The sequence below is a fragment of the Chryseobacterium metallicongregator genome, assembly GCF_031324065.1.
In the GTDB taxonomy this organism is placed as follows: Bacteria; Bacteroidota; Bacteroidia; order Flavobacteriales; family Weeksellaceae; genus Chryseobacterium; species Chryseobacterium metallicongregator.
Map to the genome: position 1 here is coordinate 749,731 of NZ_JAVIXS010000020.1, position 57,671 is coordinate 807,401.

A 57,671-nucleotide genomic window follows, 5' to 3' on the forward strand; every position below is an offset into this window, starting at 1 on the left:
GGCACGTTTCCAGTCGAATTCTCTTCTTTTATCTTTATCCAAACTTTCAGGAAGAATGAAATATCCATACAGGAAATTAAGTAAACACAAGCCCGCAGCAGCATAGAAAGGAACTCTTGCTCCATAATGCCCAAGAACTCCGCCCAAAACAGGTCCTATAATAAATCCGAGCCCAAAAGCAGCTCCTATCAATCCAAAATTCTTAGCGCGGTCTTCATCAGTGGAAATATCTGCAATATAAGCACTGGCCGTGGTGACACTTGCTCCTGTAATCCCGGCAATAACTCTTCCCAAAAACAACCACCAGATCGTGGGAGCCAGTGCAAGGAAAATATAATCTACAGCAAATCCGAAAAGAGAAATCAGGATAATAGGTCTTCGTCCATATTTATCACTAAGGTTTCCTACTAACGGAGAGAATATAAATTGCGTAAATGCATAGGCAAATCCAAGCCAGCCACCATACTTTGCGGCTTCACTAATATCTGCATGAATAAGTTCCTCGATTAATTTAGGAACAACAGGAATGATGATTCCCCATCCCGTAATATCGATCAGTAAAGTAATAAATATGAAGCCTATAGCCGCTTTTTTCTTTGAATTTTCCATGATGGTGCAAAATTAATCAAATCTGAAAAATAATGATTCTAAATTATGAATACTTCATATAAATTTTAAAAAGCAAAAAGATTAAAACACTGTTAAATAATACATTACATTTACCATAGCTTTATTTTTCCCGCATTTTCCTGCCGAACATAAAGAAAAAACCTGTTTCAAAAATAAATTTGAAACAGGTTACTATCCTTAATTAGAGACCAGTATTAGTTGCTGTTCAATGTCGTGTATATCATTCTGTTTGTTATGATACACTTAATAAGACAACTTTGCTTTACAGTTACTTTTACTACATTACTGTATTGATAAGCAGTTGTATTTCCATTCAGAACAGATCTTACTCCCCGACGGTAATAAGTAGTTTGCGTAATCGGTGGAGCATCGTAAGTAGCAGATGTAGCATTCGTAATATTCGAGAATGTTATATTATCTGTGGAACTTTGCCACTGATATTCTGCAGCACCACTCACCTGTGCAGCTGCAGTCTGGCCAAATGCTGCAGGATCATTACTGATATCCATACACACTGTTTGATCCACAGCAATAGTTCCTGGGCTGTTTACCGAGTTGACAAAAAGTCGTCCCACAGTAGAAATTGCCTGGAAAGAACAGGTATGAAAGCTGGAATTGGCAACAACCCTGTACTGATTATTGTGAAATCCTGCAGGAGCATTATTAATACTAAGAGTGGATGAAGTGACATTAGCATAGTTGGAACCATTTGCAAGATCAGTCCATGTACTTCCGATAAGAACCTGCCATTGATAGGTAATATTATCCGGTGTTTCATCTGTAGGCGTATTATTGATTACCGCTGTCATCGTTGTAGATCCTCCGACAGCAACTGTTTTATCAGAAGGCTGAGATAAATAGGTCATAGGTGCCAGATAATATTCGGAAAGGATATTATATACTCTCATCTGGCTGAAGGAAAAACCAATACCAATAGCTTCTCCGAAAGCCAACTGCACTTCATCCCATGCAGCTGTCGGAATTACTTTAATAATTCTTCGTTCCTGGTTATCACCAAAATCAAAGAAAAAATGTCCGTTAATCCCTGTACGATAGACTTCCTGCCCATTATTGTAGAAAACAAAATTACCACCATTAAAACTGGGATTAAAATTGAACCCATCGGAAGCAAAGTCAATATAAACCGGCTTATTCGCCTGAAAATCTGCACCACTGGTTCCTACTCCTACATACATACTGCAGAAAAGACCAGCGCCTGTACCCGGCTTTAAAGATGCAAAAGAATTGACATCAGTATCCGTCATATTATTAGGATTAGCCGCTTCCTTTCCCAATCTGAAACAAAGAAAACCACCATCACTTGAACTGGAGGTATTGGTATCCAATAATCTTCCACATCCACCATTGGGAAGGGCGACCATCTCCTGCGATATTACTTTGCCTGATACAAAAAGACCTATTGCCATAAGCAAACAGCGTACTATTGAAATTGTTTTCATCATCAATAATTTTTAAAGTTAATTATACGTGGTAAACACTCATCCCTGGATAAGGATGATCATAATGACTGTATGTCACTTCAAATTATTTGATTACAAATACAATATTGACAAAAGAGCAGGCCGTTGCCGTTCCTACCACATCATATTTCAATATGCCATTGGGATCAATGCTTACATTACTTAATACGGTATTGTCGAAATCAGTAACATAATAATACAAATCTGATGCATTAGCAAAGAAAGGGATTCCTCCCGGAGCTCCCGTACTCGAAACCTTAGGAGTAGAAAACTGAACCTTATAGAGCTGGAACAAATCTTTTGTTCTTCCTGTACCTAAAGTAGAGGTATCAATACTGATGGACGGCATATAGAAGAACTTAACAATATTACCACTGATGGGAACCCAGTTAGGACTGGAAGGAGTTCCTATATTCTGAGTTAATGCCTGTCTTTGGAGATCATAAACCAGCAAGCCGTTGGCCGGTGTAACTATTGTTGACAGATTGGAAATTCTCGGGATCAGTACGCCTTTATTAGTATTCGTAATATCTAAGGCAGCACTTTTATCAGGATTAGGAGTTCCAATTCCTACCTGAGCTAAAAGGAAACTAGCAGCACATAATGCCACAGCAACGAATAATTTTTCGGTTTTCATTTTTGTTTTGTTTTATATAAATATAAAATATTTTACTACATAAAACTCTTATTTTTTAATATTTTTCAATTAAAATAATTATTTCCATATAAACTCACAAAAATCCTTTATTATTCAACAATTACACACAAACAAATTATTCTCTAAAATTAGAGTTATTATACATAACTCCAATTAAAACTCATTAAAAAAAAGTAAAATCTACAATATAAATTATAAAAACAAGGTTTAAAAAACACTAATAAATAATTACCAATAGAAAACAGATAAAATAATTAAAAACCAGATGAAAATTTAATCATTTAAAACAAAAGCTTTCAAATAGTTAGGGTGAGATACCCTATTTATCATTTGAAATGATCAAAAAGAAAAAAAAGGATAAGTATATAAAAAAAGACCGCTTCTTTCGAAACGGTCTTTACTAATTTATTGTAGTTTGTATTACTTTGAAGCAAGTTCTTCTTTAGCAGAAGTGGATTTTCCATGTACCTCTTCTTCTTTCCCTGTTTTAAGGAAGTCGTAAGCAATTGCAGACGCAATAAAGATGGATGAATAAGTACCGAATCCAATACCAATTAACATCGCAAACATGAATCCTCTCAAGTTATCACCACCGAAGATGAAGATCGCAAGGATAACCAAAATCGTAGTGAATGAGGTATTGAATGTTCTACCCAATGTACTTGAAATAGAGTCATCAAACAGACCTGCTAATGTTAAAGATTTTTTCTCTCTCAGGTATTCTCTAATTCTGTCGAAGATAATTACGGTATCGTTAATTGAGTATCCTAATACAGTAAGAATCGCAGCAATGAAATCCTGGTTGATCTCCATGTTGAACGGCATATATTTGTGAAGCAATGAATATGCTCCTAAAATAATTACCGCATCGTGGAATAGAGCAGCAACTGCTCCAAGAGAGAACTGCCATTTTCTAAATCTTACTAAGATATAAACGAAGATCATTGCTAATGCAGCTAATACCGCATAGATACCGTGAGTCTGGATATCATCAGCAACAGAAGGTCCTACTTTCTCAGAAGAGATAATTCCTGCGTGGTCTTTATCAGCAGATTTGAAATCCTTCAATGTAGTTCCTGCCGGTAAGTTTGATTTTAAACCTTCGAATAATTTCTGTTCGATAATCTGGTCAGCTTTTAAAGATTCGTCCTCGATAAGGTAATCGGTAGAAATCTTTAATTGTTTGTTGTTTCCGAAAGTCTTAGCTTCTACAGAAGAGTTTTTACCGTCTTCAGTTTTGAATAATGCTACTAATTTTTCTTCAACATCTTCAGCTTTTACATCTTTATCAAATCTTACAACATAGTTTCTACCACCGGTAAAATCGATACCGTATTTGAAACCGTGCGTTGCGATTGAAATCACACAAATAACGGTAAGAACAGCAGAAACGATGTAAGCATATTTTCTCTTTCCGATGAAATCGATCCAGGTATTTCTGAATAGGTTCTTCGTAGCCGGAGTCCAAACAGAAAGTCCTTTTCCTTTATTTAATCTTGAGAAGATCATTACTCTTGAAAGCAATACAGACGTGAATAATGTCATTAAAATACCAATCATCAACGTCAATGCAAAACCTTTAATAGGCCCTGTTCCGAAGAAGAACAATACAACTGCCGTTAGGAAAGTGGTCGTGTGACCATCGATAATCGCGTTTAATGCATGTTTGAAACCATCTTTGTAAGCTTCAAGGATACTTTTCCCAGCGAATAATTCTTCCTTAGTTCTTTCATAAATGATAACGTTCGTATCGACCGCTACTGCCATCGTCAGAACGATACCCGCGATACCTGGAAGCGTAAGGGTAAAGTCACCCGAATCCATAATACCGAAAATATAGAATAAGTTGATCACCATTGCAATTACCGCATATACACCAGCTCCACCGTAGTAGAAAATGATATAAACAATGATAATAGCGAATGCAATGATAAACGACATTAAACCAGAATCAATAGCCTCTTGTCCTAAAGATGGACCTACAACGGTAGCCTGAACTACTTTTGCACCTGCAGGCAATTTACCAGCACCTAACACGTCTACCAATTCTTTAGCTTCTTCCTGGGAGAAGTTACCAGAGATCTGAGTTCTACCGTTAGGGATAGCACCTACAACGTTAGGAGCTGTGTATACTCTGTTATCAAGAGTTACTGCAACCGGTTTTCCAACATTTTTCTCGGTTAATGTTTTCCACTCTTTTGCTCCTTTAGAGTCCATCTGCATATCTACCACTACTCTGCTTAGTTCATCGTAGCTGATATTTGCAGTTTCAACAGCACCGTCTACCGGAGCTTTCTGGTTGATGTTACCTCTGATCGCATACAATACTAAGCTTTCGCTATCTGTAGCTTCAGGTTTGTAACCCCACATAAACTGTGTATATTTAATGTTAGACGGACGTAAAGACTGACCTACTTTGCTGTTTAAGATTTTGTTTACAACAGCAGTATCAGATAATTTTACGTTAGCAACACCATTTGTTCTTAATTTGTCAAGCTGTAAAAGGCTCATAAAGTTCACATTCTTTGCCACTCCCATAGAATCTCCTTTTGTAGCAACCATAGTTGTCAAAGTCTGGAAATAAGGCGCAATTTCAGGAACCTGCTGTACTTCCCAGAACTGAAGTTTTGCAGAAGTCTGAAGCATTTTCTTCACTTTATCGATGTCCTTCATACCAGGCATTTCCACAGAAATTCTCGCTGTACCAGGTACTCTCTGAACGTTTGGCTGGATGGCTCCAAGCTTATCAATTCTCGTTCTGATTACCTCGAAAGCTGTTCCTACAGATGCATCAATTTTTCTTTTAACAATGCTTTTCACCTGCTCATCAGGAGTGTTGTACTTCACCTCAGTAAGGGTTGTATTTCCGAAAATTTCCGGATCTGCCAACTTAAGGTTTGCCCCTTTAGCTTTGTTAATTACATCGAACTGCTCAAAGAAGTTGTCGATGTAAGGTTTAGTAGAATTCTTCTGTGCTTCATCAGTTTTGTTTAAAGCCTCAATAAGAACAGGATTTGTAGAATAATTGGTTAAATCATTCACAAGATCTCTTTGGTTGATTTCCAAAAGAACGTTGATCCCTCCTTTCAAGTCAAGACCAAGTTTCATTTCCTTGTCTTTGGCTTTAGTGTAATAAAGTTTTGTGAATCCTAAATTCAAAGTATCCTTAGAAAGTCTTGCGATTTCTTTTTGATACTTCTCCGGATTGTCTCCTGCAATAGCAGTCGCCTGCTTTTCAATTTTGCTGGCGTACCATGTTGGTAATAGCTCGTTTAAGCAAATCAACCCTAGTACAATAGCGACAATTGTAATAAGTCCTTTTCCTTGCATTTTGTTATAACTACGTTAAATTAAGTCGGCAAATATAATGATTTTCTTGTATTTTATGAATTTTTAACAACAGAAATGGTTTATTTCCAGATATATTGGTATCGTGATTTCTATTTAAGATTTAACAATTTTTTCATACTATCATAATGAAGTCTTCAAAATCGATTGGTATAAAATTTTCATTTACTTTCCCAACACACTAACTCTCAAAATATTATGAAAAAACTACTTTTTAGTATCAGTATTTTTTCTTCCTTAATTGTTAATTCTCAAAGCATTAATTTGGAAGAATTTGCCACGGGGCTTACCAGCCCTGTAGAGATTACGAACGCCAATGACAGCCGGCTTTTTGTGGTTCAACAGGACGGCATCATTAAAATTATTCAACCCAATGGGACAATTAACACAACCAACTTTCTGAATATCGGATCAAAAATTACTTTCGGCGGCGAAAGAGGTCTTCTCGGTCTTGCCTTTCATCCTCAATACTCTACCAACGGGTATTTTTTTGTGTATTATAACAACCTTTCAGGCAATATTATTGTTGCCAGATACAGTGTAAGTTCAACAGATTCAAACGTAGCAGATCCTGCTTCTGAAAAAATCCTGCTGAATATTCCCAAGCCATTCGACAATCACAATGGAGGAAGCATTCATTTTGCTCCTGACGGAAAACTTTGGATCATCACCGGAGACGGAGGAAGTGGTGGCGACCCGAATAATAATGCCCAAAATAAAAATGTGTTATTAGGAAAGATGTTGAGAATAGATGTAGATGCCACCGGTCCTTACAATATTCCGCCAGACAATCCTTTTGCAGGAGCTGGAGTGGATGGTGCAGACGAAATATGGTCTTATGGTCTCCGAAATGCATGGAAATTTTCTTTTGATCTGACTACAGGCAATGCCATGATTGCGGATGTTGGCCAGGGAGCAATAGAAGAAATCAATAAAATGCCTATTACTACAGCCGGATTAAATTATGGCTGGCGCTGCTATGAAGGGAATAATGCCTACAATACTGCAGGATGTGCTGCCCAGTCCACCATGACCTTCCCTGTTGCTGTATATAACCATTCTGGTGGGAAATGTTCTATCACCGGTGGTTATGTCTACAGAGGAAACCAATACCCTTCACTTCAGGGGAAATATTTCTTTGCTGACTATTGTTCTTCTCAGATCGGAATGCTGGATACCAATAATGCCATTACGTGGACGACTCCTTATTCCGGAAATAACTTTTCTACTTTTGGAGAAGATTATCAGAAAGGATTGTATGTAGCAGATTTAAGCAATGGAAAAATTTTCAAAATATCCACAGGAACTTTAGGGACTAATGAAAATACTTTAGGAACAGTAAAAGTTTATCCTAATCCTGCTTCCAAAGAAATTTTCATTGATGGGGTTAAAGATAAAAAAGCAACCCTGGAAATCATCAGTTCGGAGGGAAGAAAAGTGATGGAAACGGATCAGATTATTAATAGCAAAGGAATTAATATTTCAGGAATTCCTGCCGGAGTGTACTACATTAATCTTAAATCCGGGGAATTGAAATCATATAGTCAGAAATTGATCATCAAATAAAATTTTAAAACAATAAAAAAGCGGTTCAGAACTGAACCGCTTTTGTTTTATATAGTCATTGAGAAAATCCTTGTTTCAGGTTTATTTCTCATCATTCTCAGGTCAAAAACCATCGCTACATTTCTCGTGAATGCTCTTCCAGCTTCTGTTATTTTAACTTCAGTTCCGTTGATTTCAACCAAACCGTCATTTTCCATCTCTTTGAGCATTTCCAGTGCATTGTCAAGCTCAGGGAAAGAATTGTTAACATCAAAAGTGGTTTCAAGCTGACACATCAGATTCAGAATATGTCTTCTTACCGTAAGATCCTCATCACTCAGAACATGTCCTTTTACAACAGGAATCTCACCTTCTTCAACCATTTTCTGGTATTCTTCCACCGTTTTTACATTCTGGGCAAAAGCATACCATGAGTCTGAAATCGCAGACATTCCAAGTCCTACCATCAGTTGCGTATTGCTTGAAGTGTAACCCATGAAATTTCTGTGTAGTTTTTTATGAATCAAAGACTGATACAGATCATCGTGCTCAAGAGAGAAGTGATCCATCCCTACTTCAATATATCCTAAATCCTGAAGAAGCTTTTTACCATCTTCATACAAACGGCGTTTCTCTTCTCCACTTGGAAGGTCATTTTCATCAAAACCTCTCTGCCCAACTCCCTTCACCCATGGAACGTGTGCGTAAGAATAGAACGCCAATCTGTCCGGTTTCAGCTCCATTGTCTTTCTGATCGTGTGCTCCATTGCATCCCAATTCTGGTGTGGCAATCCGAAAACAAGATCGTGACTGATTCCTCTGTATCCGATTTCCTTAGCCCATTCTGTAACGTTTTTTACATTTTCAAAAGGCTGGATTCTGTTGATTGCTTTCTGAACTTTAGGATCATAATCCTGAACTCCAAAACTTACTCTTCTGAAACCAAGATCATATAAAGTCTGAAGATGTTCTTTCGTGGTATTGTTTGGATGTCCTTCAAAAGAAAATTCAGGGTGTTCCGCAATGTCTACAGATGAAAAAATACCTTCCAATAATGTTCTTAAATTCTCAGGAGAGAAAAATGTAGGAGTACCACCTCCAAGGTGTAATTCTTTCAGTTTAGGTCTTTCGTTGAAAAGATCAAGATACAGTTTCCATTCCTTTAAAACACTTTCCAGATAAGGAACTTCAACACTATGTTGTTTGGTAATACGCTTATGGCAAGCACAGAACGTACACAATGCCTCACAGAAAGGCAAATGGATGTAAATAGAAATTCCCTCCTCTGCATTGCTTTCATGAAAAGACCTGATTACAGTTTCCTTCCATTTTTCCGGTGAGAATGTTGATTCATCCCAATATGGAACGGTAGGATAAGAAGTGTAACGCGGTCCGGGAATATTATACTTATCTATTAAAGAGTTCATTTTGAAAATTAAAATTTTATAAGGACATGAAATTTAGCATCATTTAAATTTCATCTTACAAAATTAACCATTAGTTATGAATTTTAACCTATGAATTATATTAGGTTCTATTTTATAATGAGTCTAAATACGTATGATCAGGCTTTTGACAAATAGTGATAAATTCTATTCCTGATATTTAAAATTTTAATTTCATCACCGCAATTCTGTTATTTCCTGCAAGAACCACTCTATTGACATCAATCCACTGACATACAAAAAAGCCTTTCTCATCGGAAATTTTAGTCCATGTTTTTCCAAAATCTGAAGAATAACTGATATGCTTGTCTCCTACTGCAATAATTTCTTTTCCTTTTGATCCTGGCTTTATTTTCACACAGGTGGTATATCCCGCATTCTGCCCTGAAGCCTGAATTTGCCAGGTTTTTCCTGCATCATTTGTGGTTGCGATATTATTGATATTGGCATCCTGCTTAGTATAATCTCCTCCTGCTGCAATTCCAAAATTATTATCAAAAAAATCAATAGAATACATTCCCTGTGAAGATTCTCCTTGTATGATTGGGGTGTTGAACACTTCTATTTTTTCATCTTTCAGATTCATTCTTAAGATTCTTGAAGCTTTTCCTCCGGTTGCAATCCATAAATATTTTTTAGAGGATGAAATATTGGTATTACTTGCAGCAAAAGCAGCTTCGCCCTCATTTAATTTTACATTATTCTTAAACATACTCCATTTCCCTTCTTTGTACACAGCCAGTTTCAACATCTGATCTTTATCTGAATCACTAAAAGTATAGGCTAGCTTATCATTCACAAAATGCAAAGCATCATAAAAAGCTGTTTTTGCAGTATCTTGAAAAACAATCTGTGACTTTAAAGTTTTCTTATCGATAGCAAAGAAACGTCCTGGACTCTCAATATTGATAGCATAAAAAATAGTTTTATTTTGCGCTAATGTTCTGAATTGAAGTTTCTCTTCGGATAATTTTATCTGTTTCTGGCTTTTATAATCTTTAAGATCTACAAACCCAAATTTAGAATCCGTACCACTGTACCAGACCTTGTTGTCATATAATTCAAGAGCTCTGATACTGATCTTATCATTAAGAATGGTTTCAAGGCTTTCCACCTGTTGGGAAAATGCTGTAATTCCTATGGACAGGAATAAAATGGACAAAATATTTTTCATAATAATAGTATTGGGACAAAAAAAACCGCCGAAGCGGTTTAATATGATGATTAATCTTGATTCTGATATTTTTCAGGATTGTTAAGCTTACTGTTTGATTTTCCATACAGGAAGTATACTAAACCTCCTAAGAACAACCATACTGCAGAAAGCTCCAAAGCATGAGCACTTAAGTTAAAGATCAAATAAATATTGATAAATACTCCCAGTGCCACAACTATTTTATAAGCCGGAACTTTGAAAGGCCTGATCAAATTAGGCTCTTTCTTTCTCATCACCCAAACTGCAATACAAACCAGTGTAAATGCAAACAGGGTTCCGAAACTTGTCATATCAGCCAATGTTGAAATTGGAGTAAATGCAGCAATCAATGCTACCACAAGTCCTAATAAAATAATTCCTTTGTAAGGTGTTTTTGTTTTTGGATGAAGATCACCGAAGAATTTAGGAATCAATCCGTCTTTTGCCATCCCGATGAAGATTCTGGACTGCCCCATCATCATTACCATTACTACAGAAATTAATCCTACAGTAGCTGCAATGGTTACAATATTACTCGCCCAGTGTTTTCCTGCAATTTCAAAAGCATACGCTACAGGAGCTTTGATAGCATCCGGATATTTACCTTCCGGGTTAAAGTCTGTATAATGCATCATCCCTGTTAATACAAGAGATACACAGATATATAAAGCGGTACAAACCAATAATGAAGCGATAATAGCGAAAGGTACATCTTTCTTAGGGTTAATAGCCTCTCCAGCTTGTGTAGAAACAGCATCAAAACCAATATAAGCAAAGAAAATAGCTGCTGCTCCGGAAATAATTCCTTTAATACCGTAGGCAGAAACCATATCTCCTTCAGAATTTTTAATCTGAACCTGATCCGGAATAAAAGGCTTCCAGTTTTTAACACCATCTACCGCATTGTAAAGATCTGTATTAGAGAAAATAATATATACACCAGCGATAATTACAAAGATAACCGCTGAAGTTTTCATTAAAACGATCAGGTTATTCGCTCCTGCAGCTTCTTTAGTTCCCTTTACCAATAATGCAGTAATTAAAAGAACAAGAATAAATGCTGGCAGGTTCATAGAAAAACCATCTCCCGTATAACTTGCCGGATCTGATGTCAGATAAGCGGGCAAATGAATATTAAAAATCTTCAAAAATTTGTTAAAATATCCGGACCAACTCACGGAAACGGCCATACTCGCCATGGCGTACTCGAGGATGAGACACCATCCCATGGCCCATGCAAAAATTTCTCCTACTGTTCCATATGCATAAGCATAAGCTGAACCCTCTACAGGAATAATGGATGCAAACTCTGCATAGCATAATGCAGCAAAAACGCAGGCGATCCCTGCTATGATAAAGGAAATTGCAAGTGCTGGTCCTGCATGATAATAGGCTCCTGTTCCAGTAAGAACAAAGATTCCACCACCGATGATAGCACCCACTCCAATTGCTGTTAAACTCCATTTTCCTAGGACTTTTTTCAGCTCACTTTTCTTCATATCTGCCTCATAGGCACTTAGTGGCTTTTTAACCCAAATTTTCGACATGTTTTTTTATTTATTAAGGATTTACGAAAATATAAAAAATTTAGGAACTCCCGCGTTTATCGTTAAACTTTCCTCATTTATTTTACATTAAAGGTTTAAAAACCTGAACAACACATTATATAATCCATTTTAAAAAGTCCATATTTTTGCTTATTTTTGATTGCATGAATTTATATGATCTTTTTGTAAAGCCTTATGAAAGCTATGATTCTTTACAAATTACGTTGGAAGCATCAGGTACAATTTTCGGAATACTGAGCGTATTTTTTTCCATAAAGAAAAATATATGGGTATACCCTACCGGCATTATTTCAACCCTGATCTATGTATATCTTCTTTTCAATGCCGGGCTGCTGGGAGACTGTATGATTAACGTCTATTATACTGTCATGAGTATTTATGGTTGGGTTCTATGGGCAAGAAATTCTGAAGATCATGTTCATGTAGAAGTTACATGGGCTACCCGAAAAGAATGGATACATGCAAGTATTCTTTTTGTGCTGAGTTTGGCATTTGTTACTTTTATTTATTATTGTAAACCCTATATTGATCATTTAGAAGGTGGTTATTTGGGATTATATCATCTCGATTGGGCCAATTGGATGGATATTTTTACCACTTCCATATTTTTAGTAGGAATGTGGTTGATGGCCAAACAGCGCATTGAGAGCTGGATTTTCTGGATTCTCGGAGATCTTATTTGCATCCCTATGATGATTTTTAAGGGACTTGGAATCACTTCGGTTCAATATTTGGTATTTACTATAATGGCGATCTTAGGATATGTCAATTGGAAAAAAAGTTTTAAAGAAAAAAAAGTACAATAAAGTCATGAAAAATTTATTTAAAATAGCAATCAGTATTTTTGCTATTACCAGTTTAACCTCTTGTTTAGCATATACTGACGGATACGGAAGCAATAGTGGTTACGGATATGGTGATCCCTATTACAACAATGGGTATTATTATGCTCCTTCAGGATACTACGGAAGCGGTGGATATTGGGGCAATGACGGCTATTATTACAGAAACAACGTTAATTATTACTATGATAATGGCATTCCTTATTATTATGACAGTTATAACAACTCCAGAAGAAAAGTCTATGTAGAAAGAAGATCTTCTTCTTCCTCAAGACCTCAAAACGGATTCCAGAATACGCGTACAACGAACAGTAACGGCTCATACAATAATAACGGAGGATTCAATAATAATAGAAACTCCAACAGCAACAGCGGATTCAGAAACCAGAATAGTGGTTATCAAAACAATCAGGGAAATCAAAACAACAGTGGTTTCAGAAATTCCAACAGTAACAGCGGATTCAGAAATCAAAACAGCAGTAATCAGAACAACCAGGGAAACCAAAATAACAACGGTTTCAGAAATTCTGAAAGCAGCAGATCAGAATCTTCTGGCGGTGGATTTAGAAATAGCTCAGGCAGCCAAAGCACGAGCTCAAGCAGACAACAAAGCGGCGGAGGCGGCTTTAGATAAAACGATTATAAATAAGGAAACGAACAGCTAACACTGTTCGTTTTTCATTTAAAATATAGTAATTTTGCTTCTTTATTTAACAAAAAATATGGAATTTTATAAATATCAGGGAACAGGGAATGATTTTGTAATGGTAGACAACCGTGATCTGCAATTTACTAAAGATAAAGATAGTATTGAAAAATTATGTGACAGACGTTTCGGAATAGGTGCTGACGGTCTTATTCTATTGGAAAACGATCCTGAATATGATTTTAAGATGGTGTATTACAATTCTGATGGTGGAGAGAGTACGATGTGTGGAAACGGAGGAAGATGTCTTGTTGCTTTTGCTTTTTTCCTGGACATTTTTGAAGACAAATGTAAGTTCATTGCTACCGATGGTGAACATGAAGCTGAAATCCATAACGGAATCATTAAATTAAAAATGATCAATGTAGATACTGTTTCCCATGACGGAAATGATTTTGTTCTGAACACCGGATCTCCCCATTATGTAAAATATGTAGACAACCTGAAAGATTATCACGTTTATGACGAAGGATATGGCATCAGAAATTCTGAAAATTATAAAGAAAAAGGAATCAATGTGAACTTTGTAGAAAAAATTTCTGATAATGAAATTTTTGTAAGAACCTATGAACGAGGCGTTGAGGACGAAACTTACAGTTGCGGAACAGGAGTTACAGCTTCTGCTTTAACTTTTCTGCAAAAACATAATCTAACCTCTGTAAAAGTTAAAACTTTAGGTGGAAACCTTAAAGTATATGCTGAAAAAAGCGGTGATGCATTCCAGAATATTTGGCTGGAAGGTCCTGCAAAGCAAGTTTTTAGAGGTAAGACAGATCTTCTTTAAAAACAAAAAACTTTTAATCAACATTTATAAAGAATGAAAAAAGCAATTCTCATTGTCATTCTGCTGGTTTTTGTAGTGGCAGGATTTTTTGGTTTGAGATTTTATAATAAATATTTAGGAAATAACGTAGAAAAGGATGGTTATGTTCTGATTCCTCATAGAGCAGGCTTTAAACAGATCCTCGATTCTATTGCTCCTTATATTAAGGACAGAGAGTCTTTTGAAGCTGTAGCTAAGGAAAAAGGCCTTGAGACGAATTTTAAAGCAGGGCGATATCATATTCAGAGCGGAACAGGTAATAAAAACCTTGTCAATATGATCAAAGCAGGTAACCAGACTGCAAATTCTTACAGAATCGGTGATTTTGGAGATATGTATCAGATGATTGGTAAGGTGACTAAAAAAACAGAAATTGATTCATTACATTTTGTGAATGATCTGGATGCTGTTGCACAGGAAAAAGGCTATAAAAATGTTGAAGATTTAAAAAAATATTTTTTCATTGATACATATAATTTTTTCTGGACGGTAAGTCCGAGAGAATTTTTTGCCAAGTTCGAAAATCAATATCATGATTTCTGGACAAGTGATAGAAAAAACAAAGAACAGCAGTCCGGTCTTACAAGGGATCAGATTTATGCTCTGGCTTCTATTGTTTACAAAGAGTCCGGAGGAAAAAAGGACGAAATGAAAACAATTGCAGGATTATATTTAAACCGTTACAGAAAAGGCATGAAGCTTCAGTCTGATCCTACGGTAATTTATGCAATCAATAAGCAGACTAATTTTAAAGAACCTATAAAAAGGGTATTATATAAGCATTTGTCTACACCATCACCTTATAATACTTATGCCAATGCAGGTATTCCTCCGGGACCTATCTGCGTAGTGGATAAGAATTCAATAGATGCTGTTTTAAATGCCGAAAACAACAATTATATATTTATGTGTGCTGATCCGGCAAGATTCGGATACCATAAGTTTACTGCAAGTGCTGAAGAACATGCGGTGAATGCAAAGGCTTATCAGGACTGGCTCAACTCAAAAAATATAAAATAAGCTTAGAAAGCACCTGAAAATTTAAACAGTTAGAAAAAAAACATACAACCATAATGTTTTGAAGATCAAATTGATATGGATATTCAAAATATTAAGGGTTATTCTTTCACGATCTTATACAAAAAAATAACCTATGAAGAATAAGACAGAAATTGTCAATATTTTCACCAGAAAAACTTTAGGACTTACCTTAGTACTTTCAGCAGCAGCACTGGCTTTTGCACAGGAGAAGGCTGGAGTTTCAGGAATCATTGTCAACAAAAAAAATCAACCGGTTCCTTATGCTTCCGTAACTTTTAGCAATAAGGCCAACAAGACTTTAAGTGATGCTGTACTGACAGATGAAAAAGGGCAATATACTCTTCAGCTTATGCCCGGAGACTATGATATTACAGTAGAAGCTATTGATTATAAAAAAAGTGTAGTCAGCAAAAATATTGCAAAAGCAGGTAATATCGGAGCATTATCTATTGAAGCAGAGCCAACCTCTACTGCTGATGGTAAAACAAAGGAAATACAGGGTGTTGTGATTACTGCTTCAGCATCCAAAGCATATAAAGTAGAACTTGACAAAAAGACCTATGATCCTTCACAGGATATTGTGAGTAAAGGAGGAAATCTTCAGGATGTTTTGACCAACGTTCCTTCAGTTTCTGTAGATACAGACGGAACAGTATCGATGAGAGGAAATTCGAATGTAAAATTTCTGATCAACGGAAAGCCATCCTCTCTTCTTGGAATAGATGATGGAGCCAACGCTTTGCAAAGTATTCCGGCAGATCAGATTGAACGAATTGAAGTAATTACTAACCCTTCTTCTAAATTTGAGGCAAGCGGAACTGCGGGTATTCTGAATATCATTCTTAAAAAGGATAAAAAAATGGGATTCAATGGGAGTGTAACCGGAACTTTAGGTTATCTTCCAAGAACCAATCTTAATGCTAACTTAAACTGGAGAAAAGGTAACTGGACCTGGTTTTTGAATGGCGGTGGCGGTTATCAGAAGAATGAAAGTACCATGAAGAATACGACTACCAGAAAGGATGATATTGGCAGCCTGTCTTCAACTGCATTCCCATTTACACAGTATTCTCAACAAAATGGTAAGACAACCAGAGAAAGTGATACTTACAATGTTACCGCGGGATTCACTCACGATTTCAGTGATAAAACATCAATCAACTTTTCAGGAATGGTAAGAAGTTTTGATACGGATCAAACCGGGATCAACGCTTACAATGAAAAGGTTTATAAAGACGCCTCTACCATAAATGATGTTGTAAGAGAAAGAAACAGCTACGGAAATAACAAAAACCTGGCAACTCAGTTTGATCTTGGACTTGATCAGAAAATTGGAGATAATGGCCAATTGCTATCGGCATCTGCAAGTTATCAGACTAATAAAACGGATGGAATCAATCAGATTGTACAGAGAAGTTTTGTCAATACTATTTTACAACCTACCAGTGTTGTTAATAATGTAAGCACAGATTCTAAAACAGATACCTTTATTGGAAAAATTGATTATGAACTTCCAATAGGTGAAAAATCTAAATTAGAAGCAGGAGCACGTTATGATTATAACAGAAATACATACAACTATTTCGTGGATCAAAGTGATAATGGACAAACTCCATATACAAGATTTGATTTTACAAGTAACACGGTATATTCTGAAAACATTCTTGGTGTCTATGCACAGTTTAAAAGTAAGATTGGAGAAAAATTTGCGTATCAGTTAGGATTAAGAAGTGAGACTTCAAAAATTGACGTTAACTTCCAGAATTTTGATGTTAACGGAAATCCGGCAAATACTCCGGAAGTTAATAAAAACTATACTAAGTTCTTCCCTTCTGTATTTTTAAGTTATGATCTGGCAAAGAACAATCAGATCTTGTTAAACTATTCAAGAAGAATTAACCGTCCGAGAGCTTTCTCCCTGATTCCTTTTATGTCTTTTGATGATGACAGAAACTACTTCAGAGGGAATCCAAACCTTAATCCAACGTACGAAAACTCTTTTGAAGTCGGATACAATCTTTCAAACAAAAAGATCACGTTTAATCCAACTTTATATTTTAAAAAGTCTGAAGACGAGCAAAACAGATACCAATATATAGATGATACCGGAGCTGTAAATACAATTCCTTTCAACGTAGGTACAGAGACCAATTATGGTTTGGATCTGAACGGAACTTATGATCCTTACAGCTGGTGGAAAATAATGCTTTCTGCTGACCTTTACGGATATAAAAATACAGGAAGCTTTAACCTATTCCCTGACAATCCAAGAACATTGAATGATTTCTCAGGTTCCGGATTCTCATACAGAATACGTTTTAACAATACATTTAAACCGACAAAAAACTTAAGCCTTCAAATCCAAAGTTTCTACAGAGCTGCTGAGAAAACGGCCATGAATAACAGAAAGGCAATGTATGGTATAGATTTAGGAGTAAGCCAGACTATCTGGAAAGGAAACGGAATTATAGGATTCAATATCAGAGATATCTTTAATACCAGAAAAATGAAAAACTTCTCCGATAATGCTCAGTTTACCAGAGAAATGGAAATGCAATGGCAGCCAAGACAGTTTGCTTTATCTTTCACGTATAAGTTCAAGCAAGGTGAGAAGATTGATGCCAAACCTAAAATTAAAAAAGATATTAATTCTAATACAAAAGGCGACGAAGAACAAGGCGGCCCAATGTAATACAGCAAAAATCCCGAAAGAAACTTTCGGGATTTTTTATTTCTGTTATTTTACAGGTTCTGCTTTTGCATATTTTTCTTTTTCAGCTTCATAGATTCTTCTTCTCAGATCGCTGGTGGAAAACCGATGGTCTCTTTTGTTGAAAAATAGCTCTATTCCTTTTTCTTCACAGTATTTTTTACCTGTAAAGTCTCTGTCCATATAATCATCCCCGATGATTCTTACGTCAATCACAAATGATTTAAGAATATCCAAAAGATCTTCTTCTGTGTAATAAGGAATAATCTCATCCACAGCATTCACCGCTTTCAGTTGGATATATCTTTCAACAATAGTCTGACTTGGCTTATTTTTGTTTGGACGATCGTGGGACGGATCGATTTGAAGTCCGACGATTAAATAGTCACATACAGTTTTAGCTTCTTCAAGCATTTTAATGTGGCCTGCATGCAATAAGTCAAATGACGAAAATGTAATACCTATTCTCTGTGTCTTCATATTAATGTTAAATTAAAGCTTCTCTGAAATAAATGTTTTTTAAAAAGATAAAACATTCAATTTCAAGGAAGATGTTTTTGTAATTTGTTTTATGATCGTTTAAATTGCTCTTTCTATATAAGCATTTCTCAATGCTAAGTTATGAATTTCTGGTGTTCAGATATTTTTGCCATTCCCAAACTGTTCTTAAAGCCTCTTCAAGCGAGGTTTCAGACTTCCAGTTGAGTCCTTTTTCCGCTTTATCAGGATTTGCATAGGCAATAGTGATATCTCCTTCTCTTCTGGCACAGATCTGATAAGGCACTTCTACATGATTGGCTTTTTCAAAAGCTTTTACCACTTCCAGTACAGATGAACCTTTTCCTGTCCCCAGATTGTAAGTATCTATCACAGCATCTGATGAAGAATCTTCTATCAGTTTCTTTAATGCTGCAACGTGTGCTTTTGCCAGGTCAACAACATAGATATAATCACGAACAGCTGTTCCGTCCTCTGTAGGGTAATCATCACCCCAAATATTCAGTTTCTCACGTACTCCTGAAGCCGTCTGCATCACATAAGGCACTAAATTATTAGGAATCCCTATCGGCAATTCTCCCAGCTTTCCGGAAGGATGTGCTCCGATTGGATTAAAATATCTTAATAGTGATATTTTACTTTGATAGGCTTTTGCAAAATCAATCAGGATCTGTTCTCCCATTTGTTTTGTTTTCCCATAGACGCTTTCAGGGGTTTTCAACGGAGTATTTTCATCTATCGGCATTACATCTGCCTGTCCGTATACCGTACATGATGAGCTGAAAATAAAGTTGGAGATCTTTCTTGCTTTAAATTCCTGAAGAATATTAATCAAAGAAAACAGATTATTCTCATAATAATCTACAGGAATGATCTGGCTCTCTCCTACCGCTTTAGAGGCGGCAAAATTGATACAGCCATCAATCTGATGGGCATCAAAAACCTGAGTAAGAAGTTCTTTTCTTCTTAAATCAAAAGGATAAAAAACAGGCTTTTTACCTGTAATTTCCTCAATATTTTTTAAAATAAACTTTTCCGTATTGGATAAATCATCTACAATAACCACTTCAAAGCCGTTATTAAGAAGTTCTACTACGGTGTGAGAACCAATATACCCAAGGCCTCCGGTAACAAGTATTGCCATTTTTATTTTTTAATCATTACTTTTTCCTATATCTTCCATCTCTAAAAACTGTACTTTTTTATTCCTAAAAATGTTGCTTATAAAAAGAACAATTGAAATGATAGAAAAAGTGAGGAAAATTTTTAAATTATCATCTTCTTCAAGCGATTTCTCGATCCAAAGCTTAAAATATCCTAAAACAAAAAATAATATAATTAAAGTATAGTTAATATTTAAATAAAGAATGGTTTTTTTACTTTTTAATAAAAGTAAAATCAAACTTAAAAATGTACTTACAAATATTGACACTGAAAAAATAAAGATAAGGGTCTCTATTGAAAATACGCTTTTAATACCTAGCTCCATGGATGAATCATAAGTTCCAACGCCAAATAAAAAAAGTAGAAACAATTCGAATAGAAATACTACTATTCCAACTACTCTATATTTAAATATCCTATTTTTCATCAATTATCCCATAAACTCAAGCACTGCATCTGTAATATACTTCAGCTGCTCTTCGTCTAATTCTGTATGCATAGGTAAAGAAATTACCTGATCCAGAAGCTTATCAGTATTCACAAAGTCTGCTGCATTACTTTCCTGGAAGTACGCTTTTTGTTTTCTCAAAGCCACAGGATAATAAATCATTGCAGGAATTTCTTTTTCCGTTAAAAACTTCTGAAGCTCATTACGTTTTCCGTTCAGAATTCTTAACGTGTACTGGTGGAATACATGAGTAGAGTTCTCCGCTCTTTTTGGAGTAAGAATATTCGGGTTTCCTTCGAATGCTTCATCATAAAAATCAGCTGCTTTTCTTCTTGCTTCGTTGTAAGAATCAAGGTGAGGGAGTTTTTTTCTTAAAACCGCAGCCTGAATACTATCCAAACGTGAGTTTACTCCTACCTCATCATGATAATATCTCTCATACATTCCGTGGTTTACAATTCCTCTTAAACGGTGAGCTAACTCATCATTATTGGTAAAAATAGCACCTCCGTCTCCGTAGCATCCCAGGTTTTTTGAAGGGAAGAAAGAAGTAGTTCCCACAGTAGACATTGTTCCAGCCTGTTTTACACTTCCGTCAGAGAATGTATATTCTGAACCGATTGCCTGAGCATTGTCTTCAATAACATATAAATTATGCTCTTCAGCAATTTTTAAAATTTCTTCCATGTTGGCACACTGTCCGAAAATATGCACAGGAATAATTGCTTTTGTTCTTGGCGTAATTGCTTTTTTAATCTGTTCAGTAGAAATCGTGAATGTATCATAATCTACATCTACCAGTACAGACTTTAATTTAAGCAGGTGAATAACTTCTACTGTAGCAGCAAAAGTAAAATCGGCCGTGATAATTTCGTCTCCTTCTTTCAGATCCAAAGCCATCAGGGCAATCTGTAATGCATCTGTACCATTGGCACACGGAATCACATGTTTTACTTCTAAATAAGACTCCAATTCATTCTGGAAAGACTTTACTTCAGGACCGTTAATAAATGCCGCAGAATCCATTACATTCAAAACTGCATTGTCTACATCATTTTTTATTTTGTAATACTGACTTTGCAAGTCAACCATCTGAATTTTTTTCATATACTAAATATTTCTGTAAAAATAAGGAATTTAAAATCCTATCAAAAATTTTATTGATTTTGTTTTTATCTTTATACAAATAAATTTTATGAAAAAACTTTTACTCTTTTGTTTCCTAACTGGTTACCTTACCGTTTCCGCACAAACGGAACTCGTTTTTGTTTACTTCACGGATAAGCCTAATAAAGCAGCTTTTTATGCAAATCCGCTGTCAGAACTCAGTCAGAAATCACTCAACAGGCGTACTGCGCTGGGAATCCCGCTTAATGACCAGGACGCTCCTATTGAACAGTCTTACCTTCAGAATCTTCAAAATTTGGGATTTGTTGTTACGGATTATTCAAAATGGCTTAACGGTGCAGCAGTCAATGCCACACCTGCACAAAAAACATTACTTCAGGCTCAAACTTTTGTTTCCTCTGTTGAAAGTTTTGCCAGAAACAGTTCTACTACCGTGAAAACAGCACCAGGAAAATGGAAAGACGATGCCAGCATTAATAAAACACTTACCAATTTTAATTATGGTTCCGGAGCAGGACAAATAGATCAGGTCAATATCCGGCCGCTTCATCTGGCGGGCTACACAGGAACAGGAGTTTCCATAGCAGTGATTGACGCCGGATTTCCAACAGTGAACACAGGAAATGCTTTTTCAAGATTGTGGACCAATAATCATATTAAAGCTTCTTATGATTTTGTGACCAAAACCGGAGATATTTACAATGCAGCTCTCAGTACCCATGGTTCTGTCGTGCTAGGTGTTATCGGTGGATATCTGCAGGATGTTTTTGTAGGAGCAGCACCTGATGCTGATTTTTATCTTTACCGAAGTGAAAATGCTGCTGTAGAAATTCCAGAAGAAGAGCTTTACTGGATTGAAGCTGCGGAGGAAGCAGACAGAAAAGGAGTAGAAATTATTACCTCATCATTGGGATACAATATTTTTGATGAAAGCCGTTATAATTATACTTATGCCGATATGGATGGTAATACTTCATTCATTGCCCGCGGAGCCGGCATTGCTGCTGAAAAAGGTATTTTTGTTCTTGCCGCTGCAGGCAACTCCGGACAGCAGCCTTGGCATTACCTTATGACCCCCTCTGACAATGCAAAAGTATTTTCTATCGGATCTGTAGATTCTGCCGGAAATGCATCCGGATTTTCTTCTTTCGGACCTAATGCTCTTGGGGTGGTAAAACCAGACGGAAGTACACAGGGAACTGGTACAACAACCGTGTATGATAATGCGACCTTAGTTGTAAATGGAACTTCTATTGCTACTCCTATTGCCGCAGGCGGTGTTGCATGTCTTATTCAGGCGTTTCCAACCATGAACAGAGAGCAGATGAGAACAAAGCTGAGACAAACGGCTTCGCTTTATCCTCTTCATTCGGATCAGACAGGATTTGGAATTCTTAATTTCGGAAGTTTATACAATCTGGTTCTAAACACCTCCGAAACCGTAAAAAAAGAGAAGTTTTCTATCTTCCCGAATCCTGCAAGAAATATTCTGAATGTTGCCTCAGAGCAAGAAATTCAGTCACTTGAAATTTATGATAACCTGGGGAGACTTATCAGAAAAAGCAACCATCAGAAATCTATAAAAGTAGAGGATTTTGCAAAGGGAACCTATTATCTGAAAATTCAGACGAAAGATAAAGTTTTCTATGAAAAATTCTTAAAAGAGTAATCTTTTTCTTTCTCACAGATTAAGCAGATCATGCAGATTTAATTTAACATCAATATCCGCGTTATCTGCTTAATCCGCGGGGGATATTCTTTTAACACAGTATACAATATGTTTTGGCTAAAGCCTATGGATGGGTCAATAAAAAAAGAATGGGCTAAAGCCCATTCCTATTGATATAATATTGTACGTTAGGTACAAAACTTTCGTAATAATTTATGCAGAATTTCTACTCGCATTGATATTCCCGAATAAGGAACGTGTCACCAGCTTTTCATACGCCTCTTTGTTTCCTTCTCCTTTCTGAATTTTCATTAAAGCATATTGCTGAATACTCAATAACGGCAGAACAATCTTTCCACGGATTTTCACAGACTTTCTGGACAATGGATCTTCTTCCTGAAGCATTTTAAATCCTGTCAACTCCAGCATAATGTCTCTTGAAAGCTCATATTCATTGAAAAGAACATTCCAGAATGCACCGAATTTCGGATTGTTTTTAATATAAAAGGTCAAAGGAAAATAAGACTTATTCATACTCATCATAGAGTTCAGAACTAAAGTTTTAAAGAAGTCGGAACCTTTGTACAATTCTCTTACTTCTTCAAATCTACCTTGTTCTTTCATCTTTTGCATCGCATATCCAAAACCGAAGAATCCCGGTACGTTCTGCTTTAATTGTGACCATGAACCTACAAAAGGAATTGCTCTCAGATCTTCAAATTTCAGTTCACTTCCGCTTCCTCTTTTTGAAGGACGGCTTCCGATATTGGTTTTCCCGTAATATTCAAGCGTACTCATTTCCTGAAGGTATGGAACAAACATTGGGTGGGCTTTCAGATCTGAATATTTTTTATAGCTGATATCCGCCAACTCAATAATCAATGCTCTTTCCTTTTCGGTAAGTTCTTTTTTTTCATTTTTGAATACATCATTTTCAACGCCAGCGGTCAGAAGCTGTTCAAAGTTGTATTTTGCCTGTTCTTTATTTCCAAAAATACTGGTAATCGTCTGCCCCTGAATTGTTAGTTCTATTTTATTATTTGCAATCGTTTTTCCCTGAGAAGCATAGAAATCGTGGGTTTTTCCTCCTCCTCTTGCCGGAGGTCCGCCTCTACCGTCAAAGAATACCACTTTAATATTATTTTGCTCAGAAAGTTTTGTCAATACTTCTTTGGCCTTATAGATTTCCCAATTGGCTTTTAAATACCCTCCATCTTTAGTTCCATCCGAGAATCCAAGCATAATAGTCTGCTGGTTTCCTCTTTTCTCAAGATGCTTTTTGTAGACAGGATTATGGTACAGCTCATTCATTACATGCTCTGCATTGGCGAGACCTTCCATTGTTTCAAATAGTGGAACAATATCCATATTGATCTCTTCATTTTGATAACCGCATATTTTAAAGAATGCATATACATTCATAACGTCTTTTACGGCATCAGAATTGGAAATAATATATCGGTTCATTCCTCTCAGTCCGTTCAGATTTTGAATGTCTGTAATCTGAGAAACCGTTAACAAAGTATCTTTTACAATATCTTCGAAATCTTCTGCATTGACAGTTTCTGATATCTGAATAAGTTTATTGAACTTCTGTTCGTGATCAGCGTCTTCATTTCCATACACTTTTGTATATACCTCATCAATAACTTTCTGATGAATCCTGCTGTCCTGACGGATATCCAGTGTCGCAAAGTGAGTTCCGAAAATCATCACACGGTCTCTGAAATTGACCAAAAGATCTAAAAACAAAGAGTTGTGCTCATTGATTAATATTTTTTCTGCCTCATTCGCTTTCTTTAAAATATCTTCTGCTTTAATGGTTTTCCCATCAAAAATTGCAGCATACAGTTCTTCACTCAATTGGGTCAACACTTCAGAAATACCTCTAAAGCTTAATCTTCTTCTGATAAATTTCAAATGGCTGTAATAAGACTTCAGAATAGCTGAACGAAGTTCTTCTGCTACTCTTTTCGTTACCTCTGCGGTTACAAAAGGATTTCCGTCTCTGTCTCCTCCCGGCCAGAAACCAAGCTGGATAATGTCTTCATGAAGATGAAAATGCCCGTTCCCGAAAGTCTTTTTGATTTTCGTAAACAGTTCACCAATGGTATCATAATACACATATCTCAGATAGGAAATAATACTCAGCGCTTCATCTATTGGAGTAGGTTTTTCTTTGTTGACAAAAGGAGTCTTCCCCAGCTGTTGCAAAAGCATATCAATCTGCGTCACCGAATCACTGGTAATGGCTCCTCTCAAATCCTGAATAATTCTTTGTACTGAACTCGGATAAAACTGAGTCGGGTGCGCAGTAAATACAACTTTAACACTAAAATCTTTTAATTTCTCACGTACGTTTTCAATTTTATGATCCTGAAAAGAACGTTCAAAGAGGTTGGTCACAGTTCCGTTATCACTTTCTGAATGAAGGTTAGGAAATGCAGCATCTTCAATACTGTCAAACAAAACAACCTGTCTTTCTATATACTGAATGATCTTGAAAAGCAGTTCAAGTTTCTGCTCTTCGTTCTGAAGATCGGTATGGTTTTTAAAGAATTCTTCGACGATATCTTCAGGGGTTTTTCCTGCTTCATAACCGGTTCTGCTTTCTTCATATAGAAACGGAAGCAGCATTCCGATATTCGTCATTTTATCATAAGGCAGGCTCATAAATAATGAATTGTAAATCTGGAACTTATTTTCCACAATCTGCCTGAATTTTTCTGCGCGTTGGTCGTGTATCATAGTAACAAATGTAAGCGATTTTGAAATTAATTTAATTGACAAATGACAAAAATTGAGGGCAAAATGCAAAATAATAACATTAATTTTTCTTTAAAATTTGATATACTTTAATAATCATGTGAATCCTATGATTGAAATCAATTTCAATAGCCATATGGATGTTAAAGGTCACTCACTTACATGTTGTCAGATTTCGTACCTTTATCTTATCAATTAAACCTTATGGGCCATATCAGAGAATATTACGAACAGATTGTCAAACTGCAGGAATCGGAATGGGCATTTATAGCGGGACATTTCCACAGAAAGGTTTTTGCTAAAAATGAGATCATTACCCAGCAGGGCGATACGGAGAACCATTTATCCTTTATAGAATCCGGACTGGTAAGGTTTTATATTCCTGATGATGAATATGGCTATACGTTTAGCTTTAGTTTTGAAAAAGAATTCAGCTGTGCCTATGACTCTTTTCTTACCCAAACACCTTCTGAGTACGAGATGCAGGCCTTAACAGAAACTGTGGTATGGCAGATTTCCTATGATGATCTGCAGAAGGTCTACAATCACACCCATGTTGGAAATCATTTGGGACGTTTTGCTTCTGAAAAATTATTTCTGGCAAAAAGCAAAAGAGAACTTTCTCTACTAAAACTTACAGCCAAAGAACGTTATCTGAAATTATTCACAGAACAGCCGGAAATGATTAAGCGCGTTCCTCTAAAATACATCGCATCCTATATCGGAATTACACCACAGGCATTAAGCAGAATCCGCAGACAGATTACTTAACATAGGTTCATTGTATATCTGTTCTCTTCTCCTGAACTTTGTGGGAAAATACGACAATGAATTTATCTATTCTCGCTTACGGAAATCAGATTTTAAAACAAAAATGTTCAAAAATCAGTGAAAACACCTCTGAAATTCAGCAATTAATAACGGACATGTGGGAGACCATGGCAAATGCCAATGGATGTGGTCTTGCCTCTCCTCAGATCGGAAAATCCTTACAGCTTTTCATTATTGACAGTAAAATTGTTTATAAAAATCTGGATACGGAAGATCAGGTCTTATATTTCGGGAAAGATGATAAGGGGATTAAAGAAACCTTTATCAATGCAAAAATAGTCCATACTTTGGAAGAAACCTGGGAAGACTATGAAGGCTGCCTGAGCATTCCGGGATTTTCTCAAAAAGTAAAAAGACCCTGGGAAATTACCATTGAATACCAGAATCGGGATTTCACAAAATATACGAAAACCTTCACAGGATTAACCGCCAGAATTATCCAGCACGAATATGATCATACTTTGGGAATCTTATATACCGATCACCTGAAACCTCTGACCAAAAAGTTGATGGGGTCTAAGCTTAAAAAAATCATCAATGGAAATGTTACCGTGGGATATCCGATGAAGTTTTTATAAATTTGATTATTAGACATTAATAATTAACTTTACTCTTCACACTATCCATCATCCATGAAAAAAATATTTACTTTTCTACTCATAGTCTTTCTTTTCATATCATGTGAAAAAGATTGTTATAATGCTCCTCTACCGGTCCTTTTTAAGTTTGTGGATTCTAATGATGAAAATCTTATTGCCAATGGAACATTGACCACTTATTCAGTTCAGGACGAAGATAACAATAGTGTCCAACTATCCAAAACATCTGACAATATGATTATTGTAGAAAACGTAGGCGCTTACAATGGAACAAAAAAGTATAAATTCTTTTCTAATATTAAAGACTTAGACTTTTCAATACAGTCATCAGAATTTAACGGAGGGTGTGATGGCTATCAAATTAATAAAATAACGTTTACAGGTATAGATATTGATGTAACTGCTGAAAAAGGATATTATAAAATTATATTGGAATAATTCTCTTTGTTAAATTTGCACCGGAAACCCCATTCTCTATGAAAGTAATCATCGCATTTTCCCTGATTCTCTCCAATCTGCTTTACAGCCAGATCAAGGTTCCTGATGATTATAAAAAAATTCCTGATATTCTTGATACCGTCGAATATCTTTACCCGTTCATTGTTCCTGATAAAGACTATGCTTACTGGCGCGTTCTCAGTAATGATGTGGACTATGAAAAATCAGTACTCTATGAAAGCCAGGCTCCTGATTTTATGACCATCAATGAACCTGTTCCAGAAAGAGGCTTTTTCCAGAAATGTATTGGAAACAACTGTTTTTCTTATATTCTTGCGTGTAAAAATGAAAGATCTGTTTATTTTTCCAGCGAGCAACAGTTGAGAGATTTTATCGGAACGGTAGACAATCTTCCTGAAGCTATTTTACTGGCAAAAACGTATGGTTATTCAGTGGATACAAGCAATCATTTTACAGGGGCTTATAAAATTGAAGACCGTCATATTTCAATGTACCTTATGCAGTCAAAGGGTTGTCCCGCTGTGAAAGAATCTTTTTGGGTTAAAATCAATAGAAAAACCGGAAAACTGGAAGCGAAAAGTAATGGAGTGTATGCAAAGGATGAGAATTGTACATCTTTGTAATGATTTTTGGGAAAAACACTAAGGTATAAATAGCTTTCATAAAATTTAATAATAGCAATTTTAAAATTTCATTAACTCACTTTTCCTTTTTCATTCCGTAAATTTGACTTAAAATAAATTTAGAACAATGCTTAATTTCGAGTTTAAAAACCCAACAAAAATACTTTTCGGGAAAGGCGAAATCGCTAAAATTTCCAAAGAAATTCCTCAAGACGCAAGAATATTAATGATTTACGGTGGCGGAAGCATCAAAAACAATGGTGTTTACGATCAGGTAAAAGAAGCTTTAAAAGATCATGAATTATATGAATTCGGCGGAGTTCCTGCCAATCCTGAATATGAAGTCCTGATCAATGCTTTAAACTTTATCAAAGAGAAAAATATTACTTACCTTCTTGCTGTAGGTGGCGGATCCGTGATTGACGGAACGAAGTTTATCTCTGCAGCAGCCAATTATGACGGTGAGCCATGGGATATCCTGAGAAAGTCGGTAAGAACATTTGAAGGGGAAGGAATGCCTTTTGGAAGTATTCTGACACTGCCTGCAACAGGTTCAGAAATGAATTCCGGTTATGTGATATCAAGAAGGGAAACCCAGGAGAAATTATCTTCAGGAGGACCTGGACTTTTCCCACAATTTTCTGTTCTGGATCCGGAAGTGATCAGAACTATCCCGAAAAACCAGATCGTAAACGGAATCACTGATGCCTACACTCACGTTTTGGAACAATACATGACAGCTCCTTCTTCTGCTGATCTTCAGGAAAGAATTGCAGAAAGTATTCTGATCAGCCTGCAGGAAACTGCTCCTAAAGTATTGGCAGATGATTTCAACTATAATGCTGCCGGAAACTTTATGTGGTGTTGTACAATGGCTCTGAACGGACTCATCCAGAAAGGAGTGATTACAGACTGGGCAGTACATGCAATGGGGCACGAGCTGACGGCTTACTTTGGTATTGATCACGCAAGAACACTGGCAATTATTGCTCCATCTCATTACCGTTACAATTTCGAAGATAAAAAAGGAAAACTGGCTCAGTATGCTGAGAGAGTTTGGGGAATCAAAGACGGAAGCGTAGAGGAAAAAGCTGAACTGGGCATCAAAAAAATGGAAGAATTCTTTCACAGTCTGCATATCAAAACCAGACTTTCCGAGTATACAGAAGACTTTAAAGGAACTGCTGAAAAAGTTGAAAAAGCCTTTACAGACAGAAACTGGCTAGGTCTTGGAGAATATAAAAAACTTACTCCGCAGGATGCTTATAAAATTGTAGAGATGAGTTATTAATGGATTCGGGATGCGAGTTTCTGGGTACGGACAAGAGATTTGAGCTACACTATTTTGAGATTCGGATGAAAGTGTTTATATTAATTTTCAAGTTGAAAATATATAATCAGAAACTCGTATCTCGCATCGCAGTATTCATAAAATTATTTAATTTACAAACATTCGTTTAAAAATTCGTTATTTCATTATAGATATTTCAAATTTATTTATATTTTAGCATATTCTTAAATTTGTGAAAATGAAAAAACAGCTACTTTTATTTGCCTTTTCTGCCCTGGCGCTTACTTCTTGTAAAGATGACAATCTTGAAGCTTATGATATGGATATCATGAAGGGAGATTGGAAGGAAGTTAAAAGGGAAGTAATTTCCGGAAAAGATAATAAAACAGTGCTTTATACTGAAACTTTAACAGGATGTGCAGCTAAAAATACTCTTTTCTTAAGAACAGATTATTATGTAAGCTATACAGCGTATACAGGAAGCGGTGCAGATTGTACTCCATCTCCGAAAACTGAAGGAAGATATACCTACGATGCTGATTCAAAAGTTATTGGAATCAAACTTGGGGACGAAGGATCTGTCAACTACAGAGTTGATATGTTAACAGCCAAAGATCTTAAACTTGCCCAGCAATCTGGAATCTTTGATATGAATGGAGATAAAATTCCTGACATCCCTTACGTTACCTACAAAAGATAAATCATAAACTCCCGCTAATCGGGAGTTTTTTATTACTTTTATAACTAAATTTAAAACTGAATATAATGAAGAAGATTCTATCAGCATTTCTATTGCTGTACTTTGCTATTGCCTTTTCTCAGGAAAAAAAACCAATGTTCTGGCAGGACATTCAGGAGTTCAAAAAACTGGATCAGCAAAACCCACCGGCAAAAGATGCTATCTTATTTCTGGGAAGTTCATCTTTCACAAAGTGGACTGATATAGCAGATTACTTTCCCGGCAAAACAATCATCAACAGAGGTTTTGGGGGATCAAGACTTACAGACCTTAATGATTTTTCAGATGATCTTTTAGCTCCTTATCAACCCAAACAAATCATTATCTATTGTGGTGAAAATGATTTTGCAGACAATCATCAGCTAAAAGCAAAAGTGGTTGTAGACCGATATAAAGCTTTCTACAAAAAAATACGTGAGAGATTCCCTAATATTGAGGTAGATTATATCTCCATTAAATATTCGCCGAGCAGAGAAGTGATCTGGCCACAGATGAAAGTAGCCAATAAAAAAATTGCTGCTTTTATGAAAAAAGAACCAAACGCAGAATTTATTGATGTTACCAAGGCAATGGAAGATGCTAATGGAAATGTAAGAAAAGATATTTTTGTGGAAGACATGCTTCATTTTAAACCGGAGGGATATAGAATATGGACAAAGATTATCACTCCTTATCTGAAATAAACTACAACCCATGATAAAAAAACCAATAACCATTTTATTCTTTATTTTACTGTATTCTCTTTCATTTTCTCAGGAGAAGCCGAATGAAAAAACAGCTCTTCAGGAACTTTCAGAAAACGCCTGTAAATGTGCTGATTCTATTGCTTTAGCTAACAGAAAGAAGGAAGATATTATCAAAGATGTTCACGGATGTATTGATAAATATACGGGAGCACTTCAGATCTCAACACTTTTGAAAGGAGCAGAAAAACAATCTGAAAATGTACCTGAAGTAAATGGAAAAAAACAGGTCAACCTGACATTTGACACCAATAAAAATTCAAAACAGTACAAAGAAAGTTATAATGAGCTTGAACGCTATCTGATGCAAAACTGCGAAAGTGTAAAGAGAGCCACTACAACTACTGAAACAGATTATGACAAGTTCTCAAAAAACAAGGCAGCCATTGACTTTTATACAAAAGCTGCTGAAGCAGGGAAACGAGAAGATTGGAAAGAAGCCATTCAGAATTATGAACAGGCTGTAAAGATTGATCCAAAATTTATTTATGCATGGGATAATCTGGGAATTACTTATAGAAGGATCGGAGAATATGATAAAGCTCTTACTGCCTACAAACAGTCATTAGCCGTTGATCCAAAGGGTAAAATGCCTTTACAGAATATAGCCATAGCTTATATTTATAAAAAAGAATATCAGAAAGCTATAGATGCCTATAATGATTTTGACAAAGTATATCCCAATGATCCAGAGGTTTATTATGGGATAGGACAAATCTACTTCGCTCATTTAAAAAATAATGAAAAAGGACTTGATTATATCTGCAAAGCTTACAGAATTTATACTGAGCAGAAATCTCCTTACCGTTCTGATGCAGAAGCTGTAATAGGGAGTATCTACAAGGGTATGAAAGAGGAAGGCAAAATGGATAAGTTCAAGGAAATTTTAAAGAACAATAACATTCAATTTGATTAAAAAAATAAAAACGATTCCCATACTAGGAATCGTTTTTTTATTTTATTTCTTTCTTTTCGATTTCGAAATTGCTTTCTGCTGAGCTCTGTTGGCTCCAAACTTCTTAGGTGCTTTTCTTTTGGAAGGTCCACCCCAGTTTTCTTTTGTATTTTTGGCTTTCTTCTCGTGGAATGCGCCTCCTCCATCATTCAGTTTTACCTGAGCAGGATTTTTCATCACTACCTGATCTTCTTCAGCCGCAATCTTTTTAGGATTGATCTTAACATCTTCAGGGAATTCATTAAACTTCAATTCTTTATCCATCAACAGCTCAATGTCAAGAATCAAAGGTTCTTCTTTTTTAGTAACAAAAGTAACAGCCTTTCCTTCTTTGTCCGCTCTACCCGTTCTACCAATTCTGTGAATATATTGCTCAGGAATATCAGGGGTTTCAAAATTGATCACATGCGTAATGTTTGAGATATCAAGACCTCTTGCCATTACGTCTGTAGTAATCAAACCTCTGATCTCTTCATTTTCAAAGCTCTTCATCGCTTTTAATCTGTAATTCTGAGATTTGTTGGAGTGAATCACATCAAACTGTTCAGGGAAAAGTTCATTGATTTTAGTAAAGAGCAGATCTGCGTGTTTTTTATTATTATTAAAAATCAACACCTTAGACATATCTGTATCATTCTTCAGCAAATGTTCAAGTAAGTTGATCTTAGTATTAAAGTTTTCCACTTTGTAACCCGTTTGTTCAATTTTTTCAAGCGGAGTTCCTGATTTTGCCAGTGAAATCTCAATTGGATTGGCAAAATAAACATCCAGCATGTCATCTACCGCTTCTGTCATGGTAGCGGAGAAAAGAATATTCTGTCTCTTCTCTTTCATCATTTCAAAAATGTGGGTAAGCTGTGGTCTGAAACCAAGGTTAAGCATCTCATCAAACTCGTCAATGATCAGCTTCTGAACTTCCTTCAGAGAGATTGCATTGTCTATGGAAAGATCCATTACTCTTCCCGGTGTTCCTACCAGAATATCACAACCATCATTGAACAATAGTTTTTGAGTATTGATATTTTTTCCACCGTATATTCCGATTACTCTTGCAGTAATATTTTCCGTCAGTTTTTCAAGGATTTCAGTCACCTGTACCACCAATTCTCTTGTAGGAACAAGCACCAAAACAGTAGGATTTCCTGTTTTGCTGTATTTCCAGGTTTTCAGAACGGGTAAAAGATAAGCCAATGTTTTTCCGGTTCCGGTCTGTGCAATTCCCATTACATCTCTTCCCGAAAGAATAGGCTTTAAGCTCTTCTCCTGAATGGGAGTAGGTTCAAATAATTCCAAATCCGCTAAAACATCAAGAATTTTAACCGGAAGGTCAAAATCCGCAAAAGTGAGTTTTTCCATTTTGCAAAGATAGGTATTTAATTTTGTAGTATGGAAGCACGAAGTTTGAAGCTGGAAGATTATCAAACGTTCTTTTAATTTTTTGAATTTACAATGAAACAGATTAACGTATTAACACAAGTCATTTTCCTCCATCCTCCGGCGATTGTGCTCAATTCACCTTTACACTCTCACTGATAATTTTAATATCATCATCTATCCATTTGCTGGAGGTAACAATAACATATCCTTTCTTTTTGGGATCTTTTTTGATGGGGAATTGATCCTCTTCCCACTGATTACAATGAGTTGAAATAGAAGGCAATAATGGCTTCCACCCTGTTTTACTTAAAGTATACACATAAAAAGGATGCCAGCAGCTGGTACACCAATTGGGATAAAATCCGATCTCCTCTTTCCCGTCCCCATTAAGATCACCCAAATTATACAGACTTCCCTTGTTTGCAGGTGTAATCGTTATAGGTTTTATGTTTTTATCACTGAAATAAATGATTGTTTCACACTTTCCTTCACATTCATCACCACAATCGCTGACTTTTGTATAAGCGTATTCTTTTGTTCCGTTTCCGTCGAAATCTCCCTGAAGTTTCTCTTCATTTCCCTGTTGAGCTATACAAAGTGAGCTGAATAAGGTGATTGTTGTTATAATAAGTGTTTTCATTGTTGGTTTGGGGTTATGAGTTGTCTGATTCGGGTTACGGGGTGCGAGTTGCGGGATGCGGGATGCGGGATGCGAGTTTCGAGATGTGGGGTTTAGGGTTTCAAGTTTTTGAATTTTCCGGGTTTACTTTCTGGTCACTCTCAATAAGAGTATGAGCACTAAAATGATTGAAAAAATAAAGCCCAGAACTGCTACCAAAGATAATTCTCCGATTCTTGGTCCGGATTCGGAAGAAAAAACAATAGCTGTAGCAATGATATTTGCTCCTAAAACCATAGCCAGAATCAGATTGATGACACTGGATTTGATCAGTTGGTTGGTTTTATCTATATTTTTGATTTCACTGGAAACCGTAAATTTATTTTCATCTAGTTTTTGAAGAACGGAACGGAGCTCTTTCGGGATTTCATCCACATTGTCAGTGAAATTCATCATACGGTCCATCCCTGTTTTTAAAAGATTTTTAGGACTGATTTTCTTGGTAAAAATCTTTTTGGTGTAAGGATGAAGACTTTTAACAATATCAAGATCAGGATTAATACTTCTTCCCACTCCTTCTATCAGGCTGATTCCTTTGAACAGAAGATAGAAATAATCCGGCATATAAAGCCTGTTGTCTTTCAATATATCCTTCATCTTGTTGATGATCACCTGCACATTGATGTCCTGTAATGACGAACTGTGAACAAAATTCAGAATATCATCCACATCATTTTCAAATCTTCTTTCGTCAGGAATTTCATAGCTTATCGCCATTTTTTTGAGTGAACGGACTATTTTATGCGAATTTTTAGCAACAAAACTGACAATAAGATTTTCAAGAATTTCTTTATCATTGGGCTGAATCTTTCCTACTGCCCCGAAATCAATGAAAACAATTTTGCCGTCTTTTCTCACTAAAATATTTCCGGCATGAGGATCAGCATGGAAAAATCCATAGTCTAAAATCTGCGATACAAAAAGCCTTAACCCTGCTTCTGAAACTTTCACCGGATCAATATCATTCGCCAGCAGAACAGATTTATCGGTAACCTTAATCCCATCAATAAACTCCATACAAAGAATATTGTTGTTTGAAAATTCTTCATAGACTTTAGGAACATATGTTTCTTTATTGTTCTTAAAATTCAGTCGGAACTGCTGGATATTATTTTTTTCATTGATCAGAGAGACTTCTTCCAGTAAAGACCTTTCGAAGGTAGAAATCGCCTGTTTCAGATTCAGTTTTTCTCCTATTTCCGAATAGGCAGATATCAGCTTTTCAATATCTTTAATCAACAGTAAATCATCTTCAATGACAGACTGTACATCAGGTTTTCTCAATTTTAAAATCACCGGACTGCCATCCATCAGAACAGCTTTGTAAACCTGTGCAATAGAAGCTGTAGCCAGAGGTTTTTTCTGAATTTCACGGAAATAATCTTTAACGGAAATATTAAACTCGCTTTCCAGTGCTTCTTCTACATCCATATCTACCATATCCACCTTGTCCTGAAGCTTTTGCAACTCCTGGATCAATTCCGGTGGCAATAAGTCTTCCCTATTACTGAATGTCTGACCCAATTTCACAAAAGTAGGCCCCAACTCTTCGAGTGCCAATCTTATTCTTTCGTAAACGGTACCTTTTGAAATAATTTCATCTGAATGACCAGAAGTTTCTTCCTGCTTATTTCCATTCATTCTGGCCAGAAGATCTTTGAATCCATATTTGCTTAATACGGAAATCAGTCTTGCGGATCTTTTCAGTTTTCTTTGAGGCTTATCAAACATAGTGTATCAATAGTAGGTGCAATTTACTCCAAAAATTGTTCCTTTATGAAAAGAATTATGACAATAACATCAGGATGTGAAATTAAAAATATCAACACATAACCAGTATTTTAAAGAATAAAACACAATCATAACAATAAAAAAACATCATATATTATAAAAATTGATATATTTACAACTTACAAATAAAACAAACCAAAAGTATTAAAACATGAAAAATTTACGCAACAACAAACTTTCAAGAGAACAATTAAAAGGGATTGCAGGAAATGGGATTATCATCCCTATCAAAAACTGCTCAAACCAATGCTGTCCTACTGATGGAAGACCAACATGTCCAGGATTGATTTGCCCTGCTGTAGTTTGCCCTGAGTATATGTAAAATCTGATTTTATACAGAACTATATAGTACCCGAAGAAATATTCTTCGGGTATTTTTTTTGCTCCAAAAAATGCTTACGTAGCCCAATTTATGGCATATTATTTCCATCTAAAACAATAGCATACAAAACACAAAAATCTATTGATCAAACCATTACATAATATAACCCGAAATAGAGAATTAAATACATAATCATATTCAATTAACAACAAACTATAAATATAATTACAACACTATGTTAAAAAAAATTATTTCAGCTGGTCTTATTGTATCAGCAATTATGTTTACCACCCAAGTAAAAGCACAAGTAGCATCAGCTCATTCTATTGCTGAAGTAGCCACAAAAGAAATGAGTTATCTGGGACTTACAGAATCACAGGCCAATAAAGTGACCGAAATCAATACAATGACCGCAGATGCCCTAATTGCTCTTGACAGCAAAGCCGGTAACAATAACAGTCCAGAGAACAACAAAATAATTGCTGACGAATTTGTAAGCATCATCGCTCAACGTCATCAGGCTATGGAACAAATCCTTACTCCTGAACAGATGGCAGTGGTAAAACAAGACAGAGCAGAAAAGATTGCTCTTTTCAGAACATTTCTTATGGTTCCTATTCTGGATCTAACTGAAAGACAGGTTGAGCAGGTATATGAGATCAACTTCAAAGGGGTAAAGGAAGTTCAGAAGGATTTTGGAAAGCGTCTTAACAAGAAAAATACAGGTCCGGAAGATGCTGACAGCAAAAAAGCAAAACGTGTTATTATCAATGATTTTAAAGCACTTGATAAAGATTTTAAAAAGATATTAAACCCTGAACAATATGAGGTTTATAAAAACAATCAGGATTTAATAAGAGAATCTGCTAAAAAAGGTTAGTTCGTTCCGTTTGGATACTTAAATATCTGCGGCAGCTCCATTGGAGCTGCCGCAGATATTTTTATTTAAGGTAAGTTTCGTAAAGGTCTTTTCTTCGGTCTTTCATTACCTGAACAGAACCGTTATGATGGAGATCTTTCAAGAGGTTCAGATCCACATCTACAATCAGCGTCATTTCTGTATTGGGAGTTGCTTCTCCTTTCACAGCATTGGATGGAAAGGCAAAATCTGAAGGGGTAAACACAGCAGCCTGTCCGAACTGAATATCCATATTGTTTACCTTCGGAAGGTTTCCTACACAGCCGGCAATGGCTACATAACATTCATTTTCTATAGCTCTTGCAGCAGCACAGTGTCGTACTCTCATATAGGCATTTTGAGTGTCTGTAAGATACGGTACAAACAGGATTTTCATTCCCTGATCAGCTAGAATTCTTGGTAATTCCGGGAATTCTACATCATAGCAGATCACAAGACCTATTTTCCCACAGTCGGTATCAAAGACTTTGATTTCATTTCCGCCTTTCATTCCGTAGTACCTTTTTTCGTTCGGAGTAATGTGAATCTTTCTGTACTCGTCCATACGGCCGTCACGGTGAAGAAGATAACTTACATTATATAAATCATTATTATCACTATCAAAAACGGGCATACTTCCGGAAATAATATTCACGTTGTAACTGATCGCTAATTCTGAAATCTTTTCTTTAATCTGCTCAGTAAGTTTAGCCAGTTCTATCATACTGTCTCTTTCGGAAAGATTGTTGAAAGGAGCCAGCAAAGGCGTGTTGAAAAGTTCCGGGAACAGGACAAAATCAGATTTATAATCTCCCATCACATTCACAAAGAATTCTACCTGCTCATAAAAGGCTTCTATATCTTTGAAAGTCCTCATTTGCCATTGTACCAATCCAAGACGGATAATACTGTCCTGCATGGTATTTGGTTTTCGGCTGTAATAGATATTGTTCCATTGTAAAAGAACTGCATTTTCTCTGGAAGCTTCATCTTCCGGAAGGTACTTTTTCAGGATTTTTATCGGAAGAAAATTATTGGAAAGCTGGAAAGACAGTACCGGGTCATAGATCTCTTTATCTCTTACCTTTCGGATATAATTTCTTGCGGAAAGCTCGTGGCTGTATTTGTGATAATTCGGGATTCTTCCCCCCAGAATAATAGATTTTAAGTTTAATAATTCACAAAGTTCTTTTCGGGCATCATACAACCTCCTTCCCAGACGGAGTTCACGAAATTCCGGATCTACAAAAACTTCAATTCCGTAAAGGACATTTCCTGTTGAACTATGGGTATTGAACGTATAATTTCCCGTAATATCACTATAGGTATGATCATCCCCGAATTCTTCGTAATTAACGATTATGGAAAGTGCCACAGCAGCCAGTTTCCCATCTACGGTGATACAAATCTGTCCATTAGGAAACATTTTTGTCAGTTTATCAATACTTTTTTTGGACCAAATGGACTCCGACATCTGCGGGTAGGCCCTTTTCATCGTTTCCGCCAGTTCATCATAATCCTGAAGGGTCAGGTTTCTTGTTTCTATTTGCATTTGATGTAATTTTACTTAAATTTAGGGAAAATATTTTACTTACATCCTTATACAAAGTACTTCCCAACTATTTTACACAAAATTTAACAGTGGATATTACCGAAACTTTACAAACAGCAGTTCATTCAAATAATTACTGGAAACATACTGATTTCATCTCAGTAGTGGAGGTACTTTCATTTCATTATGACATTAATATAGAAATGGATATAGAAAAAATTACGGCTCTGCACCTAGGAAATAAACCCATTGGATATATCTGTTTGAATTATCCTCTGATTTTTATAGAGAGTCAATATGCTTTACAAGTAACAAATCTTCTTCATATATTTCATGATATAGAATACATTATGGTCAATACCCTATCTCATCCATATCTGTCTGTAGATCCTGATATTTATAATGCTTATTTTGATTTTATGGAAAACCTGAATGCTTTTTCTGCTGAAGATTTTTACTTTTACAACGTAAATTAAAAAGGAAATAATATTAATATTTTATTAACTGATGAAGCCATACGCAGTAACCTTACTCATAAGTATTTCAATTATTTTTATTTTAAGAATTTTTTATGCAGACACATCAGTCAATGTTTCACATAATTTAAACTTGTTTTCAGTATCTGAAATAAAACCTCAGGAAGCAAAAAGTTTTATTTACTTTTATTTAATGGTGACAATGTTAGTAAATTACCTTATTTTTCATAAGCATATACTCTTCAAACTGGTATATTGCTTGTTAATTGCTTTAAATATTTTACTGATCATTTCTTCATTGAAACAGTTTTAATAAAAACAATTACCTAAATAAAGACATCATTATATCATAAATTATGGAAGAATTGATTTCTCAAAAAATTAAAGAGTACGATACAGAAATGAAAAACTTTGAAATTTCATTTACTGATCACTCATTATCTCTAGATGATTTAATTAGTTTATATAGATTTAGAAATGAAATAGCCAGCAGTGAAGATGTAAAAAAATTAACACAACAAATTCATGATAATTTCTGCCTGATCAAACAGCAATCTCACGAAAATATTAAGTTTGTTATTGCCAGATATGATGGAATCAGCAGCATGTTTGTTTTCAGCGAGGATTATTCTAAAATTTTCTCGGAGTTTGCATTTTAACAAAAAAATCCCACCCAAAAGGGCAGGATTTGTATTTAAAATTCAAGTCAAAAATTATTCCCACTCAATGGTTGCAGGTGGTTTGCTTGAAATATCGTAAGCTACTCTGTTGATTCCTCTTACTTCGTTGATGATTCTGCTTGAAACAGTATCTAAGAATTCGTAAGGAAGTCTGCTCCAAGTTGCTGTCATAAAATCGATGGTGTTAGCAGAACGAACTACAGCGGTGTATTCGTAAGTTCTTTCATCTCCCATTACTCCTACAGATTTTACAGGAAGAAGTACTACGAAAGCCTGAGATACCTTTTCGTAAAGGTCATTTTTGTATAATTCTTCGATGAAGATATCATCAGCTTCCTGAAGGATTCTTACTTTCTCAGCATCTACCGCACCCAATACTCTGATCCCTAATCCAGGACCTGGGAAAGGATGTCTGTATACCAGGTGGTGAGGAATACCCAATTCTTCTCCTACTCTTCTAACTTCATCTTTAAAAAGCTCTCTTAGTGGCTCTAATAATTCGAATTCCATATCTTCAGGAAGTCCTCCAACGTTGTGGTGAGACTTGATTACTGCAGATGGTCCGTTGACAGACTGGCTTTCGATAACATCCGGGTAAATAGTCCCTTGTGCAAGGAATTTAGCGCCTTCAATTTTGTGAGATTCTTCATCAAATACGTGGATAAATTCGTTTCCGATGATTTTTCTCTTCGCTTCAGGATCGTCTACTCCAGCTAGTTTTGAAAGAAATCTATCCTGAGCATCTACCATTTTAATGTTCATATGGAAATGCTCTCCATACTGATCCATTACTTTTTTGCCTTCATCCTTTCTCAATAATCCAGTATCTACGAAGATACAAGTCAACTGATCACCGATGGCTTTGTGGATCAAAACAGCAGCTACAGAAGAGTCTACACCTCCTGAAAGTCCAAGGATCACTTTGTTGTCTCCTACTTTCTCACGGATCTCCTCAACTGTTTTTTCAATATAGTTGGTCAGTTTCCAGTTTTTTTCTGAGTTACAGATGCTGAAAACGAAATTTTCAAGCATTTTCCCGCCTTCTTCTGTATGAGAAACTTCCGGGTGGAACTGAACACAGTAGATTTTTTTATCTTCATTAGCGATAGAAGCAATTACTCCAGATTTTGCATTTAATTCAAAACCTGCAGGCAATTCTCCTACTTCGTCAAAGTGGCTCATCCAAACGACAGAGTTCTGAGTCACTCCTTTTAATAAAGAGCTTTCTTTAACGATCTCTAAGTTTGCTTTACCGTATTCTCCTTTTTCTCCTTTGTTTACTTTACCTCCTAAAAGGTGAGCTGTCATCTGCATTCCGTAGCAGATTCCCAATACAGGAACTCCCTGCTCGTATAATTCTTTTTCAACCAGGTGAGCATTTTCTGCATTTACAGAACTTGGTCCACCGGAAAGGATGATTCCTTTTGGTTGTTTTGCTAAAATATCTTGTAATGGTGTATTGTAAGGCAAGATTTCAGAGTACACGCCCATCTCACGGATTCTTCTTCCGATAAGCTGGTTGTACTGGGATCCGAAATCTAAAATAATAATACCGTTGTTCATTTTGATAATTGATAAATGATGATTAATTATAAGCTTTAAGCAATAGGCTTCAGGCTATAAGCTTTCTATACTGCAATAAGCATACTGCCTGTAGCTTAAAGCTTATTGCTTATTTAACTGTTTTACAAAAAAAGACTTGGATTAGCTCCAAATCTTTTTTCATGATTTTTATTAAAACTTTCCGATGTCTTCTCTGTAGAAGCCGTAATCGAAATGTACATGACCTGCGTCTTCGTAAACTTTTTTGCGGGCATCTTCGTAAGTAGCTCCTGTAGCCACAATGTTCAGTACTCTACCTCCATTGGAAACCACTTTATCTCCTTTACTGATTGCTCCTGCGTATAACAGTTTACTGTGTTTCAGTTTCTCTTCTCCTGTAATTTCGAAACCTATTTCGATATTTCTTGGATAACCTCCTGAACACATTACAAGACAAACTGCCTTTTCGTCTTTAAACTTAAGCTCAATGTCTTTTCCTTCCATACAGTCCTGGATCACATCCAAAAGATTGTTTTCCATCAATGCCATCAATACCTGAGTTTCAGGATCTCCGAATCTCATGTTGTATTCAAGAAGGTAAGCTCCGTTTTTCGTTACCATCAATCCGAAGAAGATGATTCCTTTAAATCCGAAACCTTCAGCTTTAAGACCTTTAACAGTAGGTTCTAAGATATTTTTTTCAAAATCTGCATAGTGCTCCTGAGTAAATTCCGGGCTTGGTGCTACTGAACCCATACCTCCTGTATTAGGTCCTGTATCTCCGTTTCCAGCTTTTTTATAATCTTTAGCTGCTACACATGGGAATAATTTTTCCCCGTTAGAGAAAGCAATAATAGAAGCTTCAAAACCTTGTAAATATTCTTCAATAACTAAACGAATACCAGCATCACCATAGATTCTTCTGATCATGAAATCATGGATTGTAGCTTCAGCTTCTTCAAGGTTGTCACAAATAACAACACCTTTTCCGCCAGCTAAACCACTTGCCTTGATTACCAAAGGATACTGCTGTGTCTGCACATATTCTTTAGCTTCATTATATGAATCAAATACCACAGCTTTAGCCGTTTTGATATCATAGGTCTGCATAAATTTCTTAGAGAAAGCTTTACTTCCTTCCAGGCTCGCTACTTTTTGAGTAGGCCCGAAAACCTTAAGATCATGCTTTTTAAATTCGTCCTTGATACCCGCTACAAGAGGAGCTTCCGGACCTACGATCGTAAGATCAATTTTTTCTTTAATAGCGAAATCTCTAAGTTCTTTGATTTCTGATAAATGAACATTTTTCCCTATTACATCGGTAGTAGCATTCCCGTTGGCAAAAAACATTTTAGAAATTCTTGAGTCATTCTGAAGCTTTGCCGCTAAAGCAGATTCTCTACCGCCTTCACCTATGATTAATATTCTCATACTTTATATTATTATCTAGTCTTATTTTACAAATATATAATTTTGAATGCTAAAAATACAATCCCTAATTATTTTTTAATTCTATTTTAATTAGTGGAAAAAGTGTCTAACACCTGTAAACATCATTGGAATATTGTGCTCGTTTGCAGCCTCAATACTATCCTGATCTTTTACACTTCCACCCGGCTGAATAATCGCCTTGATACCTTCCTGAGCGCAGAAATCTACCACATCACGGAAAGGGAAAAATGCATCTGAAGCCAGTACCAAATCTCCGGAGAATTTTTCTTTTGCTCTTTCGATAGCCTGTTGAGTTGCCCAGATTCTGTTTACCTGACCGCCTCCGATACCGAATGCCTGAATTCCGTTGGAAACTACAATCGCGTTAGACTTCACATATTTTACTACTCTCTGAGAGAAAAGTAATGCTTTTTTCTGCTCTTCTGTAGGTTGTACTTCTGTTACCACTTTGATATCATCCGAGAAGTGAAGGTCATTATCCTGAACAAGGATTCCTCCGTCTACTTTCACCCAGGTCTGTTTGTCTGAAACAGGGTTTACGATTTTGATGATTCTCAGGTTTTTCTTTTTTCTTAAAATTTCAAGGGCTTCTTCATCAAATTCAGGAGCCATTACAATTTCAAGGAAGGTTTTATTTAATTCTTCAGCTGTTGCTGCGTCAATCTTATAGTTCATTGCAACAATTCCGCCAAAGATGGAAACCGGATCACATTCAAATGTTTTCTGGTAGGTTTCCAAAGCTGAAGTTCCGATTGCAACGCCACAAGGTGTAGAGTGTTTTACCGCACAACACGCCATCTCTTCTTTGAACTCAGTAACGACTTTCCAGCAAAGGTCCATATCACGAAGATTGTTGAAAGAAAGTTCTTTACCTCCAAGCTGTTCAAAGTCTTTCATCGCTCCGTTCTCGAAAGTAGAAACGTAGTAAGCTGCTGTCTGGTGAGGGTTTTCTCCGTATCTCAGGTCAGCTGCTTTTTTATAAGAAGCATTCAGATAAGTAGGATATTCTTCATCTAAAAGCATTCTGGAAATCGCAGCATCATACGCAGAGGTAAGGTTGAATACTTTTCCTGCAAGCTTTTTACGGGTTTCGATGTATGTATCCCCGTTTTGCTCCATTTCGATTTTCACTGCTGCATAGTCTTCAACATCAGTGATTACCGTTACAGAATCAAAGTTTTTCGCTGCAGAACGAAGCATTGAAGGGCCTCCGATATCGATAAACTCTACTTTTTCATGTAAAGAAATTTCTTTGTTTACATTTTCAAAGAAAGGGTAAAGGTTTACGATTACCATGTCAATCAGATCAATCCCGTGCTCCTGAACGGTTTGCATGTGCACTTCGTTGTTACGAACAGCCAGCAATCCTCCGTGAACTTTTGGGTGTAAAGTTTTCACTCTTCCATCCAACATTTCAGGGAAATTGGTTACCTCATCAATCTGAATAGGATTTAAACCAGCGTCTTTCAAATGTTTGAACGTTCCTCCTGTAGAGATCAACTCATAATTCTGAGCTTCCAAAAACTGCGCGAATTCAATTAATCCACTTTTGTCAGAAACACTGATTAAAACTCTCTTTTTACTCATTTTACTTTCAATTTTTTACTTTTTACAGCTATTTCAAACTGTGTCCGGGTCTTTCACCTCCGAACTTACTTTTATTTTACTTAGATTTTTCTATTTTTCTGTCAAAATTTTTGACATTATTTATTTCCCAGGACCTTATTGATCGCTATAGGAAATATCTCATATTCAATCTGGTGGACTTTCTGAGCCAGCGTTTCAGGAGTATCATCAGCAGTCACTTCAAAAGACTTCTGAAGAATAGATTCTCCCTCATCAATGCCCGGCGTTACAAAATGTACAGTCGCTCCACTCTCTACTTCTTTGGCTTCAATCACAGCGTTATGAACATGATGTCCCCACATTCCTTTTCCTCCGAATTTCGGAAGCAAAGCCGGATGAATATTGATTATTTTACCATTCCAGTTTTCACAGAATTCAGATTTTAAGATGGATAAAAATCCTGCCAATACGATTAAATCTGTATTTTCCGGGATGATTTTACTCAATTCGCTGCTGAAGTTTTTCCCTCTCGGAATCAGAACGTTTTCTATGTTATGATTTTTTGCTCTTTCCAATCCGAAACATTCTCTGTCTGCTACCACCAAAGTTACTTTTGCATTCTGGATTTCTCCTGAGTCAATAGTATCAATGATTCTCTGCAGATTGGTTCCTGAACCGGATACGAGTACAACGATGTTCTTCATATTTTTAATTAGCCCCGATTGCAGCGGCATCCTTTTTTTGAAATGGCTTTGTAAAAAAGCACTGGCAAAAAAGATATAGCGGAAAGCGGGATTAAGCTTCTAAAACTTTAAATTGATTTTCTCTGCTCCTTCAGTGATTTCACCGATTTCATAAGCGTCATCTAAAAGGTGCAATACTTTTTCAGCATGTTCAGCATCTACAACGATTACCATTCCTACACCCATATTGAATGTTCCGTGCATTTCTTCACGTTTTACTCCACCTCTTTTTTCAAGCTCAAGCATAACACTAGGAATTCTGATTTTTGTTTCGTCAATAGAAGCACAAAGTCCTTCAGGAATAATTCTTGGAACGTTTTCATAAAGACCACCTCCAGTGATGTGAGCAATTCCTTCTACTTTTACTTCTTCCAGTACTTTGTGAATATCTTTGTAGTACAGTCTTGTAGGCACTAAAAGTGTTTCATATAATGGTTTTCCTTCAAACTCTTCTTCAAAGTTCGGGAATACTTTTCTTACTAAAGAGAATCCGTTTGAGTGGAATCCTGAGCTTGGTAATGCAATGATTTTGTTCCCAGCTTTGATCTTAGAACCATCAATGATCTGGTCTTTTTCTACGATTCCTACACAGAATCCTGCAACATCATAATCTCCAGGCTGGTACATTCCAGGCATTTCAGCAGTTTCACCACCAATCAGTGCACAGTTGTTATCCTTACAAGCAGCAACCATTCCTAAAACGATTTCTGCAGCGATTTCTGAATCAAGCTTTCCGCAAGCCAGATAATCTAAGAAGAATAAAGGTTTTGCTCCGTGACAAAGAATATCGTTGGCACACATTGCGAAACAATCTACCCCGATAGAATCATATTTTTTGGTATCTAAAGCTACTTTCAGCTTTGTTCCTACTCCATCTGTTCCTGATACAAGAACCGGATTTTTGTATCCTCCGATTTCATAGAAAGCACCAAAACTCCCCAAGTGGTTCAGTACATTGGAATTGTGGGTTTCACCGACCGCCTTTTTGATCTTGTCAACCGTTTTGTATCCTTCTTCTTTGTCTACTCCTGCTGATTTGTAAGTGTTGCTCATGTCTGCTTAGATTTTTAGATTTCAGATTCAGATTTCAGATGATTTATTGTCTTGCATCTGACGCCTTGTGTCTTCTTATCTTTTAATATTTCAATTACTTTTATACTCGATTTTAGAAAACAAAAAAGCCGACAATCTTTTCAGATTATCGGCCGTTATTTTATCTCAGAATTTCAGAGCCCACAACTTTCCCTTTATGAGAAAAACATTGTTTATAGGAGGTCTGAATTTTCATCTCTTTTCTTTTTGCAAAAATAGTAATTTTAAATGAATATTCAAATTCTATTTTTCAAGGATTGTTTCAATGGCTGCAATCTTCTTTATTTTTTCTTTTAACTCACTGTTTTTCTCTTCATTAGAAATTTTCTGAGCAGTTTTATCAAAGTTATCATTAAAGAAAGGAAGTGAAAAAGTCTCTACCACATTTCCTCCGTGGAAAGGGAAACGCTTTGATGCTGCTTCCAAAACACCTGCTCCACCTCTACCTCCGGGAGATGTAGACATCAATAGCATTGGTACTTCATTCCAAACTGTTCTGTCTTTGATTCTGGATACCCAGTCGAATACATTTTTAAATGCTGTAGAATAGGTTCCGTTGTGCTCTCCTAAAGAAACCAACAATAGGTTTGCTCCATCAATTTTTGCTGCAAAATCATGAGCTTCCTGAGGAACACCACCTGCTAATTCTCTTTCATGTTTATAGATTGGCATTTCGAAAGGATTCAAATCTATCACTTCTACGTCTGCATTTTCAAATAATGTTGATGCATAAGCCACCAATTGTTTGTTCATTGAAGCTTCTGAATTACTTCCTGCTATTGCTAAAATTTTCATATGTGAGGTTTATTTTTAAGATTACAAATTTAGTTTTTTATTTAAGATAAGAAGGCAGTTCCATCGGGACTTCCATTAATAATACTTCAGTGTCTTCTACGGCTTCAATATTAAAGCTCTGAGTATCCCAGATTCCTAATCCGTCTCTTTCATTCAGAACGCGGTCTCCTATTTTTGCGCTTCCTTTCAACACAAATGCATAGACTCCGTTTCCTTTTTTGTTGAGCATATAATTTTTACCGTTTCCTTTTTTAAAGTTGGCCAGATTAAACCATGCATCCTGATGAATCCAAACTCCGTCATCATTTTTATTGGGAGATAAAATCTGTTGAAATCCGTTGATTTCTTCACCTTCTTTGATGCTTTTCTGATCGTATCGTGGTTCAACATTCTGTTCTTTTGGAAAAACCCAGATCTGAAGGAATTTCACCTCCTCATCTTTATTTTTATTGTATTCGCTGTGCATGACACCGGTTCCAGCACTCATCACCTGAATTTCTCCTTTTCTGATCACCGCCGTAGTTCCCATTGAATCTTTATGTTCCAGATCTCCTTCCAAAGGAATTGAAATAATTTCCATATCTCTGTGTGGATGAGTTCCGAAGCCCATTCCCTGAGAAACGGTGTCATCATTCAACACTCTTAAAACTCCAAAGTTCGTTCTGTCTCTGTTTTGATAGTTGGCAAAACTGAATGTATGGTATGAATTTAACCATCCGTGGTTGGCATGGCCTCTTGAATCTGCTTTATGATATACTGTTTTCATTTTCTGTGATTATTTATGGTACAAATGTACGGGATGTGGGTGTTTTAAAAGTTGATGTAGGTTAAGAAAGGAAATTAGAGCAGTAAAAATATCGAGAGAGCTCAGAAAGTGAGGATTATTTATAGGTTGGATTACGCAAAGACGCGATTTTTTTTGCATTTGATATGTTTTTAGGGCGCAAGGATTTTATCTGCGATAAAATTTCATATCGAATATCTTTTCTTACGGAGATTTGACAGATTGAGCCAATTGTATGAATAAGCGCAAACATCTGTGATATCTGTGAAAATCTGTGGGAGATTATTATAATCTTAAGATCAAAAAACTAATAAGTATATGAAGGATAGATTTTAAGTTTTGGATAAAGTCAAGTGATGAATGTTTAAAATAAAAGCAGACTTCCTTCGTCTACGCTCTGGATTACTACCCGCTCCTATTGAATTGTTTCTTACTAAACTCTTATTTTTTTAAAATAATGGTAGTATAATCTGTATTATAAGTTCTTGTTTCAATATTGAGTTTATTTAAAAGCTTTTCGGCTTCAAGTCTTATGTTTTTCCACGTTTCATGGTGATCTAAAAAGTCCCAGTCCCAAATTTCCACAGGGATATCATCAACTTTCTTTTTAAAATTCAGGAGGTCTTCCTTAAAAGATTCGTCAATGAGTTTATTTCTGAAAATGGTATTAAATAAAACAGGGAGGAATGCATAATCAAGCTCTTCATACAGTTCTGCCAGAGGATCTATTAAAATGGGAGCCATCCCATCCAATTGGTCTACATTATAGGTATAAAGAATCAGTGAATTGATCATATAAGTATAATAGAGATGTACGTGCTTATCGTATTCAAGTAACTCTTCCTGAGTGAAGCCGTTATCTTCTAAATTTTCAGTAACATCTTTAATTTCAGCAATATATTCATTTTCAATCTTATCCTTTTGTTTTATAGACGAAAAAAACTTATTCAAAAAATTAAGCTTCATGATAAACAATTTTGGTTTAAAAAAAAATTACAAAAAAAGATAGGTTTTAGCTAAAGCCAATCAATAAATATTGAAAGAGAAAACAGACTAAAGCCCGCTCCTATTGAATTTTATAATGTTATTTTAAATTTCAAAACACATCACATTACTAATTTCTAACCTCTAATTTCTAGTTTCTAATTAAAAGTGTACCTGCTTGATTTCTTCTTCAATTTCCTTAGGAGTTTCATCTTCTGATTTCACAAAAATCATCGTTACTACAGCTCCAATGAGCATGCAAACACCACCTACAACAACATAATCCATAGCTTGTTTCCCGAAAATACCACTTACAATAGGGCCTCCGAATAAACCATTGATGATCTGCGGAATCACAATAAAGAAGTTGAATATACCCATATAAACACCCATTTTTCGTTGTGGAATCACCTCAATAAGCATAGCATAGGGCATTGCCAGAATACTTGCCCAGGCAAAACCTAATCCGATCATAGAAACCCATAGGTTGTTGACATCTTTAATAAAATACATTGAAACCAATCCCAAACCTCCACACAATAAAGCTAAAGCATGAGTCTGTTTTTTACCAATCAGTTTAGCAATTGGTGTTAATAGAAATGCGAACGGAATTGCCCAAAGATTATACATTCCGAAAAGTTTTCCGGTAAGGTCTCCTGCATCATTAAATGCTTTGGAATGGGTATCTTCCGGGGAAAGTCCAAAATGATGGGTTGCCAGAGCACTGGTAGTGAAAACCCACATCGTAAACAATGCAAACCATGAGAAAAACTGAACAATTCCAAGCTTTTTCATCTGTGCAGGAATCGCAGCAAAATCTTTGAAAATATCTGAAAACTTAGAATTATGTTGTTCTCCTTCTTTTCCATCTTCAAAATCAGCAAATTCCTGTGGGGAATACTCTCTGGTTGTCATGATGGTGTATAGAATTGATATAATAAGCAATCCTGCACCGATATAAAAAGAATAAATAACATTATCTGCTACAAATCCTGCTGGTGCTTCGTTGGAAATTCCCATTTTGGTTAGCCAATCCGGTAAATATGAGCCCAATACTGCTCCAATTCCAATTAAAATCGTTTGTACGGAAAATCCTATGGTACCTTGATGTTTGGGAAGCATATCTCCTACCAAAGCTCTGAATGGCTCCATTGCAATATTGACCGAAGCATCCATCATGGCAAGAAATATTACCGCTAACAAAAGAGCATTGGCCGCAAACATCTGCGTAACGGAAGCTGCATTAGGAAGGAGAACCAATCCTATAGCACATAAAACAGCTCCAATCAGGAAATAAGGTTTTCTTCTTCCCAACGGACTCCATGTATTGTCGCCCATGTGCCCAATAATAGGCTGAACAATCAGACCTGTAATGGGAGCCACCAGCCAGAACCATGATAATTCGTGAACATCTGCTCCTAAATTCCCAAGAATACGGCTTGCATTTCCATTTTGTAATCCAAAAGCCATCTGGATTCCCAGAAATCCCATGCTCATATTGATAATCTGGAGCATTGATAAGTCTGGCTTTTTTCTTTTCCCGACTGCCCCAGTATCATATTTCCCCATCATTATTGCCATTATGACTTCAGTTTTTGAATTAATGCATCTTCGATAGGTGCTTTTTCAGTAACCACTTTATCTACCACTTCATTAGGCACTGTCACAGAAAGAACATATTGTTTTACCTTCCAGCTTCCGTTAATCTTTTCTACCACTCCGGAACCTCTGCAAATTTTCATTTGAGTATCCAATAATTCATCAAACCATGCCAGTTTTCCATCTTTGCTGAAGTAAATATTTCTTTTAAGGGCTTTAAAATTCCAGGTTTTCTTTTTGTCGAAATAAGGTTTTGCCCACACCATAAATGCTTTTTTATCCCAGATTTCAGTAGCATCTGTTCCGATGAAAGTAGATTCATCCGCAAAGAGATTAAAATATCCTGTGTAATCTGCCTTTGCAGCTGTTGCATTGAAAGTGTCCAGCATCGTAGTGATTTCCGCTTTTTCTTTCTCAAATGTATTTTTTGACTGTGCGGTAAATGAAGAGAATCCCAGTAAAAAAAGGAGTAAGGTATAAACAGTCGTTAGTTTTTTCATAAGTATTATTATTTTTCTAGTTCAATAATCAATGATGTTTTCGCAGGGATATTCATATTGTTTTGTAATGAAATTTCTTTGCCTGAAATAATCTCTTTTCCTTTTGCAAATCCGTTAAGTGATTCTGCAAATCGTTTCAATTCTAACGACTGATCTTTTTCATTATTGTTGATGACTACCATTACACTTTCTTTTGCATTATATCTGAAGTACACAAAAACACCATCCTGAGGAACGAAATTTTTAGTCTTTCCATTATGAATCACCTCTTTATCTTTTCTCCAGTTCAACAATTTTTGAGTAAACTGGAAAAAGTCTTTCTGTTCCGGTGTCTGAGTAGATGGATCGAAAGCATTTTGTTGATCAGATTTCCATCCTCCCGGAAAATCTCTGCGGATATCGGCATCACCCCCTGCTTTTTTATCGCCTCTCATTCCTATTTCAGATCCGTAATAAATTTGTGGAATTCCTCTTACTGTTGAGATAAGTGTGAGTGCCATTTTGTAGGCATCAGGGTTTGCATTAAAGATTTCGTTCCATCTTTCGGTATCATGATTTTCAAAGAAAACCAAAAGGTTATTGATATCCGGATAAAGAAAATCGCTGGTAAAAGAGTCGTAAATACGGATCATTCCTTTATCCCAACTTTCTTTTTCTTTGAGTGCTTTAGGCATGTTTTCAAACAGCATAAAATCCATCACCGATGGTAAATTTGAATTATAATTTTCTATCTCTCCGATTTTAGAATTTTTCTGCCATGCTGCAATTTGTGCAGCTGTATACAACCAGGTTTCTCCTACAATATTGAATTTAGGATATTCATCGGTGATCGCCTTAGCCCATTTTGCCATCGCATCTTTATCATTGTAAGGATAGGTATCTACACGAAACCCTCCCAGTTCAGCATATTCTATCCACCAGATTGCATTTTGAATCAGATACTTCAGAACCAATGGATTTTTTTGGTTGATATCAGGCATGGTCGTATCAAACCATCCGTCCAGTGCATATTTTTTATCAATGTCTGAAGCATTGGTATCAAATTGCGTTGTCGTTTTATAATTAGAACGTTTAAATCCTTTTTCTCCTTCATCAAACCAATGTATCCAGTCTTTGGACGGAAGGTCTTTCATCATCCAGTGTGAGCCGCCCCAGTGATTGGTCACATAATCCATCACCAACATCATCTTTCGTTTATTCAGTTCCTGAGATAATGTTTTATACTCTTCGTTGGTACCGTAACGGGCATCAATTTTATACAGATCGGTCTGAGCATAACCGTGATAGGAATACACTTTTTCGTTATCTTCATTCACAGGAGTAAGCCAGACTGCTGTTGCTCCCAGATTCTGAATATAATCAAGGTTATTGATAATCCCACGGAGATCACCTCCATGTCTGCCGTTTGGAAGACTGCGATCTGCTTTTTCGGTAAGTTCCGGCCTTGAATCATTCTTCTCATCACCATTGGCAAATCGGTCCGGCATGATCAGATACATGAGATCTTTTGAAGTAAAAGATTCACGGTTGGCAGATCCCGGATTTCTCTGTTTCAGCTCATAAGTGTATGAACCCATATTTTTTTTACCCTTTTTAATATTGATAGCAAACTTCGGAACGTTTATTTCGTTGGTATTGACTGTAATAAAAACATAATTCGGATTGTCTACTTTCCGGATGTCTTTGATTTGTATTCCATCTGAAAGCGTAATCTCGTTATTTGCCACTTCTTTTCCGTACACAAGAATCTGAAGTTCAGGATTTTTCATTCCCTTCCACCAGAAAGCCGGTTCTACTCTTTCCAGATTTTTCTGAGAAAAAGCAAAAGAAGCTATCGAAAGGGCGAATGCTGCATATATTGTCTTCATATTAGTGTTCAATTTAGCATTAAATTTTCAAATACACGCTCAAAAATGTTACAGAAAACCTCTTTTTTTATCTTCATTTCTATAAGATGATAAGATTAAATATCTCCATTTTAAATTTTATAAAGAATAATTAAATTTTTCACAAAAAATTCATGCATAAAATTAATTTCCCATGCTTTTTATGTTTAGTTTTATAGAAAAAATGTTGGATTTCAGTAATATATTCAAAACTGAAGGACCGGATGTTGTTTACACATGGACAATCCCTGTGTTTGCTGCTATAATTTTCCTGGAAATGGCCTACAGTCATTTTAATAAAGAGAAAATATATGAGACTAAAGATGTAGCAACAAATGTCCTTTTCGCCTTGCTTAATTATGGGTTAGACATCATCATGAAGGGTTTTTCTTTATTTGTTATGATGTTTTTTTACCAGCATCGTCTTTTTGACTGGCAAGAAGGAATATGGTATTGGATTGCGGTATTCCTGGCACAGGATTTTGCTTATTATGTCCATCATTATGTAGATCACCATTCACGTGTTTTCTGGGCGGTACATATTACGCACCACAATTCTGACTATTTTAATATCAGTACAGGATTCAGAAGTCCTGTATTTCAACCTTTATACAGATATTTATTTTTCTCTCCATTAGCTTTCATGGGCTTTCATCCGTGGCATATTCTGGTAGCCTACTCTTCCATACAGATTTACGGTACATTTGTACACACTCAATCTATTAAAAGTATGGGATTTTTAGAATATATTCTGGTTACTCCTTCTCATCACAGAGTACACCACGCGTGTAATATCAAATATCTGGACCGTAACATGGGAATGGGGCTGATTATCTGGGATAAAATTTTCGGAACTTTTGAAAAAGAAGATCCTGAAGTTCCTGTGAAATATGGAGTTTATCCTAAAATAAAATCCAAAGACCCTGCAACGATGCTTTTCTATGAATGGAGAAGAATAGGGAAAGATATCAGACAACCGGGAATTTCTTTTAAAGACCGCATTAAATATCTTTTTTATTCGCCAGGATGGAGACATGACGGTACTGGAAAAACAGTGAAACAATATCAGAAAGAATATAAAGAGAAAGTAAAAACTCCTGTTAAAGTAAAGGAGCAAATATTAGAATCTGAAAATCAATATTCCCAATTGATTCAACAGGCAGAGGATAAATAAAAATACCCCGGCCATCGAAAATTCGATAAACTGGGGCACCTTAGTGTATCTTTACAATTATTTTACTGGTTTAATTGAAACTGCGAAACCGCCACTTCTTACCATTTTAAAATTAATTTTTGACTTACTTGTAATCTCTTTTTTGTAGATGTTATAGCTTTGAGGATTATCAATATAATCAGCATCTTTTCCATCTTCATAGATGGTTGCCTCATATTTTTTTCCTTTATCTAAGAAAGAGAAGTCTACTGTATACTCACGTTTGTTTTCATCGGTAATACCTCCTACAAACCAGTTTTCAGTACCTTTTGCTTTTCTCGCTGTAACCACATAATCACCAGGTTCTGCTGATAAAATTTTGGTATCATCCCAATCTGCTGCCACATCCTTGATAAACTGGAATGCATCCATATGCTTTTTGTAGTTTTCAGGAAGATCTGCAGCCATCTGAAGCGGCATATACATTGTTACATAAAGAGCCAGCTGTTTTACCAGAGTAGTTTTTACAAAACGGTTATCTCCAGGGAAATAATAGTCAAGTTTTGTCTGGAAAATTCCCGGCGTGTAGTCCATAGAACCTCCCATCCATCTTGTAAACGGAAGAACCGTCTGATGATCTGGTTTATTTCCTCCGAATGCTTCATACTCTGTTCCACGGGCTGCTTCTGCAGAGATATAGTTCGGGTAAGTACGGCTTTCTCCTGTAGGACGTACGGACTCGTGAGAATTCACCATGATTTTATAATCATTTGCTTTTTCTGCAATTCTATAGTAATGGTTGATAGTCCATTGAGAATAGTGATGTTCTCCTCTAGGAATAATATCTCCTACATATCCGGTTTTCACAGCATCATATCCATATTTGTTCATCGTTTGGAATGCTTTGTCTGCCCATCTTTCGTAGTTCGTTGCAGAACCTGAAGTTTCATGGTGCATGATTAGTTTAATTCCTTTTGAATGCGCATATTCATTCAACATTTTGATGTCAAAATCCGGGTAAGGAGTAATAAAATCAAAAACAAATTCTTTTGAATGTCCGAACCAGTCTTCCCAACCTACATTCCAACCTTCAATCAATAATCCCTGGAACCCGTTTTCTGCAGCAAAGTCAATATATTCTTTAACTTTTGTATTGTTAGCAGCATGTTTTCCGTTTGGAGTTAATTTCGCGAAGTCTGTTTTACCTAAATGAACATTTTCAGCAGTAGAATAAGCCCATTGTGATTTTCCGATAATCATTTCCCACCAAACTCCCATGTATTTTGTAGGGTGGATATAAGAAGTATCAGTGTACTTTGTAGGTTCGTTAAGGTTAAAGATCATTTTAGAATCCATCACCTGTTCTGCTTTCGGAGCTACAATAATCGTTCTCCAAGGCGTTACTGACGGAGTCTGAATATATCCTTTCGCTCCCTGTCTGTCAGCAGTCAAATGCGTTTTGAATTTAAAATTCTGTGCATCAACCTCAAGGTGTGAAGCCGGATAATCTAATACAGCAGCTTCAGCAACGTTAATATATAAAGGTTCTTTTCCTTCTTTTTTAAGCATTAAAGGAGACTGAACTGCATTTTTCACCAATGATTGTGAAGCATTTGCATCGTATGCTTTGTCCCATTTTGAAGGGATTTCAGAAACTTTAGTTTCCTGATACTGATATTCCTGAGAATCGTAATCTGCAACCATCCACCATGCTTTCATATCGGTAGGGAAATCAATTTCAGAATCTTCTTCTCTGATGACGAAATAATTAAGGTTTTTCTGTTGCGGAAATTCATATCTGAAACCAAGACCATCATTGAATAATCTAAATTTCACCACAATACTTCTGTCTGTAGAAGCCTGATTCAGGGTAACTGCCAGTTCGTTGTAGTGGTTGATATAATTTTTCTTTTCTCCTAAAACCGGCTGCCAGATTTCATTTTTGGAGTCTCTTTTTTCATCTGTCTTTGCAAAACCGTTGTTCAGATCGTATTTTGCATCTTCTGGTTTGGCAATCTCAGAAGCGAATTTTATGGCTGTGTCTTTAAATAATCTCAATCCCAATTTAGAATCTTCAACTACTACTGCACCGTTATACTTAAGGTTGTAGTAAGGAACTCCTTCTTTCAGCTGAAAATTCATTTCAAATTTCCCGTCCGGAGATTTTAAAGATTGGGCTTTCACACCTGTAAACATCATTGAGAGCAAAAGTGCTCCAACTGTAATTTTCTTCATAATGACTATTTATTAACTTAAAAAATAGATAAAGTGCCACGGTAAAGCAGCACTTTGCTTTATTTTAGTTTGTTTAGTTTAATTTACAATTTAGTAATGGTTAGTTTGTAATATGCTGAATTGTGTAAATCCAGTTCAATTTTATAATTACCTGCCTGTGACACTTTATAGGCAGGATCTCCTGTTACCGTGTTCTCTGCGCTTAAATAAGACTGAACAGCAGTTCCGGAAACCAGAGTCTGATCTGCATCTTTTGGCTGGAATTTCATTGCCCAATCATCATTGGCTCTGAATTTAAATACTCCGGTACTTGATAATGCAATAGAATTAATCACAAAAGTTTTGGTTGCTGGATTATATACAAAATCGGTATCTGATCCCCATCCTGTAGGCGTTGCATCTCCGATAACTCCGAAGTTGGCAATGACTGAAGAATAGGTATTAGCAGCCCAGTTTACATTGATGTAATAGGCTCCTGTCGCAACAGCTTTTACATTAACTTCTCCTGTTTCCACTAATTTCCCTGTAAAAGTACCATCGTCTCCCTTATCTCCAGTATAACTTTGATTAATTGTAAACTTATACTCACTATTGGGATTAGTTACATAAATAAATCCTCTGTATTTATCATTCTTCTCAGGTGAAAATAAATTGGGTGAATTGGTTGGCTCCCAATCTGCATATCCTGCTGCTCCGGCATATCCTCCGGGAACATTTATTTTTGGATAAATAAGATCCGGATTTGGCTTATACCCTGTCATATTTACAGTAACTACATTAGAATAAAAGAAAGTAGTGCTGTTTAATGCTGTTCTCATTCTCACTTCAATAGGCTTTGCTGTATCAGGTGCAACATTCAGCTGTGCTAGGATGTTATTAAGCTGCAAATGAGTAAGTGAGAAAGTTTTTTGGTCTAAAGGCAGATCCTGAAGTACGTTTGTTGCAAAACTTGTTCCGGCTACTGCAAACTGTAGAGAATTGTTGAATCCCACACTTGGATTAAAAGTTGGATTTTCCCAAGTGACAGTCATTGCATTTTGTCCTGCTTTCGTTTCATCAAGTACTACAGAAGTTTTATCTGAAGTTATTTTAGCCTGTGAAGTATTATTTAACTCTATTTTATCCTCCTCCTTAGAGCATGAGATAAGGTATAAACCTACCATAGTCACTAATAAAACATTGAATATTTTTTTCATTTTTTTTAGTTTTTAAATTAATAACCTGGATTTTGAGTTAAATTAGGGTTCGATTGTAAAGCAGTACTTGGAATTGGGAATATTTTATAATTATCCGAAATTGAAGTTCCGTTTTTCACTCCTCCTTTCCAAGGCCATAAGTAAGTACCTCCTGTAAATTTACCAAATCTGATAAGATCCTGTCTTCTCATTCCCTCAAAGTTCAATTCTCTGGCTCTTTCATCTAAAACCACATCCAGAGTTATTGCACTTAATGCTGTTGCCCCTGCTCTGGCTCTTACCTGATTCAAGTATATCAACCCTTGTGGGACCGTTGTTCCAGCAGCTCCCCTTAAAGCACATTCAGCATACATTAAATAAACATCTGCCAATCTGAATAATGGAAAATCTGTAGAAGAAAAATCAGTTGCTCCACCTGCTCCATTTGAATCTTTGTTCCAGAATTTATCAGATGGTAATCCATC

The 57,671-nt window shown here is 36.1% G+C and carries 50 protein-coding genes (2 of these 50 only partly in view); 20 read left to right on the forward strand and 30 right to left on the reverse strand.

All coding sequences use genetic code 11. The features are described from left to right. From REB14_RS21320 to secD, 4 genes are all read right to left on the reverse strand, one after another. Window positions 1-609: the beginning of a TCR/Tet family MFS transporter gene (locus tag REB14_RS21320; protein WP_079241201.1), read on the reverse strand. The gene continues 645 nt to the left of window position 1, outside the view; 609 of the gene's 1,254 nt are visible here — the first part of the coding sequence; it begins with the start codon at window positions 607-609; the stop codon falls past the left edge of the window. Between the two features lie 215 nt (window positions 610-824). After that, on the reverse strand, window positions 825-2,093 hold the full coding sequence (locus tag REB14_RS21325) for a hypothetical protein (RefSeq protein ID WP_309523238.1): 1,269 nt from the start codon (window positions 2,091-2,093) through the stop codon (window positions 825-827). 82 nt (window positions 2,094-2,175) lie between these two features. Then, window positions 2,176-2,748 carry a hypothetical protein gene (locus REB14_RS21330; RefSeq protein WP_079241199.1) on the reverse strand — a complete coding sequence of 191 codons (573 nt, stop codon included), beginning with the start codon at window positions 2,746-2,748 and terminating at the stop codon, window positions 2,176-2,178. A 441-nt stretch (window positions 2,749-3,189) separates the two neighbouring features. Next, window positions 3,190-6,099: a protein translocase subunit SecD gene (gene secD, locus REB14_RS21335; protein ID WP_309523239.1), complete on the reverse strand. Its 2,910-nt coding sequence runs from the start codon at window positions 6,097-6,099 to the stop codon at window positions 3,190-3,192. A 216-nt stretch (window positions 6,100-6,315) separates the two neighbouring features. Between secD and REB14_RS21340 the strand changes: the two genes are divergently transcribed. Beyond that, complete coding sequence (locus tag REB14_RS21340) at window positions 6,316-7,683, forward strand: PQQ-dependent sugar dehydrogenase (protein ID WP_309523240.1); 1,368 nt, start codon at window positions 6,316-6,318, stop codon at window positions 7,681-7,683. Between the two features lie 47 nt (window positions 7,684-7,730). Here REB14_RS21340 and hemN read toward each other — a convergent pair whose 3' ends face one another. From hemN to REB14_RS21355, 3 genes are all read right to left on the reverse strand, one after another. Then, window positions 7,731-9,089 (reverse strand): oxygen-independent coproporphyrinogen III oxidase, encoded by a 1,359-nt coding sequence (hemN, locus tag REB14_RS21345; protein ID WP_079241196.1) that lies wholly within the window; start codon window positions 9,087-9,089, stop codon window positions 7,731-7,733. Window positions 9,090-9,267: 178 nt separating this feature from the next. Beyond that, on the reverse strand, window positions 9,268-10,281 hold the full coding sequence (locus tag REB14_RS21350) for a WD40/YVTN/BNR-like repeat-containing protein (protein WP_079241195.1): 1,014 nt from the start codon (window positions 10,279-10,281) through the stop codon (window positions 9,268-9,270). A gap of 50 nt (window positions 10,282-10,331) precedes the next feature. Continuing rightward, window positions 10,332-11,849, reverse strand: coding sequence for an amino acid permease (locus REB14_RS21355; protein WP_034696290.1), 1,518 nt, complete (start codon window positions 11,847-11,849; stop codon window positions 10,332-10,334). 164 nt (window positions 11,850-12,013) lie between these two features. On the opposite strand from REB14_RS21355, the gene pnuC reads away from it, so the two are divergent. The 5 genes from pnuC (at window position 12,014) to REB14_RS21380 (ending at window position 17,974) form a co-directional block, all read left to right on the forward strand. Continuing rightward, window positions 12,014-12,676: a nicotinamide riboside transporter PnuC gene (gene pnuC, locus REB14_RS21360; protein WP_309523241.1), complete on the forward strand. Its 663-nt coding sequence runs from the start codon at window positions 12,014-12,016 to the stop codon at window positions 12,674-12,676. Between the two features lie 4 nt (window positions 12,677-12,680). Beyond that, the gene (locus REB14_RS21365) at window positions 12,681-13,346 is read left to right on the forward strand and encodes a hypothetical protein (protein WP_309523242.1); all 666 of its coding nucleotides are present in this window, start codon (window positions 12,681-12,683) and stop codon (window positions 13,344-13,346) included. A gap of 88 nt (window positions 13,347-13,434) precedes the next feature. Continuing rightward, complete coding sequence (gene dapF, locus REB14_RS21370) at window positions 13,435-14,202, forward strand: diaminopimelate epimerase (RefSeq protein WP_079241193.1); 768 nt, start codon at window positions 13,435-13,437, stop codon at window positions 14,200-14,202. A gap of 33 nt (window positions 14,203-14,235) precedes the next feature. Next, entirely contained in the window at window positions 14,236-15,261 is a 1,026-nt protein-coding gene (mltG, locus tag REB14_RS21375) for an endolytic transglycosylase MltG (protein WP_079241192.1), read from the forward strand. 133 nt (window positions 15,262-15,394) lie between these two features. Continuing rightward, window positions 15,395-17,974 carry a TonB-dependent receptor domain-containing protein gene (locus REB14_RS21380; RefSeq protein WP_079241191.1) on the forward strand — a complete coding sequence of 860 codons (2,580 nt, stop codon included), beginning with the start codon at window positions 15,395-15,397 and terminating at the stop codon, window positions 17,972-17,974. 45 nt (window positions 17,975-18,019) lie between these two features. Here REB14_RS21380 and REB14_RS21385 read toward each other — a convergent pair whose 3' ends face one another. The 4 genes from REB14_RS21385 to REB14_RS21400 all read right to left on the reverse strand — a co-directional run bounded on the left by REB14_RS21385 (window position 18,020) and on the right by REB14_RS21400 (window position 21,209). Beyond that, window positions 18,020-18,472: an adenylyltransferase/cytidyltransferase family protein gene (locus tag REB14_RS21385; protein ID WP_034696297.1), complete on the reverse strand. Its 453-nt coding sequence runs from the start codon at window positions 18,470-18,472 to the stop codon at window positions 18,020-18,022. A 139-nt stretch (window positions 18,473-18,611) separates the two neighbouring features. After that, window positions 18,612-19,634, reverse strand: coding sequence for a UDP-glucose 4-epimerase GalE (gene galE, locus REB14_RS21390; protein ID WP_079241190.1), 1,023 nt, complete (start codon window positions 19,632-19,634; stop codon window positions 18,612-18,614). 9 nt (window positions 19,635-19,643) lie between these two features. Next, the gene (locus REB14_RS21395) at window positions 19,644-20,081 is read right to left on the reverse strand and encodes a hypothetical protein (RefSeq protein WP_309523243.1); all 438 of its coding nucleotides are present in this window, start codon (window positions 20,079-20,081) and stop codon (window positions 19,644-19,646) included. Between the two features lie 3 nt (window positions 20,082-20,084). Further along, entirely contained in the window at window positions 20,085-21,209 is a 1,125-nt protein-coding gene (locus REB14_RS21400) for a DegT/DnrJ/EryC1/StrS family aminotransferase (RefSeq protein ID WP_079241188.1), read from the reverse strand. 88 nt (window positions 21,210-21,297) lie between these two features. Here REB14_RS21400 and REB14_RS21405 point away from each other — a divergent pair, with 88 nt between their 5' ends. Then, window positions 21,298-22,899 carry a S8 family peptidase gene (locus REB14_RS21405; protein ID WP_079241187.1) on the forward strand — a complete coding sequence of 534 codons (1,602 nt, stop codon included), beginning with the start codon at window positions 21,298-21,300 and terminating at the stop codon, window positions 22,897-22,899. A 213-nt stretch (window positions 22,900-23,112) separates the two neighbouring features. Here REB14_RS21405 and REB14_RS21410 read toward each other — a convergent pair whose 3' ends face one another. Further along, a complete protein-coding gene (locus REB14_RS21410) occupies window positions 23,113-25,647 on the reverse strand; it encodes a phosphoenolpyruvate carboxylase (protein ID WP_309523244.1) in 2,535 nt (844 codons plus the stop codon). 222 nt (window positions 25,648-25,869) lie between these two features. On the opposite strand from REB14_RS21410, the gene REB14_RS21415 reads away from it, so the two are divergent. From REB14_RS21415 to REB14_RS21450, 8 genes are all read left to right on the forward strand, one after another. Beyond that, window positions 25,870-26,436, forward strand: coding sequence for a Crp/Fnr family transcriptional regulator (locus tag REB14_RS21415; protein ID WP_309523245.1), 567 nt, complete (start codon window positions 25,870-25,872; stop codon window positions 26,434-26,436). Window positions 26,437-26,492: 56 nt separating this feature from the next. Beyond that, entirely contained in the window at window positions 26,493-27,074 is a 582-nt protein-coding gene (def, locus tag REB14_RS21420) for a peptide deformylase (RefSeq protein WP_309523246.1), read from the forward strand. Window positions 27,075-27,128: 54 nt separating this feature from the next. Beyond that, a complete protein-coding gene (locus REB14_RS21425) occupies window positions 27,129-27,533 on the forward strand; it encodes a hypothetical protein (RefSeq protein WP_309523247.1) in 405 nt (134 codons plus the stop codon). Window positions 27,534-27,571: 38 nt separating this feature from the next. After that, entirely contained in the window at window positions 27,572-28,177 is a 606-nt protein-coding gene (locus REB14_RS21430) for a hypothetical protein (RefSeq protein ID WP_079241182.1), read from the forward strand. A gap of 127 nt (window positions 28,178-28,304) precedes the next feature. After that, window positions 28,305-29,468, forward strand: a complete 1,164-nt coding sequence (locus tag REB14_RS21435; protein WP_309523248.1) for an iron-containing alcohol dehydrogenase — start codon at window positions 28,305-28,307, stop codon at window positions 29,466-29,468. A gap of 238 nt (window positions 29,469-29,706) precedes the next feature. Further along, complete coding sequence (locus REB14_RS21440; protein WP_034696312.1) at window positions 29,707-30,168, forward strand: lipocalin-like domain-containing protein; 462 nt, start codon at window positions 29,707-29,709, stop codon at window positions 30,166-30,168. 65 nt (window positions 30,169-30,233) lie between these two features. Next, window positions 30,234-30,890: a GDSL-type esterase/lipase family protein gene (locus REB14_RS21445; protein ID WP_309523249.1), complete on the forward strand. Its 657-nt coding sequence runs from the start codon at window positions 30,234-30,236 to the stop codon at window positions 30,888-30,890. 10 nt (window positions 30,891-30,900) lie between these two features. Then, complete coding sequence (locus tag REB14_RS21450) at window positions 30,901-31,866, forward strand: tetratricopeptide repeat protein (RefSeq protein WP_309523250.1); 966 nt, start codon at window positions 30,901-30,903, stop codon at window positions 31,864-31,866. Window positions 31,867-31,908: 42 nt separating this feature from the next. On the opposite strand, the gene REB14_RS21455 is transcribed toward REB14_RS21450, so the two are convergent. The 3 genes from REB14_RS21455 to REB14_RS21465 form a co-directional block, all read right to left on the reverse strand. Then, on the reverse strand, window positions 31,909-33,261 hold the full coding sequence (locus tag REB14_RS21455; protein ID WP_079241178.1) for a DEAD/DEAH box helicase: 1,353 nt from the start codon (window positions 33,259-33,261) through the stop codon (window positions 31,909-31,911). A gap of 151 nt (window positions 33,262-33,412) precedes the next feature. Beyond that, window positions 33,413-33,922, reverse strand: a complete 510-nt coding sequence (locus REB14_RS21460; RefSeq protein WP_309523251.1) for a hypothetical protein — start codon at window positions 33,920-33,922, stop codon at window positions 33,413-33,415. A 123-nt stretch (window positions 33,923-34,045) separates the two neighbouring features. Continuing rightward, entirely contained in the window at window positions 34,046-35,692 is a 1,647-nt protein-coding gene (locus REB14_RS21465) for an ABC1 kinase family protein (RefSeq protein WP_309523252.1), read from the reverse strand. A gap of 211 nt (window positions 35,693-35,903) precedes the next feature. On the opposite strand from REB14_RS21465, the gene REB14_RS21470 reads away from it, so the two are divergent. Next, entirely contained in the window at window positions 35,904-36,074 is a 171-nt protein-coding gene (locus REB14_RS21470; RefSeq protein ID WP_167595386.1) for a hypothetical protein, read from the forward strand. Window positions 36,075-36,309: 235 nt separating this feature from the next. Next, on the forward strand, window positions 36,310-36,954 hold the full coding sequence (locus REB14_RS21475) for a hypothetical protein (RefSeq protein ID WP_309523253.1): 645 nt from the start codon (window positions 36,310-36,312) through the stop codon (window positions 36,952-36,954). Between the two features lie 61 nt (window positions 36,955-37,015). Here REB14_RS21475 and REB14_RS21480 read toward each other — a convergent pair whose 3' ends face one another. Beyond that, a complete protein-coding gene (locus REB14_RS21480; protein WP_309523254.1) occupies window positions 37,016-38,524 on the reverse strand; it encodes a carbon-nitrogen hydrolase family protein in 1,509 nt (502 codons plus the stop codon). Window positions 38,525-38,613: 89 nt separating this feature from the next. On the opposite strand from REB14_RS21480, the gene REB14_RS21485 reads away from it, so the two are divergent. After that, window positions 38,614-39,000, forward strand: a complete 387-nt coding sequence (locus REB14_RS21485; RefSeq protein ID WP_079241173.1) for a hypothetical protein — start codon at window positions 38,614-38,616, stop codon at window positions 38,998-39,000. A 356-nt stretch (window positions 39,001-39,356) separates the two neighbouring features. Continuing rightward, entirely contained in the window at window positions 39,357-39,659 is a 303-nt protein-coding gene (locus REB14_RS21490; protein ID WP_309523255.1) for a hypothetical protein, read from the forward strand. Window positions 39,660-39,713: 54 nt separating this feature from the next. On the opposite strand, the gene guaA is transcribed toward REB14_RS21490, so the two are convergent. The 11 genes from guaA to REB14_RS21545 all read right to left on the reverse strand — a co-directional run bounded on the left by guaA (window position 39,714) and on the right by REB14_RS21545 (window position 52,605). After that, on the reverse strand, window positions 39,714-41,243 hold the full coding sequence (gene guaA, locus REB14_RS21495; RefSeq protein ID WP_034696325.1) for a glutamine-hydrolyzing GMP synthase: 1,530 nt from the start codon (window positions 41,241-41,243) through the stop codon (window positions 39,714-39,716). 171 nt (window positions 41,244-41,414) lie between these two features. Further along, window positions 41,415-42,653 (reverse strand): phosphoribosylamine--glycine ligase, encoded by a 1,239-nt coding sequence (gene purD / locus REB14_RS21500; protein WP_079241171.1) that lies wholly within the window; start codon window positions 42,651-42,653, stop codon window positions 41,415-41,417. 90 nt (window positions 42,654-42,743) lie between these two features. After that, on the reverse strand, window positions 42,744-44,261 hold the full coding sequence (gene purH / locus REB14_RS21505) for a bifunctional phosphoribosylaminoimidazolecarboxamide formyltransferase/IMP cyclohydrolase (protein WP_079241170.1): 1,518 nt from the start codon (window positions 44,259-44,261) through the stop codon (window positions 42,744-42,746). A gap of 116 nt (window positions 44,262-44,377) precedes the next feature. Then, a complete protein-coding gene (purN, locus tag REB14_RS21510) occupies window positions 44,378-44,944 on the reverse strand; it encodes a phosphoribosylglycinamide formyltransferase (RefSeq protein WP_079243889.1) in 567 nt (188 codons plus the stop codon). Window positions 44,945-45,043: 99 nt separating this feature from the next. Further along, the gene (purM, locus tag REB14_RS21515; RefSeq protein WP_079241169.1) at window positions 45,044-46,036 is read right to left on the reverse strand and encodes a phosphoribosylformylglycinamidine cyclo-ligase; all 993 of its coding nucleotides are present in this window, start codon (window positions 46,034-46,036) and stop codon (window positions 45,044-45,046) included. 282 nt (window positions 46,037-46,318) lie between these two features. Then, window positions 46,319-46,870 carry an NADPH-dependent FMN reductase gene (locus REB14_RS21520; protein WP_309523256.1) on the reverse strand — a complete coding sequence of 184 codons (552 nt, stop codon included), beginning with the start codon at window positions 46,868-46,870 and terminating at the stop codon, window positions 46,319-46,321. Between the two features lie 37 nt (window positions 46,871-46,907). After that, entirely contained in the window at window positions 46,908-47,636 is a 729-nt protein-coding gene (locus REB14_RS21525; protein ID WP_309523257.1) for a pirin family protein, read from the reverse strand. Window positions 47,637-48,095: 459 nt separating this feature from the next. Then, window positions 48,096-48,620: a hypothetical protein gene (locus tag REB14_RS21530; protein ID WP_079241166.1), complete on the reverse strand. Its 525-nt coding sequence runs from the start codon at window positions 48,618-48,620 to the stop codon at window positions 48,096-48,098. A gap of 180 nt (window positions 48,621-48,800) precedes the next feature. After that, window positions 48,801-50,219, reverse strand: a complete 1,419-nt coding sequence (locus tag REB14_RS21535; RefSeq protein WP_309523258.1) for an MFS transporter — start codon at window positions 50,217-50,219, stop codon at window positions 48,801-48,803. Beyond that, on the reverse strand, window positions 50,219-50,737 hold the full coding sequence (locus REB14_RS21540; protein WP_079241164.1) for a nuclear transport factor 2 family protein: 519 nt from the start codon (window positions 50,735-50,737) through the stop codon (window positions 50,219-50,221). The genes REB14_RS21535 and REB14_RS21540 overlap by 1 nt, the downstream gene beginning before the upstream one ends. 8 nt (window positions 50,738-50,745) lie before the next feature. Further along, entirely contained in the window at window positions 50,746-52,605 is a 1,860-nt protein-coding gene (locus REB14_RS21545; protein ID WP_309523259.1) for a glycoside hydrolase family 13 protein, read from the reverse strand. A gap of 202 nt (window positions 52,606-52,807) precedes the next feature. Between REB14_RS21545 and REB14_RS21550 the strand changes: the two genes are divergently transcribed. After that, window positions 52,808-53,797, forward strand: coding sequence for a sterol desaturase family protein (locus REB14_RS21550; protein ID WP_309523336.1), 990 nt, complete (start codon window positions 52,808-52,810; stop codon window positions 53,795-53,797). A gap of 57 nt (window positions 53,798-53,854) precedes the next feature. On the opposite strand, the gene REB14_RS21555 is transcribed toward REB14_RS21550, so the two are convergent. From REB14_RS21555 to REB14_RS21565, 3 genes are all read right to left on the reverse strand, one after another. Continuing rightward, window positions 53,855-56,011, reverse strand: a complete 2,157-nt coding sequence (locus REB14_RS21555) for a glycoside hydrolase family 97 protein (RefSeq protein WP_309523260.1) — start codon at window positions 56,009-56,011, stop codon at window positions 53,855-53,857. Window positions 56,012-56,094: 83 nt separating this feature from the next. Further along, window positions 56,095-57,207, reverse strand: coding sequence for a SusE domain-containing protein (locus REB14_RS21560; RefSeq protein ID WP_309523261.1), 1,113 nt, complete (start codon window positions 57,205-57,207; stop codon window positions 56,095-56,097). Window positions 57,208-57,224: 17 nt separating this feature from the next. Next, window positions 57,225-57,671 carry the 3' portion of a RagB/SusD family nutrient uptake outer membrane protein gene (locus REB14_RS21565; protein ID WP_079241159.1) on the reverse strand. The gene runs 1,113 nt beyond the window's last position, so only the last 447 of its 1,560 coding nucleotides appear in the window; its start codon lies off the right edge, out of view; its stop codon occupies window positions 57,225-57,227.

Bases quoted from the DNA above. Each gene is read 5' to 3' on its own strand.
- secD (WP_309523239.1), bottom strand. From the start codon at position 6,099: ATGCAAGGAAAAGGACTTATTACAATTGTCGCTATTGTACTAGGGTTG.
- REB14_RS21465 (WP_309523252.1), bottom strand. From the start codon at position 35,692: ATGTTTGATAAGCCTCAAAGAAAACTGAAAAGATCCGCAAGACTGATT.
- REB14_RS21540 (WP_079241164.1), bottom strand. From the start codon at position 50,737: ATGAAAAAACTAACGACTGTTTATACCTTACTCCTTTTTTTACTGGGA.
- purD (WP_079241171.1), bottom strand. From the start codon at position 42,653: ATGAGAATATTAATCATAGGTGAAGGCGGTAGAGAATCTGCTTTAGCG.
- REB14_RS21435 (WP_309523248.1), top strand. From the start codon at position 28,305: ATGCTTAATTTCGAGTTTAAAAACCCAACAAAAATACTTTTCGGGAAA.
- REB14_RS21425 (WP_309523247.1), top strand. From the start codon at position 27,129: ATGAAAAAAATATTTACTTTTCTACTCATAGTCTTTCTTTTCATATCA.
- REB14_RS21475 (WP_309523253.1), top strand. From the start codon at position 36,310: ATGTTAAAAAAAATTATTTCAGCTGGTCTTATTGTATCAGCAATTATG.
- REB14_RS21365 (WP_309523242.1), top strand. From the start codon at position 12,681: ATGAAAAATTTATTTAAAATAGCAATCAGTATTTTTGCTATTACCAGT.
- REB14_RS21330 (WP_079241199.1), bottom strand. From the start codon at position 2,748: ATGAAAACCGAAAAATTATTCGTTGCTGTGGCATTATGTGCTGCTAGT.
- REB14_RS21400 (WP_079241188.1), bottom strand. From the start codon at position 21,209: ATGAAAAAAATTCAGATGGTTGACTTGCAAAGTCAGTATTACAAAATA.
- REB14_RS21380 (WP_079241191.1), top strand. From the start codon at position 15,395: ATGAAGAATAAGACAGAAATTGTCAATATTTTCACCAGAAAAACTTTA.
- REB14_RS21325 (WP_309523238.1), bottom strand. From the start codon at position 2,093: ATGATGAAAACAATTTCAATAGTACGCTGTTTGCTTATGGCAATAGGT.
- galE (WP_079241190.1), bottom strand. From the start codon at position 19,634: ATGGCAATACTTGTTACCGGAGGCCTTGGGTATATTGGTTCTCACACC.
- purM (WP_079241169.1), bottom strand. From the start codon at position 46,036: ATGAGCAACACTTACAAATCAGCAGGAGTAGACAAAGAAGAAGGATAC.
- def (WP_309523246.1), top strand. From the start codon at position 26,493: ATGAATTTATCTATTCTCGCTTACGGAAATCAGATTTTAAAACAAAAA.
- REB14_RS21445 (WP_309523249.1), top strand. From the start codon at position 30,234: ATGAAGAAGATTCTATCAGCATTTCTATTGCTGTACTTTGCTATTGCC.
- REB14_RS21455 (WP_079241178.1), bottom strand. From the start codon at position 33,261: ATGGAAAAACTCACTTTTGCGGATTTTGACCTTCCGGTTAAAATTCTT.
- REB14_RS21395 (WP_309523243.1), bottom strand. From the start codon at position 20,081: ATGAAAAATAGGATATTTAAATATAGAGTAGTTGGAATAGTAGTATTT.
- REB14_RS21410 (WP_309523244.1), bottom strand. From the start codon at position 25,647: ATGATACACGACCAACGCGCAGAAAAATTCAGGCAGATTGTGGAAAAT.
- purH (WP_079241170.1), bottom strand. From the start codon at position 44,261: ATGAGTAAAAAGAGAGTTTTAATCAGTGTTTCTGACAAAAGTGGATTA.
- mltG (WP_079241192.1), top strand. From the start codon at position 14,236: ATGAAAAAAGCAATTCTCATTGTCATTCTGCTGGTTTTTGTAGTGGCA.
- REB14_RS21535 (WP_309523258.1), bottom strand. From the start codon at position 50,219: ATGGCAATAATGATGGGGAAATATGATACTGGGGCAGTCGGGAAAAGA.
- REB14_RS21520 (WP_309523256.1), bottom strand. From the start codon at position 46,870: ATGAAAATTTTAGCAATAGCAGGAAGTAATTCAGAAGCTTCAATGAAC.
- REB14_RS21530 (WP_079241166.1), bottom strand. From the start codon at position 48,620: ATGAAGCTTAATTTTTTGAATAAGTTTTTTTCGTCTATAAAACAAAAG.
- hemN (WP_079241196.1), bottom strand. From the start codon at position 9,089: ATGAACTCTTTAATAGATAAGTATAATATTCCCGGACCGCGTTACACT.
- REB14_RS21350 (WP_079241195.1), bottom strand. From the start codon at position 10,281: ATGAAAAATATTTTGTCCATTTTATTCCTGTCCATAGGAATTACAGCA.
- REB14_RS21490 (WP_309523255.1), top strand. From the start codon at position 39,357: ATGGAAGAATTGATTTCTCAAAAAATTAAAGAGTACGATACAGAAATG.
- REB14_RS21450 (WP_309523250.1), top strand. From the start codon at position 30,901: ATGATAAAAAAACCAATAACCATTTTATTCTTTATTTTACTGTATTCT.
- REB14_RS21525 (WP_309523257.1), bottom strand. From the start codon at position 47,636: ATGAAAACAGTATATCATAAAGCAGATTCAAGAGGCCATGCCAACCAC.
- guaA (WP_034696325.1), bottom strand. From the start codon at position 41,243: ATGAACAACGGTATTATTATTTTAGATTTCGGATCCCAGTACAACCAG.
- REB14_RS21550 (WP_309523336.1), top strand. From the start codon at position 52,808: ATGTTGGATTTCAGTAATATATTCAAAACTGAAGGACCGGATGTTGTT.
- REB14_RS21470 (WP_167595386.1), top strand. From the start codon at position 35,904: ATGAAAAATTTACGCAACAACAAACTTTCAAGAGAACAATTAAAAGGG.
- REB14_RS21545 (WP_309523259.1), bottom strand. From the start codon at position 52,605: ATGAAGACAATATATGCAGCATTCGCCCTTTCGATAGCTTCTTTTGCT.
- REB14_RS21340 (WP_309523240.1), top strand. From the start codon at position 6,316: ATGAAAAAACTACTTTTTAGTATCAGTATTTTTTCTTCCTTAATTGTT.
- REB14_RS21460 (WP_309523251.1), bottom strand. From the start codon at position 33,922: ATGAAAACACTTATTATAACAACAATCACCTTATTCAGCTCACTTTGT.
- REB14_RS21555 (WP_309523260.1), bottom strand. From the start codon at position 56,011: ATGAAGAAAATTACAGTTGGAGCACTTTTGCTCTCAATGATGTTTACA.
- pnuC (WP_309523241.1), top strand. From the start codon at position 12,014: ATGAATTTATATGATCTTTTTGTAAAGCCTTATGAAAGCTATGATTCT.
- REB14_RS21440 (WP_034696312.1), top strand. From the start codon at position 29,707: ATGAAAAAACAGCTACTTTTATTTGCCTTTTCTGCCCTGGCGCTTACT.
- REB14_RS21480 (WP_309523254.1), bottom strand. From the start codon at position 38,524: ATGCAAATAGAAACAAGAAACCTGACCCTTCAGGATTATGATGAACTG.
- REB14_RS21385 (WP_034696297.1), bottom strand. From the start codon at position 18,472: ATGAAGACACAGAGAATAGGTATTACATTTTCGTCATTTGACTTATTG.
- dapF (WP_079241193.1), top strand. From the start codon at position 13,435: ATGGAATTTTATAAATATCAGGGAACAGGGAATGATTTTGTAATGGTA.
- REB14_RS21405 (WP_079241187.1), top strand. From the start codon at position 21,298: ATGAAAAAACTTTTACTCTTTTGTTTCCTAACTGGTTACCTTACCGTT.
- REB14_RS21415 (WP_309523245.1), top strand. From the start codon at position 25,870: ATGGGCCATATCAGAGAATATTACGAACAGATTGTCAAACTGCAGGAA.
- purN (WP_079243889.1), bottom strand. From the start codon at position 44,944: ATGAAGAACATCGTTGTACTCGTATCCGGTTCAGGAACCAATCTGCAG.
- REB14_RS21430 (WP_079241182.1), top strand. From the start codon at position 27,572: ATGAAAGTAATCATCGCATTTTCCCTGATTCTCTCCAATCTGCTTTAC.
- REB14_RS21355 (WP_034696290.1), bottom strand. From the start codon at position 11,849: ATGTCGAAAATTTGGGTTAAAAAGCCACTAAGTGCCTATGAGGCAGAT.
- REB14_RS21560 (WP_309523261.1), bottom strand. From the start codon at position 57,207: ATGAAAAAAATATTCAATGTTTTATTAGTGACTATGGTAGGTTTATAC.